The organism is Candidatus Woesearchaeota archaeon (assembly GCA_030651375.1).
Taxonomy (GTDB): Archaea; Nanobdellota; Nanobdellia; order Woesearchaeales; family UBA12501; genus JAUSFM01.
The window spans coordinates 54,965-111,948 of sequence record JAUSFM010000016.1; the positions used below are offsets into that span (position 1 = coordinate 54,965).

Here is a 56,984-nt window from a genome sequence, read left to right on the forward strand (position 1 = left end):
CATCTTGATGGCGCCGTCGCCGGGTGCAAATGAAGTGACTTGCTTGCCGTTCTTAATCAGCTGGACACGCACGCATTTGCGCATTGCGGAGTTCGGCTGCTTTGCCTCGAGCTGGACTTTAGCGAGAATGATGCCTTTTGCTTGTGATGCTCCTTCGAGCGGGTCAGACTTGTACTTGAGCCCAAGTGCGCTGCGCTTGTACCACTTGTCATACCAGCGATGGATTGTTCTCCGTGCCTTGACTCTCTTGCCGGCACTCAAGCCGGTTGTTTTGTGACCCATACGACGATGGAAAAGGAGGGGGTTTATAAAGCTTTTTGTGCTTTTGTTGCTGGAGGCGGTTCGTTTCAGCCGATAGAGTCAATGATGATTTTTTGTAAAACGAATGTGATTCAGCGTCAGCCAAAGACGGTAACGGCAAGAAACGAACTGGTAAGGAACTGTTTCGGTGCTGTAGCACTTTAAATCAGTTCATCAGAGGCGAAAAATTGGCGCCAATTTTTCGCCTCACGGGAAAAACAGAATGTGCAACAGGAGTTTTTCCTTGCCCGTAGCTTGCCTTCAGTGTGTAATTCGTTTCTGTATTGGCTGATTACTACGCAAAACAATATAAACTCTTGATATCTGCAACGCACTGTGGTCGACCGCCAACTTCTTCAGGAAATTGAAAAAATAAACAAAGCCCTCGAACGGGAAGAAATGCTCATCATCGGCGCGGACTGTGAGATTACCTATTCCGGCAGGGCAGAAACAAAACTGGCGCAGGGCGACCGTGTCATCATAATAAAAAGCGACAAGACGCTGCTCGTGCACCAGCCGCACGGCTCCAATCCTATCAATTACATGAAAGAAAATTCCAGCCACCGCATCATTGTCGAAGATGAAATGGTCGTGCTGAAAAGCAAAAATGTGCCACTCAACGAATTTGTCGATGTGCTCATCAACAAGATTCACTTTTTCAACAGCGCCAAGCTTGCTGACGGCACAAAAATTGAGCTGACCGGCAATGAAAAAGACATGGCTGATATGATTGCGAAAAATCCGGCAATGATAGAAGCCGGGCTCCGGCTCGTTAAACAGGAAGAACAAACTGAATATGGTTTTATTGACGTGCTCTGCCACGACACAAACAAAAATCTTGTCGTCATCGAATGCAAACGGTACAAGGCAGACTTCAAGGCAGTTGAACAATTAAAACGGTACGTCGAGAAAATAAAAAAAAGCAAGGGAATTGAAACCGCACGCGGCATCCTCGCGGCGCCAAGCATTTCAGACAACGCAAAGGCAATGCTGGAAGAGAAAGGATTTTCTTTCTGCGCCATCGAGCCACCGCGGTACAAGGAACGATTCAGAAAAGGACAGAAAAAGTTGGGAGAGTTTTAATCGGTATTCTGTCATCGAAAGAAAAAAGTCGTTCCGACACAACCGGAAATCTTCCGGAAAAACAATAAAAATTCGGAAAAACACGTCTCGCTGCCGGAATTATTCCGGAATCGCCGGAAATCTTCCGGATTTGACGACGAAAAGTTTATTAAGAAGATATGCGTACGAATCGTGATGAACATGACAGCACAAAATAAACCAACCTATTTTGACCGGTTCGCTGAGTTTATTGTAGAAAAAGGCCCATCGCCCAATTTTTGGTTTGTGGTGTTTATTATCTCATTTACCACGTTGATTATCTGGCTCATCCTGAAAGGGCTCGGCATCATTAATACGCCGTGGTGGCTTGCGCATCTGCCGTATCTTGTAGGTGCAGGCTCGTTGATTTCGTTTATTGTCATGCTGGTTGAAAAAGGAATAGATATTGGAAAGATGATAGGAAGGTTTGACATGCGCCTCCATGCTGTTGAAAATGGGTTACACGAAGTAAAAAGTGACGTAAAAGAACTGCGAAATGACTACCGCACTCATCTGGTGAAATATCATGCGTGATTATTCTACGGGCGCGAATCCTTCACGAATCAATGCATCATGGACGTAACTGTCGGCATTTTCTGAACTAAGACGGTTGAGATACGCACGAAAAGATTGGTTTATAGTTTCATTCGGGGGAAATAAGAGATACGCACCTTTAAAATACCGTTGGAAACTAAGATAGGTGTGTGCATCTGCCTGATGAGTACCAGTATGTGGATGAATATAAGACGGCACACCAAGAATTTCAGGATGGTGAATAAGAAGAGGAGTGTACCGCACAAAAGCGAGGGCAACACGTACGTCGGCAAAAGTGGTAGGGTGAAAAGGGTGTTGAGAAATAAAAGTGCGGGTAGCCTCGAAATGTTTGACTAAAAAAGGCACGAGTGATTCATCATCAGAGTCACCAATTCTGAAACGTATGTCAGATACAAGATCATCACCAAATCGCGCAGCTCGCTGAAGCAGGTACGTACCAACCGCATTGACGAGAGGTGAACTTCCTTCAGATTGGTCAATCCTGACGGCACATTCATCGATGACTCCTCGTTCATTATGGAGCTTAGTTGCGTAGGCAGTATAGATTATGCCAAAGTCAGCAATGGTAAAAGGGGTATTCACACTTTGAGCACTATAGAAAAAAATCTGAAGTGCAGCGTCAAGATTGCCCAAAGAAACATTCTGATCAGCCATTTTTTTCAGCCGAGGATCCGATCGATCAAAAAGGAGAAGGTTAAGACCGGAAAAAATGCCGGGTTCAGCTGTTCTTGTTCCATACTGCTCAACCAGCTTGTCCAAATCTGCAGAGGGTAAACGATCGTAGTGGGTGTACCAAGTAGTGCACTCTGCTTCAAGATTAGCAAGCACATCATTCATAACTTGGTTGCGGCAGACCACACGAATCAGACTTTTTTGTTGCTCAAAAATGCTGACCAAGTTCAAGCCCTTCCACTGGACAGGCGTCTGGGTTGCATAACAGAGTTGTTCAAAGGGTGCCTCGATAGGTGGCCCGTTGCCAGAAGAACCGGTTAAATAATCCCAATAAAATGACATGGCGACACCGCACCAGTCAATGCCTTTGGGTATGCTCATGGGATACAGCATGCCGTTGTCATAAAATCCAAGCACGCCCCGTGCCAGTTCTTCATGCAGGCGAAGCCGCGCACGCTGATTTTGGTGTGCACCCAATTCTTGTGAATCACTTTCAGGCATGCGCACACCCATAATAATAGGGGCTTCAACAAGCTCACCGGTCGGTGGAAGATCTTCCCCAATGCCAGTTGTTTTGAGAAAAGAATTTTTCCCGACAACACCGCGCTGGTACAGCGCTGCAAGTTCGCGGGGCAAACGATCAAGTGAAACACCTTGTGAACGGAGGTAGCCTACCACCAAAATTTCTGGCGGCGCAATTATCCCCTTGTCTTTCAATTTCGGGTCATTCACCAGCCCAATGTGGTTGTCAACAAATTTCACACGAAAGAAGGAATTGTTACGAAGATCATCCTCGAGCGAAACGTGAAACTTCGTCCGTGCAGTGCAGTTGTAACCCCGTTCTTGCAACAGATCAATCATGCGGCCGTAATCATTTATGGGATCGCCGAACGCATGTTCGGGTTTTTTGGTTGTTAAAAAAGAAGTCAAATCGGCATCAGCCGGTGCTGAAAGCCGAAGTGCTTCACGCTGTTGCGCATACGTCTGCTGGAGTTCAGGCAACCGCTCAAGCGCCACGGGGTCGTTGAGTGCTGCCTCATACAGTTCGCTCCGGAGAAAAAAATCTGAAAAAGGAATACTATCCAGCGTGCCATCGTGAATGTCATCAACAACTGTGTTGATAAATGCTGATTTCTCTTTGCGAACTGCATCAATTTTTTCTTCAAGTTGTTCAGCACGCGCACGTGCGGCTGCACGCGATGAGAGCCAGGTGTCAGAGCTCAACAGGTGGTGATTGCCAAAGAGACTGACACCGACATGGAGGGCGGCGGAAACAAGCAGAGGAATGCCGTACCGGCGAAAAAGCGAGTTCATAGGCATTTGAAAAAGGCAGAGGTATTTAAACCTTTATAAAGAAACGTCTATAATTGCATAGAGAAGAATCCTCAAAACCCCTTTTTTTAGAGTACTGCCATTGCTTCGGCAAACCGTTTCTTCACCACCAAATAATCCGCCACCAAACCCAACGGCGGACACAAAGAATCTAAACTGCGCACGGTTAAATCAGATTTTGCTCGCTCATACTGGGAAACAGTGCGTGGTGAGAGCCCGCTTTTCCATGCTAATTTTTCGATAGTCAAACCAAGACGGTTTTTTTCCTGAAGAATAACCCGACGGACATAATTATCAACAGGTTCGCCGGCAAGAAAATCGTGCACACCGAGATTTTCAGGCTGATCCGTTGGAACGTGATATAAAACCACAGGAATGAGATCAACACTGTGCGCAATATTATGCAGAGATTGAAGATGGGGACTCCGCATTCGACCGTGCTTTTCTTCAAAATACAGCCTAAAATGAGAAGCGGAAAACGTCGTCATGCGCGCTATTTCTTCCCATGATTTGTGCACGACGTTTGGCAAATCACGAAACCGTTCGACAAAAGAAGGATGTGTCATGGTGCATCAAAAGTGAGAAGTGTGGATATTAGACTACCCGTATTTCCTTAACCTCAAAATACCTGCGAACATTCGTCTCAAGATTACGAAGATTCTGCGCGTTGCGGCCAATCAACAGCCCTTTTGTTTTCATGTCTTGGCTTTCGAGATAGACAATCGCTTCTTCTTCCCGAATAGCATCAATGCGGAGAGGCATAATCATGTTCTTGATGAATTCAAGCTTTTCCGGATGGTATTCAATGATGCGAATGCGTCGCTTGAATTTTTGCTCCAGAAGGTGAACCATTGCCCCTGCTTTTCCCACCGCCTTGCCAATCTGGCCGGGCTGCACCACAAATGTTAGAAGGGTAAGGTGTGTATCAACAAAACAATCTTTGGGCGACGCGCCGGTTACCTGCTCAAAAACAGCCATGTACTGCATGAGAGAGATATCATATTTGATGGCGGTTGTCGTCATGGAAAATCCTATTTTTTCACGTCTTTTTTAACGCCTAACACAGAAATAGAAAACTGTTTCTTGCAGATGATACCCAACTCTTCGTTTGGTACTGCAAGCTCTTCAACTTCGGTTGATGACAACTCTGCATATTTTTTCACGTCGGTTTTGACTGATGCCGGGCAATTTGAGGCAAGATATACTTTCTTGACACCGCCCTGTTTTATCTGTTTCAGCGTTTCTTTAGTGCCAACGTATGCTTTTCCTTCTTTGACGAGTTTTTTGAAATCTTCCATGGTGTCACCAGTAGGTATTTAGTTTTAGTTGATTATTTTTTTACTTCAACAACAAGGCCGGGAAGGCCCGTGCCGACGGGAATAGGCTGGTTAATCATCACGTTCTCAACGACTGAAGTGAGTGTATCTTCTTCGCCGATGAGTGCCGCGTCAATGATGTGCTTGATGGGCGTTTCGAACGACGCGCGTGCAAGGACCGAGGATTTCTCGCTCACAATGCCGTAGCGCGTGATGCCTTTGATGCTGCCAGCGGTGCACATCATGTCAGCAACAAGCATGATGTGTCGCCTGTCAATGTTCAAGCCCTGGCTTTCAATGACTTTGAATATTTCGTTGATTGCTGCCTGGCGCGCTGCTTCAATGCCGAGCACACCGGCAATTTCGTAGAGGTCATTGGACACGGTTCTGGTAGTGTCAACAAAGTCGAGTGAGAGTATTTTTCCGAGGTTGGTGCCGGCAGTAACGATAATAAATTCATCGCCGCGCTTGACCGGCAGTACTTGGGTAATGCCCTTGATGCCCTGCAGGTACGCCTCTTTTATTTTTTCTTTGAGTTTGTACAGCTCATTGAGCCCTGCTTCTTTTCCAGACGCCTTGACAAAGATAGAACCATCTTTTTCCTTGACGGAAAGCTTGACTACTTTTTCAAGCGCCTTGATAAAGCCAGCGCGTGTCATGCCAATTTCACGGAGTTTGTTTTCATCGGGGCGAATTTCAATGGTGAATTCGAGCATGTTGATGATAAATTCTGAAACAACTTCTTCGACCGTGGTTTCTTTGATGACGAGCGCAATGCGCTTGATGTCCTTTCCTTCGCTGTACGGCGGCTTGAGGTAGATTTCCATCATCGGCGTGCTCAGATTTTTTCTGCCGTCGAGAATTTCAATAATTCTCGGCAGGCCGGTGGTGACGTTCATTTCCGCAACGCCGGCAAAGTGGAACGTGTTAAGGGTCATCTGGGTGCCGGGCTCGCCGATTGATTCTGCACTGATAACGCCGACGCTTTCACCGGGCTCAACTTTTGAATCTTCATATTCTTTGACTGTGGCATCGAATACTTGTTTGAGCTGTGTTTTTGTGGCGTTCGCCGGAAGATGCTTCTTCATATCGCTGATAATTTTTTTATTCAGCAGAGGAAGGTATTCTTCGCACAGTTCGTTCACAGTATCAGTCGTCATGGTGTTCCTCATTCTCAGTCTGCTTCAGTGCCGCAGATATGTTCGATGATTCGTTTCACATTGAGCTTGCCGCCCTCGCTCTTGGAAATGTCAATGCCGTCTTCGCCGTACAGGAACTGGATAATTCTTCCTGATGCGTCACGGACCGTGTGGTCGTATTCAACGCGCAGGTCCTGCATCGCATTGGCAAGCCGCCTGTATAAATATCCTGATTTTGGAGTACGCAGTGCGGTATCCATGAGGCTGTCACGGCCGGTCATTGCTGCGAAGAAAAATTCGTGCGGCGCAAGGCCGGACTTGAAGCCGTTGCTGATAAAGCCGCGCGCTGCTGGCATGAGATCATCTTTTTTGAAACAGGAAAGTGTTCTGTTGGAAAAGCCCTTGCTGATTCTGTTGCCACGCAGTGCCTGCTGGCCGACGCAAGCGCCAATTTGTGCCATGTTAATCGGCGTGCCGCGCGCACCGCTCTTCGCCATGGCAATGGTGCCGGTGGTGCCCGGTGCGTATTCAGTAACGAGATTACCGATTTTGTTACGCGCGGTGTTCAGCGCTTCGAGAATGCGAAGCTCGAGCGTTTCAATGAGTGTTTTTCCCGGGAATGTCTCGATTTCCTTGTTGTGGTACCGTTTGATAAGCATGTCCGCCTCTTCTTCGGCTTGCGCCTTAATGGCATTGATTTTTTCAACTGCTTCCCGAGGAAGATCCATGTCGGAAATTGCCGTCGAGAAACCGTACTTGCTCAAGGTGAACACGGCAAGCTTGCACATTTTTGTCAGCACATCAAGCGTGAAGTGCTCGCCGTACTGCTTGTGCAGGTTGCGCAGCATAAGCCCTGCGCCGTGGCCAAGGTTTGCAGAGTCCATGACTCCCTTGAGGATTTTTCCTTTGCGGATAATGAGGTCGGGCTCTTCTTTTTTCTTGTTTCCTTTGGTGAAGCCGGAAAATCTGAAATCCGCAGGGAGCAGGCAGCTGAACACGTCTTTGCCCGTGACCATGTCTTTGTTCGGCAGGCGGGAAAAATCGTTGATGCCTGACGCGGAAAGCAAGTCAACAGCATCGCGGTGTTTCATGACCGTGTCGTCGTGGGTTAGCACATAGGATCCTGAAATTGCGTCTTGAATGCAGCCGATAACGCTCAAGCCATACCGCGGGCTAATCATCTGCAGGTCAACCATCATAAGCATTTCTGTTTCAGCGCGTGCTTCTTCAGTTTGAGGAATGTGCAGGTTCATTTCGTCGCCGTCAAAATCCGCGTTGTACGGATGGCACACTGCTGGATTGAGGCGGAATGTTTTGTGCGGCAACACGCGAATGCGGTGCGCCATCATTGACATTCTGTGCAAACTGGGCTGGCGGTTGAAAACAGCAAGGTCACCGTCCATGAGGTGGCGCTCAACAATGTATCCCGGCTGAATTTCTTCGAGCAGCTGCTCTTTTGTTTCGTCGGTGATTTTCTTTTTCTTGCCATCCGGCCGTGTAATATAATTGGCACCTGGATAGTTTTTCGGGCCGCGCTCAATAAATTGTTTGAGGTACTCCCGGTTCCATTCAGTGACGCGTTCAGGAACCGTCAGTTTGCTGGCAACAATTTTTGGAATGCCGACCTCATTCATCTTAATCATCGGATCAGGAGAGATGACGGTACGTGAAGAAAAGTTTGTGCGCTTGCCGGCAAGGTTGTGCCTGATGCGGCCTTCCTTGCTTGTAATGCGCTCGGTAATTGTTTTCAGCGGCTGGCCCGAGCGATGGCGTGCTGGCGGGAGCTGGGCAACATTGTTGTCGAAAAACGTGGTGATGTGGTATTGTAACAAATCCCAGAGATCTTCGATGATAATTTCAGGAGCACCGGCGTTGATGTTTTCAAACAGGCGTTGGTTGATACGGACAATGTCGCCGAGCTTGTGGGTTAAGTCATCCTCACTGCGCTCGCCACTTTCAAGAGTGATCGATGGGCGAATGGTGACGGGAGGGATTGCCATGACCGTGAGTATAATCCATTCCGGCCTGCTCACGTCAGAATTCAGGCCGAACATTCGGCAGTCGTCATCGCTCAATTTTTCAAGTCGTGTTCTGATTTCAATGGGTGAAAGCCGCTTGTCATTTTCCATGTAGGTGTACGGCTTGTCGAGTGAAATTTTGTATTGTTTCGCCTTGCAGTGCGGGCATTTGCTGATTGTTTTCAGGCCGGCAATAATTTCCTTGATTCTTCGGCGCCGCGCTTCAAGGCCGCCTTGTGCTTCTGCTTCAGCCAGCACTTCAGTGTACTGGTCAACCTTGTTTTGTGGAATAAGCACTTTGCCGCACTCGCGGCACGCGCAGCGGAGCATGGTGAGGATGAGCGGGACAAATTTGATATGGATAATCGGCCGGGCAAGCTCAATGTAGCCGAAGTGGCCGATGCACTCTTTGAGTTTTGAGCCGCAGGTCTTGCATTTCAATCCGGGATCGATAACGCCGAGGCGAATGTCCATGAGGCCGCCGTCAACCGGGTAGCCCTCTTTGTCGTAGAGTTCCGGCGTGACAATCTTTGCAGAGGCCATGCTCTTGATCATTTTTGGCGAGAGCAGTCCGAAGGAAATGCTTTCAATTTCTTTGTAGGGGTAGCGTTCGCGGTCCATGGTGTATCAGTAGTTTGTGTATGTTGTTGTTAGTATTTTGTTTTGAGTTTCAATCGTGGATAAATTCCCAATGACTTGAATTCGTCAAGGATGAGCTTGAAAGCATAGGACAGTTCAATGTCGCTCACCTCGACGTTATCGCCGCAGAGCGGGCACACTGACTGGTCCTTGAATTCATTGTAAATCGCAATGGTGCCGCAGCCTTCGCACACCGGCACAATGGTTTTGTCGGAATCAAACCGCTCCTTGAGCAGCAGCGATGCGCCGTGCGCAACAAAGGTGTCCTTTTCCATTTCTCCCAATCGCAGGCCGCCTTCTTTTGAGCGCCCTTCAGTGGGCTGGCGCGTGAGGAGCTGGATGGGGCCGCGTGCGCGCGAGTGAATTTTGTTTGCGACCATGTGTTTGAGTTTGAGGTAGTACATGTTGCCGATGAAAATACGCACGGGGTAGCGTTCTCCGGTTTCTCCGTGGTACATGCTTTCAGTGCCGTTTTCACGGAAGCCCATAGAAAGGAGTTCCGTCCGCAGCGATTCTTCGGACTCGGCGTCAAACGTGGTACCGTCGACATACCGGCCGCTGAGTGAACCGACTTTGCCGCCGATCATTTCAATCAAGTGTGAAACAGTCATACGTGATGGAATACCGTGAGGGGTGAACAGGATATCAGGAACAATGCCTGATGCAGAGCAGGGCATATCAGCGTGGGGCACGAGCAAACCGACAACACCTTTTTGTCCGTGGCGTGATGTAAATTTGTCGCCGATTTCAGGAATGCGCTGGTCTCTGATACGCACCTGCACGAGCTTGTTGCCCTCTTCGTTTTCGGTGATGGCGACAAAATCAACAATGCCCTCTTCGCCGTGCTTCATTGAAAAGGAACTTTCACGGCGAGTGGTTGAGGCAAGGCTGTACTCGTTCATGCCGCTCAAGAAGCGTGGAGGAGAGCTTTTTCCAATCACCACATCGCCTTCAGCAACTGGCGCTTCAGGATAGATAATGCCGTCCTCTTCAAGGAAGCGGTAATCGTGCTCTGACTTGTAGCCCTTGACTTCTTTGTCAGGAACGCAAATACTGTCAGTGAGTCCGCCGGCGTAGCGCAGCTCCTCGACAATCGCGGGCCGGAAATAAGTGGAACGGCCAAGGCCGCGCTGCACTGAACCAAGGTTTAAGACGATAGCGTCTTCCATGTTGTATCCCTTATAGGCCATGACTGCAACGACGAGATTTTGACCAGCCGGGTGCTTGTCATATTCAGTAAGATCATTAATGATGGTTTTCACAATCGGACGCTGGGGGTGGTGGAGAATGTTAACATCCATGTCGATGCGCACGGGGAAATTCGCTGCGTAAAAGCCGAGCGCCTGTTTCTGGTTTTTCGCGCCCATGGCAATACGCGCACCGGGCGAGTGGTTGGCAAACGGCACGAGGCCGCCGCAAATGCCGAAAATAATAGTCGGAGAAATTTCAAGATGGGTGTGATCTTTAGTAAGTTCTTCTTCAGTAAAGGCGATGAGCGTATTTTCTTCCTCGAGCGAGTCGAGGTATTCAATGACGCCCTGCTTGATGAGGTCAGCAAAGGTGATTTCGTTTTTTTCGAGCTGTTGCAAATGCTTTTCGAGGAGGAGTGATTTACCATCCTTTGCCACAATCAGGGGCCTGCGAACTCTGCCGCGGTCGCTCTCGATAAATACCTGATTGCGCTGGGCATCAAACCTGATGTTGAGCGCGCTGCTTAATGCGCCTTTTCGCCTGCTTGAAACGACTTTGTCGACGAATTCTACGGGATTTTCAATAGTCCCGACAAATTTGTCGTTCAGGTACACTTCAGCGCCGTTGGTTTCAGGTTGAGCCATTGTTGTGTTTCACCGATGAATGTGGTGGATGGTAGTATGGATTTGTTAGTTGATACTATTATTTGATAAATTTGAGGCCGCACTCTTTCAGCGACTTGAGGATGGGCGCCTCGGGCTCCTCGGTTGTGACTTGGGCAAGCATTGCCAGATTTTTACGCAGGCCGATGTTGGTACCTTCAGGAGTTTCAACCGGGCATAACCTGCCGAGATGCGTCGGATGCAAACCGCGCGCCTCGAAGTTTTCCTGCGTTGCGCTTAACGGCGACACGACACGCTGGAGGTGACTCATAGTTTCGGTAAAGTTGAGGCGCTGGATACGCTGGCTGATGCCTTTGCGCGAGCCAACCCAACTGCCGGTTGCCAGCGAGCTGTAAATTCTCGACGTCAAGAGCTTGTCGCGGATAATGACTTTTATCGACGGGAATTTGCCGCGCTTAACAATGCGCTGGAAATTGTAGAGCAGGTCGCCAATCAGCACTTTGATGTTGGCGCGGAACAAGTCAGCCATGAGGTCGCCGCTCAACTTGAGGCGTTTGTTCATGTAATGGTCCTTGTCATCCGGCGGGAGCTCTCCACGACTGACAGCGATATATTTGCGCAGGATTTTGCAGAGGTTGAATGATTTTGAAACGCGGTCTTTTGCCTCAAGGCCGAGGTGGGGAAGCAGGTATTTGTCGAGGAGTTCGCGCATGCGCTCAATTCTGATTTCGCGCGCCTGCATGATGCCGATGTGCTTTGCAAGCCAGTCAAGCGCGTCGTCTTGTGTTTTTGTTGCGACAAATTCATACAAGTTAACAATGATTTCGTCGTTCTGCGTGCCGGTGCTGATGGTTTTCATGATTTCATCATCGCGCAGCATGCCGAGCGCCTTGAGCACCATGATGATGGGTACACGCTTGACACGGGTGAAAGTGAGGTAAAACAATCCATTTTTCATGCGTTCGAACGTGTGTGGAATTTTGAATGAGCCGCGCTCGGAAAAAAGCCGGCCGACAAACGCGCTGACGCCAACGGTTTCTTTTTCGACGAGCAGTTTGTTGGCCGCGAGGTCTTCGACGGAGATCAGCACTTTTTCCGTGCCGTTGATAATGAAGTAGCCACCGGGATCGTCCGGGTCTTCGCCCTTTTCAATGAGCTCGTCCCGGTTAAGCCCTTTAAGGTGGCAGTATTTTGATTTCAGCATGATGGGCATGCTGGCGATTTGGGTGGTGAACATTTCGCGCCGCACACCGTTGACGTGCGCGGAAACTTCGATGAAGCACGGCGCCGCGTAAGTTATTTTTCGCAGGCGCGACTCAACCGGAAAAATGTTTTTCTTGGAGCCGTCAGCTTCAGTAATGGTTGGCTTTTCCAGCCAGATTTTGTCAAGCACAATTTTGAATTCGTCAATGTTATGGGGAATAATGGTGGGAACGATGTCCTTGTTTTCCTCGACAATGCGCTGGAGCTCAAAATCAAGGAAGTTGTTAAACGACTCAATGTCAGAACCAATCAGGCTGTTTTCCTGAAAGTATTTCGTGAGCAGGACGTGGCTGTACTTACGCATGCACAACCCCCCGGTAAAAAATCGCATCGCCCGCGGTTGGGCTTTTGCGGAGAATCTTGACGACATCGCCTGGCTTGACACTTAACGGTTGGATGGCAGGGTCGGTCGGCAGAATTTTTGGCAGGTCTTTCAGCGTGATGTGGTACGTTGCAAAGAGCTCCTGCTTGTCTTTGTCAGAGAGCTTCTGGTGCTCAGGAATCAGCACGTGATTCGTGACGGAAACGACAGGTGTTTTTTGTTTTCGTAGCATGTGCTTCCTTCCCTATCTTTCTTAAAAATGCAACGGGCCGGACGAGACATTCATCAGCAGATGTGCCGTGCACACCACTGAATTTGAACTCGCGACCACTGCATCGCTTCCAAAACACCCCTTCGTGTTTTTGTTAAAAGTGCAGTGCTCTACCAGGCTGAGCTACCGGCCCATAGCATATGAATAAAACGCCCTGGCCGGGACTTCCATTCGGTATGTCGCCGGTAGTCAGTTGCTTGTCGTCGACAAACGATACCGACCAACGACAAACGGATTTTGAACCCGGGTCGCAACCGTGACAGGGTTGCGTGCTAGACCGGACTACACTACCAGGGCATTTGAACAGTATATGCTTCCGTACAGCCTGCTGACAAGCATTCGAGTGGTTGTCGACAAAAAGCTGTAAGAAAGATTGAGCTCATATAGGTCAAAAACAAGGAGGTTATTTATAAAGTTTGTGGTTTTGGCGGTTGGCGTGATTCACTTCAACACATTATATAAGTCAGTATCCTGTTCAAGGATCCTTCGTGCGCGGTAGACGCGAGACATCACGGTGCCGTCAGGTAGGCTCAACGCTCTGCCCGTTTCGTGATAGTGAGATTCACCAAAAAAAGTGAGCCATGCTGTTGCGCGAAAATCACCGGGAAGTTCGCCAACCGCACGCTGGGCACGTGCCATGATTTCTCGCCGAGCAACAATGGTTTCAGGTGTCTCTGGATGGCTTGCTGCATGGAATTCAGGATCTTCATCCGACGTGAAACGCTCCCACTCAATCTTTTTCTGGTGATGATGGTTAAGGAATGAGCGGACAGCAATTTTGTACAGCCACGCGCGGAGATTAGTGCCAGTTTTGTAGCTATCGTGAAAGCGGGCAACTTTGACAAATGTTTCTGAAAGAATGTCATCTGCATCAGCCCGATGAGCTGTTTGTTTGAGCAAATAAGCGTAGAGCTCGTCTCGGTACTGGCCAAACACGGCACTCAGAGGTTTGCCGTCTAAGAAAATAGTTTCTTTAGTTTTTGTGGAACGAACCCGATCATCAAGCGCAGCACATTCATCAGATACCATCGGGGCGAGAAAGAAAGAGGAGGTATAAAAACATTTTGAATTGGTGATTAGATCATCCCTTCAATCGCGTGCAGACCTCATGTACCCCCAGCAGCTCTTCAGTGCCGGACAGCATGTCTTTCAGCTTGACTTTGTTCTGCGCAAGTTCCTGCGCACCGATAATAAGAACATAGGGAATGCCGAGCGCGTTGGCATAGTCCAAATTTTTGCTGATGCCTCTGCCGATGATATCGATGTCAGCGTTGATGCCCTCTTTACGGAGTGTGCTCAAGATGGTGAGAGATTCATTGAGCGTTTTGATGGGGATTAAAAAAACCTGCGTCACGGATTTTTTCATAGGCTCTTTTTCCGCGGCACGGATTATTTTTAGCTGCTCAACAATCGGCTCAATGCCGAAACTGATGCCCACTGCAGGATATTCGCCGCTGCCCAAAAAGGTGCCAATCATTCGGTCGTAGCGCCCACCGCCGGCAAGAGAGGATTTCACGTCGCTTTCAGACGAATCTTTGAGGAACACCTCAAACACCGGGCCGGTGTAGTATGCCAATCCGCGGGAAAGCGTCGGCTCGAATGATACATTTGCCTCGTCACCGAGCCGGTCAACATAGGCAAGGAGCTCTTCAATCTCGCGCAGGCCTTCTTGTGCAGCGGGTGTGGTAATTTTTTCGCGGAGAATGGCAATCTTGTCACTGTTTTTTCCGGGCAGTGTCAGTAAGGAAAAGAGTTGCTCAACTTGAGTGGGAGAGAGCCCTTTTTGTTTCAGTTCTTTTTTTACGTCAGCAGACCCAATTTTTTTGAGTTTGTCAACTGCCACGAGCACATCGACATTTTTTTCAGTGAGTCCGAGAAACGCGAGCAAGCCATCGAGAAATTTTCGGTTGTTGATTTCTATGGTCACATCGAAGTTTATTTGGTGGAAGAATTTTTGGGCAAGCACCACCAGCTCGGCATCAGCCAGCATATTTTTTGTGCCAACCACATCAACATCACACTGCCAGAATTCGCGGTACCTCCCGAGTTTTATCGGGCCGTCGCGAAATACTGGGCCGATTTGATAGCGCTTAAACGGAAGTTTGAGCGTTGGATTCATGCCAAAAAAGCGTGCAAAGGGAACGGTGAGGTCGTATCGAAGGCAGAGATCACGCTCGCCTTGATCTTTGAGAGTGAATGTTTCTTTCAAAATTTCTGCGCCGCCGGCATATTTTGATGCGAGCACGTCATACCGCTCGAGAATGGGCGTTTCCAGCGGAGAAAAGCCGAACTGCTCGAACAAGCGAACCAGCGTGGCGATTAGTTCATTGCGCATAATTTTTTCTTCCGGCGGAAAGTCCCGCGTGCCGCGGGCGCGCTGGAGCTCAAGTTTTTCAGGCATGGTTTTCACGTGGTGTTCTGGTTTTTATATAGTTTGTGATGGGTTCAGTAAGACACGATAAAAGTCGCGCTTAAAGCGTTCCGCGTCAATGCTTAACACAAGATTGCAGTTTGGTTCTTTAGTCGGCCGTTGGCGCAGGTCAGCAATGGACATGCCTTTCGTGAATTCACCCCGCGTCTCAACGCGCACATATGCAGATTGCTGATTGGTAATGTATGTTGGATCAATTCCGATTCCGACAGCAACCGGATCGTACAATACCCCGCCGCCAAGTCCTTCATTGGCGAGATAGTAGCGAACATAGTCCGCAACAAGCTGACGCAGGCAATTACCCTCATCCGTTGCAGGAAATGAGGCAACCTCAGTAGGAGTCATGACTGCTTGCCTGCATACATTAACAGGGACGAGTGTCTTCGGTGGCCCATCCGCGCTCATCACATAATCAGCGGCTTCTGGATCACAGCAGAAATTAAATTCGCCAACAGCAGTGGTGTTGCCGTAGGTGTTAATGGCGCCACCCATAATGACAAGATCTTTCAGCTGCGCAAATGCAGACGGCGATTCAGAAGCGAGGTTCGCCACATTCGTCAAGGGGCCAATGGCAACGAGCGTTATTTCATATGGATTTTTTTGTATTATAGAAATAAGTGCGTCAAGCGCGTCGCCTTGGATGCGGGCTGTTGGTTCTCCCTGAAAAAAATCAAACCCACCAACCTGAGACTGAGCAACAAGCGGACAGAGTTCTCCGCAGAGTTGTTTTTCAGCACCCTGATACACGGGCACTGTTCCGCCGAGCATATCTGAAAGTATACGCGCGTTTCTTGTTGTTTGCTCCAGCGAAAGATTGCCAAAGACAGTCGTCAGTGCACGAATGTCAACAGTGCCTAACTGCGCCGCGTACAATATTGCCAACGCGTCATCAACGCCCGGATCGGTGTCTATAATTATCTTTTTCATGGTTTCTCCTCTTGGGTGTTTAAACAATAATTCACCGCCACAACGGCGTTTACCTTAATCGTATCAATAAGAGGAACGCTCACATCATCCTGCGAAATCAGCAAAGGCAAATCCGTGCAGCCGAGAATAACGGCTTCAGCACCGTCCAATTTCAGAGAGTCAATTATCAGGAGAAGCGTTGTTTTGTCGCCCTCTGTTTTTTTGCCGTTGAGAATATTCATGATTATTTCGGTAATCATCGTTTGCTGCTTTTGTGTTGGCTTGATGATGGCAACATTTTTTTGTTCCAGCTCAATATCAAAAATGCGCGCGTTCATTGTCGCTTCAGTTGCCAGCAAGCCGACCGACTTGAATGGTAAAGATTTTGCTACTTCCTCTGCAATGCTGAGAATCGGAATGGCTGCGAATTTTCTCAACTCCGGCAAAAAACGCTGGACCGTGTTGCAGGCGATAATGACAAAATCTGCGCCGGCAGTGGCGAGCTGTGCAATGCCTTCGTTGAGAAGGATCATGGTTTGCTCCTCATTTTCAACGCGTTCAACAACATCAGGAATCGGCTTGCTCACGATGATGATTTCGGGAAAATCCGCATCGTATTTCGCTCCGTATCGCTGCTGGAAAATACGAATGATTTCCAGATAGGTAGCTGCCGTTGCTTCCGGCCCCATGCCACCGAGGATGCCGATGGTTTTGTAGATGTTGCACTTCTTTGTGGACACTTTTGAAAAAGAAAAAAGAGGAGGCATTATTTCACCTCCAAAAGATTTTGCATGCGAACCGCACATCCAATCAACGGCTCGTCTGGCTGGCGAAACGGCGCAAGGTATTGCCGCACGTACGCGGCATATGGTTGGTTGGCAAGCTTCTCCTCCACAACTCCTTCAGCATCTTTTGTGGTGATAGATGATCCATCGTCTGCCAAATAACCTGGCTTGCCCGTTGGCGGCAAAGGCGAACGAACTGAAAGATAGGGCACACGCATGCATTCAGTTGCGCCAAGAATCACAGCGTCGAAATCACGCTCGCTCTCCGGACCGAACTTTCCCTGCACAAGCTGTGTTGCAAGAAGGTATAACGCCTCGGCAGTCTCCAGTGGCAGATAAAATCCACGAAAAGGGTTATCAGCCGGCGGACTGATTCGCGCAACAAGTTCAGGACATTCTTTGGTTAAGCGATCCACATATTCAAGCGCACCATCAAGTGCGTTCACATACGATTCATCTTGACGAAAGACCATTCGCGAGTCAAGATATCGTGCGGTAATACCGCTTGCCTGAATAAGCCGCTGCAAATACTGCGCACGTTGGTCACAATTTTGGCGAATGTCACTGCGTTCCGGCTGATTTTGCTCGTCAACAAGAATCTCGAGCAGCTGCTTTCCGTTGATTGTTGTTGGCAAACGCTTTTTTGGCGTCTTGTTGACAATCCAATAGCCGCTGGCATCCCAGATAAACCATTCAGCGCCGGTGAGTTGCTGAATGCGCTTCATCCATGAAAAATAATCCAGCATATCAAGACGCTCGCCACGTTCTGCAAGGAAACGATTATAACCAAAACCCATAAAAAGTTTCTTAGGCATATCACCGCGTGCGAGGGCATTTTTCTCAAAATCAAGCGCCCGAAGTTCAGCAATGAAGACCGGGCGCAGGGCGCTCCATAATTGATTGCTGTCTGCCTTTTGTTGATTGCTGTTCTGTTTGTTCCATCGTTTTCATCTCCTCGTTTAACGCCCGCCGGCTTTTTTGTTTTTGTTTTTTTGGTTTGATTTTTTTTGCTGTTTGTTTAGGTTCACCGCAGGGATTCGCACCCTGTCCTCCAGCTCCACGGGCTGGCGTGCGGCTGATACACCACGGTGAACATGAGCATAGCTATCGCTACAGTTTTGTTTGAATTTTATCCGATTAGTTTCTGAACAAGTCAGAAAAATTAGGGTGGTTGAGAATAGGTTGGAGGTCTAGCGCGGCGGCCAGCTATGAAAGAAGCAAAAACTAATAGATGAAAAAACGAGTGATAAAAAAGAAGTGCAACTATCAGAAAAGCGATTTTTACCGACGATGAAGACAATCACCGAGTGTCAGGTTAGGTATCATTTTAAGAGTGGAAAGTAGAGTAAGTATTTAATCCTTTCGGTTTAGTAGAGTTTTTATTTGCCAAACTTACTCATCCCACACGTGCGACTCCACGCACTGGCCATGCTTGCACTCTGAATCCAGCGGGCATTTCACATCCGATGAGATAAGAAAATGCTTTTTGTCTTTTTGGTCGAAGGTGCAGGCGAACAGGCGCAGCGTGCGCTTGGTTACGCAGAGGTCAGACATATACACCGTGCGCAGGTGGCCTTTGTTCACCACAATTGAAACCTCGCCGGCGCCGAATGTCGAGCGGTCTTTGCAGGAATAGACTTCTTGGTGTTTTGCGCCGCTAAATTCATCGCGTAAGTTTTGATGCACCTCATCAACAACCGTCCCAGTGAAAGATGATGCACCGAGAAAAAGCATGGTAAAAAAGAGCGAGACAACAAAGAGAGTGATGAGTTTTTCGCGCATGCGCACTACGGATGAAATGGAGAATATAAAGGTTATTGAATCGGGCCAATTTCTGTGTTCAGTTTTTTAATTTCACGCACTGCAGCGCCGGCGTAATCAATCGAACCAAGAAATATAGGATCGATAAAATCGATATTGGCATGCTCTTTTCTCCACGCTTCGGCAATGCCGGATGAAGAGTTGATTCGACAAATTCGCAAATCATAGCCAACACGACGAAGAACATCAGCAACTTCAGCAGCCGAGCCGCCCTGCGCACCGACACCTGGAATGAGAAGTGGGATTTCTTTGCCGAATTGTTTCAGTTCTTGCGCAATAGTTTCAAGGTCGTGGATGCTCGTGGCGCCAACAACCGCACCAACGCCCGGAACATGCCAGTCAGAGCGAATAAGATTGGCAACTGAATGATACAATGATGCTGGCAATCCGGTTTCTTCGTCTCGGACTGGCAAACCCTGAAGTTCATTCGCACTTGGATTTGAGGTTCTGCACAATATATACACTCCCTTACCACCTTTCTCCGGAGCGCAGTATGCAGCAAAGGGTCTGATGCTGTCGCTGCCGAGGTAGGGATTAACCGTGAGCGCATCAGCACGTTTCAATTCGAAATCACCGTAGGCATATCGTTCTGCGGTCTTGCCGATGTCGCCGCGTTTTGCATCAAGAATGAGCGGGATTCCTGCGTCTTGATAATAATCAAGAATCGCGCGAAGAATCCCAAGACCGCGAAGCCAATCGTGCGTTTCGCTCATGCCCTCAAAAAAACCAAGGTTGGGCTTGACTGCCGCAGGCTGTATTCCCGTCCGCCGGATTTCGTTAAGAATTTGAAAATAAAATTCCCGAACCGATACAGTAGGTGTTGTTGTTTCTGTTGGATCAATGCCCATGCAAAGAATGCTGCCTGTTTTTTCTGTTTCTGCTTTCAGTTTGTCAACCCAATTCATTTCGCTCATGGTGCACCGCCGGAATGAGTCCACCCCGCTGGATTTTTTTGCCAGTCGCGAACAAGGCGTTCTTGATCGGGAGAAAGATAGTGACGTTCGACGGCAAAGCGCACGAGCGTGGAAAAATCAGTGAGGGTGCTGAGTGCACACCGTGCGTCGGTGAAACGACCATCAGCTTCAGCCCATTGATAGGTTGTTATGGCAAGGCACTGCTCAACAATGCCTCCTGCGGCGCGCACCTTTTCTACGGCTGCAACTGAACTTTCTCCGGTACTGATGTGATCCTCAATAACAAGTGCCCGCTGTCCGGGTTGGAGATCCCCTTCAACAGCTTGTTTGGTGCCGTGGCTTTTCGGGTCACGCACATAGGCAAAAGGAAGATGCAATTCTTTGGCAAGAACACGCCCCCATGGAATGCCCGCAGTAGCGACACCGACGATAGTATCATACGGTTGGCCAAGATCCCGAGCGCACTGGGCAAAATAGGTATCGATATGGTCGCTCAAAGCAGGGTAGCCCATCACTCTCCGATTGTTACAATAGATCGGGCTTTTGATGCCTGAACTGAACGTAAACGGCTCATCAGGGCGAAACAGCACGGCGCCTGTTTCAAAAAGAATGCGTGCACTATCTTGTCTGATAAATTCACGTTGGTTTGGATGCATGTGCCCAATTTTGGCAAGGATGTTTAAAAAGATAGTTGTGAACGAGTAGTGATTATATCAGCCCAAACAATCCTTTTCCTGACACGACAACGAGCGTCACAATCGCCCCTGCAAGAAGGCTGCCGGCGAATGCTGACAAAAAGAGTGTTTTCTTTTTCATACCAAGAATGTAGGCAACGAGCGTACCAGTCCACACGCCGGAGCCAGGAAGGGGCACGCCGATGAAGAGTATCAAACCATATGCACCGTATTTTTTCAGGTACGGCTCGGCTTGACGCTGTGCTTTGGTAATGTAACGAGTATAGAAGCGCTCAAACCAGCCGAAGACAAGAAAGAGATGCACCATCTTGTCAAGGAAAAGATACACGAGCGGAGCAGCGAGAAAGTTGGCAACCGAGCAGACGGCGAACACGATTGGCCACGGGAGTTGTGCAACAAGAATGCCGTACGGAATGCTGCCGCGGAGTTCTGCAATCGGCGCGATGGAGATGAGCACCATCTTGACCAGTGCTGCGACAAGCGCCATTAGTTGCCTCCGATTATTCGTGCTGAAACAACTTTTTCAGCGACGTACGGTTCTTTCAGCACCGTTGCAACAAACAGTTCAGGCGTTCTGAAGCGCCGTGGCACGTCTGCAAACATCCTATTATTTTTTTCAAATGTTTTTTTGTGGACTGATTTGAAATGGGCAACATGCTGCGCAAATGAAAGTGCCGGCCCAGCCATGCAGCGGGTGGGTGGCAGCACTGCCGGATTGAGAATAAAAAAGAAGAGTGCTTTCGTGTCCTTGTCCCAAATCCAGCCGGTGTCGTAGAGCTCGAATTCATGGTCGCCGAGCTTTTTTTTCAGGTACTCAAATGATTTTAGCAGTTTTGCCCCAACCACGTCTTCCTTGCCATGCTGCGCAGTGATATCAATCATGACGAGTTTGTGGGTTCCGGCACGCTGTTTGATGTCCTCAAGTGTCAGGTCTTTTTTGATGAAAAAGGCAATGGCTGGTTTTTTGAGGAACTGGTGCGCCGCAATCCTGAATCGTTCCCATTTTGCATAGTCCAACGCAGCGGCTGCATTGCGCTCTTTCTGGATGGGGTCAACAACAATCAAGGGAGACTGGAGCTTTGATGCATTGAGCGCGTGGAGCGCTTTTCCGCGGTGTTTGTTATAAAAGTCAATGACGTCTTTCGCTTTCCAGCTCTGTGCTGCTTTCAGGAGAGGAACAAACCCGCCGTAGTAAATCGTCAGGATGTCAACCACATGGCCGGAAAATCCTTTGATGTATGATTCAGCGCCGTACACGCCGGCTGCCTTGCAAAAAGATTTTGTCAGCTTGATTTCATCGGCAAGCGATTTCTTTTTTGCAATTTCTTTTTTGACCCACGCGACATGCAGCGGACTGCAGTCGGTAATGTTCACCGCGGCACTCGGCTCGTGAATGGCGAGCACGGGGATGATTTCAAACCGGAGATTCGCTGCGGGCTGGGTGAGCGTCAGCTGGAAATAGTCGCGTGAGCCATGCACGCGGGTTACGGAGACGTGTTTTATTTTTCCAAGAACGTGCCCGAGTTTGGTTGAAATGTCGCTGGATTTTGATGAGTAATCAAACGCGACAAACACGTCAACATCATGGTCGCCTGGAAGATACGTGTTTTTTGCGAGCGAACCGCCGATAATGACGCGCGCTTTGAGCTTTTGTTTTTTCAGCTCGTATTCCAGCGCGCCAACAACGTGTTTCACCTGCCCCATAACGGGCTTCATGTCGGCATGGAGGCGTTGTTTGGCGAGCGAGAGCACGGATGAAAGAGACGCGGACGTAGATGAAGGAGATTTTTTTCGTGCAGCTGCTTTTTTGCGTGCTTTTTTTGCCATAGCAGAATAATCAGCAACACGCTATAAAAAAGTTGTGGAAAAAAGACTTAATAGTGTTTTAAAGAAACAGATTTGCCAGTGAGGTATTCTTTTTCAGCTTCTGCAAGGGCTTCTTCTTCATCACCAGTTAAGGCAGTATCAAGATGCTCTTTGATGTAGCTTACATCTTTTCTGATCGCTTTCAGTTCTGTATAGAGCTCTTCAGTGGTGACTGCTTCTGCCATGGAAAAGAGAAAGGAACGGAAGTATTTAAAGGTTACGGGATTTTTCAATAAAAAAGGTGTGGAAAAAAGAGAAGAAATTTTATTGCTTGCTCATTTCTGTATAATGGCAGTTGCCGCACGTCTGCCGGTCTTTGTGCTTTGCCATCATCACGCCGGGGCCGCACTTGGGGCAGAAGCGATTTGTCCGGTCGAAGCCGCCGCCTTTGACGGTGTAATGTTTGTAGACTTTGTAGCCGGCGTTTTTGCCTTTTGCTGCGGGTTTTGGTGCTGATTTTGCGGGTGCTTTTTCTGCCATGATGATTCACCTTGAGTGTTATGCAGCGGGCTGTTCAGCTGCTTTTTTGGTTCCTTTTGGTTTTCCTTCGAGAAGCTTGAGGTCTTTTTCGTCGGCGTAAATGTGTGCAATGATGCGTGCCTTGCGTTTGCCGAAGCGCGTGTAGATGTGCCGCACGCTGACCAGTTTTTCGTCGGCGCCGACTTTTTTTGCAACCGCTTTGGTGAGGTCAACGCGCGAGGGCGTTGCTGCATCGTACGTTGCTTCGAGTGTTACGCGCTTGCGCGCGAGCAATGGTGTTTCCCGTTCTTTGAGTATTGTTACGTCCATGGGTATCGTGTTTTTGTTGTAGTATTTTTTATTTTTTATCGTATTTTAATGGCGTATTCGCCCTTTTTGTCAAATCCGCATTTTTTTGCAATGACTGAGTGTTCAGGATCGAGGATGTGCAGTCGGCCGTGCCATACGGTTGAGACGAGCGCTGATTTGCATGAAGGACATTCGCTTTCCTCGAAGAGGAGCCGGCATCGTTTGCATGCTTTCTTTTTTCCCATAGCGCACCTATATAGTTATTTTGCTTCCTTGCCGCGCTGTTTTTTTTGCGGAGCTTCTTTTGCTGCTGGCTTTATCGGGCCTTTGACGTCTTCGTCAATCCATTCAACCCGGCCCAAAAATTTCTGGCGCATCGTGAGCCCGAGTTTCGGGTTCGCGAGGTCCTTGAAGCTGACCGCGATGATGCGCGCTTTGCATTTGTCGTTCACGCGCAGCACGCGCTTCGTGTCCTTGCCCGCGAGCGTCTTGTCTTTGGCGAATGAAACGAAATCATCCATGGTCTGGCTAATGTGAATCATGCCCTCAATGGGGCCGAGGTTGACAAACGCGCCGAAGTCGGCGATGTCGCGGATATTTCCCAGCGCGACTTCCTGCAGTTCGGGCTTGAAGGTGTAGAGTTCGAACGTGGTATTGAAATACGCGGCGCCGTCAGTTGGAATAACGGTGCCGTCTTGGATGTCATGCACGTCGGCAACGTCGACAACAACGCCGAGCTCTTTTGAAATGAATCCGTCGTATTTTTTCTTGATGCGCTTGATGACCGCTTCTTTCGTCGGCAGATGAAAGAGTTTCGGCGGCACGCGGATGTGGTCGTTGATGGTTACTTTGTAAAACATGTATAGCACCGGATTTATAATAATTTATAACATTATAACATCATAATTATAACATCATAAGGTATTTTTTTTGTCGAAGGACAATGACGCTGATGCCTGCTTTTTTCAGGCGGCTGCGCAACGCCAAATCTTGGGTTGCGACAACACAATTGCCCTGTTTTTGAGCAACTGCAACGATGGCATCGTCGGTATGTTTAACCGCTGTTGGGAGGGTATTTATATTTTTTGCCTTTATGAGGCTCAAGGCGAGCTTTGCAGCCGACGCCTGTTTTCCCGGCCTGCCCTTGATGATTTCCAGCTCGGCGAGCGTCGGGCCAACAACAGCAAACTGGTGTTTAAGCGGGTATATCCGCTGAATTTCGCTGAAGATGTCCACGCCAAAGGTTGCGGGAATGAGCAAAAAGTTGGTATCAAGGATGACGGTTGCGGGTGTGGTGGCCTGATGTTCCATTTCTCTCATTTCTCTTTATAAATCAATGGGGGGTTTAAATAGGTTTTGGTCGATAGACCAAAAACAGGGCATTAAACAGCAGCACCAGCACGAGCACCGACGGCACCGGCGCAAGCAGGAGCAGAGCAAGCGCAGCAGCACGCGGAGGCGCAACTGTTGATGCAAGCGCGTGGCCCGCGTGAGGAACAAAAAGAAATGCAACATATCGCAGCACCAACACTCCAGCAAAAAGCGCGAGGCACAGCACGGCAAAGGACAACGTAAAGGGGAGTGGTATCAAAAATCCTGCAAGCAAAAATACCACGAGCGACGCTGCGTTAGTGAAATGACCCATGAATAAAGCAACCGCTGTTTTTTCTTTCAGCGACACCGTGCCAAACAGCACGCCGAATGCGGTGACCGCAAACAGGCCGCTGCCGCCGAGCTGGTGGGCAAGCACAAAGGTGAGAAGCAGTGCAGCAACAACTGCCAACGGCGACCAGAGATGCGAATGTACCGCACGCATAAACCGAAACGTGAGTAGGCACACAAACAGGGCGACACCAAGGCTTGCCACAACTTTGAGCAGTAGTGCAGGCAGGCCAAGGGGCATCAACAGTGCGACCAGCACGGCAAAAATACTTACTGCGGGCGCGGCGTCATGCGCGTGCGCAACAGCCGTGATGATGACCGCTGCAACAAGCGCCGCAGGAGTTGATTTTCCCGTTGCAAAATAAAAAGGAATCGAGATGAGAACAACGCTGACGAACCACGGAAGAATGCCACGAACAAAACCACTCACGTGCTTTTTCAGCGAAACCGATGAGGCGGCGCCAAAAAAAACGAGCGCAGCGAGCAGCAAAATCAGTGAGTGAAGCGACGCAGCAGGAATAGCCAATGAGGGCGAAAGAACCGCACGAAGAATAATTCCCAGCACGACAAGGCCGAGCAAAAGAGCGGATTGTTGAGCGGATTGTTTTTTGCCGTGAAGCACTGTGGATGATGCCATTGATGCCATACCTGTTTTTGAGTGGGCAGGATTTATTAATGTTGTTCTCGGCGCCAACCAAGCCAGCCAACAAATCCCCACACAAGAAAATATCCAATAATCACAAAGTGAAACACAAAGCCAGTGGCAATGGCAACTTCTTTTGAAAGCCCGAGCATGACAAACGCGAGCGCCCACGCAGCTTCAATCGAGCCAAAGCCAGCAATGCCCTGCACCGGCAACACCGTCGATAAAATCGGAAACAGAGAGCCAATCAGAATGTACCAGCCGCTGACTGGCAGCATGTGCCAGAAGATAAAATAAATCATCAGAAATTGGGAAATCCAGAGCACGATGCTTGACAGCGAAAGCATGATAATCTTCGAGCAGGTGTGCTCGCGGCGAAATGAGTGAACAAATGAATGGAGCATGCGAAGAATTTGTAAACGTGAATCAGCAAACCGCCGGAGCCATGGCTCGCAGAGAATGAGAGTGATACTGCCGACAATGAGCACCCCGAGCACCACCCATACTACTGGAATCAGATTTTTGAAAAATACTGGCAGTGTTGCACGCGCCATGAACAGCGCGACAAGAAACAGAATGATGAGCGCAATGAGGTCAAAAATTCTGGTCAGCACAAGCCCGGCGGTGCTCTGGGCTAATGGAATGTTTTTTTTCTTGACGAGATACACATAGGAGAGTTCTCCGAGTCGTGCAGGGAGCAGTGAGTTAATCATGTTGTGAATGCATACGACGAAAAACAGCACGCGTAATCCAAGCTTTTTGTCGAGGAGATAATAAAACCGAACCGCTCGAATCAGATAGCCCAATGCATACAACACAAACCCCAGCGCAACCCCGATGAGCGTGACGCGGGAGAACGCATCAGCAAGGTCACTGATGTTGATGGAGTGAAAGAGAAGCCATACTAACAAAACAGAGATACTGGTGAACAAGGCACCTTTGATTAATTTTGTATGGTCCATGATGAATAAAGAAGAGAGGGAGTTATTAAAGGTTGTTCAACTCGCCACATTCGCGTACATCAGGCGTTGGGTGTTGCCACCGGTGAACTCATAGTCGACGAAATTCTGCTGCGAATGGGCAACTGCTTCGTTAAGCGAGCTTTCATTGAACGTGCCGCCGCGCTTGAGCAGAAGATAGACGGGCGCAATGCCGTTGCCCGTCGGCACATACGCAAATTGCGCAACATGGTAGTGCTGCTGGAGATACTCCCAGATGTCTTTTTCCTGCATATATTTCATGCCCCACTGGTACAGGAACACCCACTGGCCATTTCGCTTCTCTTCGACTTCCTTAAACTGGGTGACGTTTTTAGTCATGTAATAGCCCGTGCGGTCAGCATGCCACAGCACGCCATAGCTCTGGTGGCTGGGATGGAAAATAGTTTCATTGGGAACGGAATGCGTCCGGATGTAATCGCCAGCGAGGTCGAGACCGACAAATTGTGTGTTGAACTGACGTTCCCATGCCGGCTTTGCAGCAAAAAAGTACATAACGACAAAAGCAACCAGCAGTGCAACGCGCACTGCGGTGAGCCAGTGTGCATTCTTGACGCCCATAAAAGTGAGCAGCTTTGCAATACTCGACGCTGCAAATACCACACCAAATGCAACGAGGACGGCAAACAAGAATACCAGTGGATATTGGTGGTAGCTGTGCCCCTTGAGCTTAAAGGACATGACGGCAAACCAGACAACAGCGCCGAGGATATACGATACGATAAATCGGCCGGCAAAACTGTCGTTGAGTTCTGCCGATATGCGCCTGCTTTTTTTTGTATACAGGAACAAGAAGAGCAGGGAACTGAGCAGTGCAACAGCCACGCCGCCGAGCGTGTAGTTGTCCGCAGCAAACGCTTTCATCGTTGCCCAGAATTCGCTGGTAAACAGCACGCTGAAATTAATGAGGCGAACCTGTTTGCCGACGTTAAGCGTACCGAGCTTTTCTGTGTACGAGTTGGTGTAGCCAACCCAGATAAAAAGCATGGAAAAAATGATCGCAAAAACAACCAACTGTTTCCAATATTTTTTAAATTCTTCTTTCTTCATGAGCCGGTGCCAGGGAAACACTGCCGCCATCGGAATGCCGATGAGTGCATTGGGATATTTGCTCATGACGCCCAGCGTCACGCTGAGAGAAAACACAACAAGATTTTTCCATGATGGTTTCTCAATCCAGCAGAGGTAGTAATACACGCCAACGAGGATGAAGAAGAAGCCTGGATTGATTATATCTGCGCCGGTTCTGCCGAAAAAAACAAGGAGTGGATTCAGCGCAAGCAATGCTGCAGTTGCCAACGCGAGGTCGGTCCGGCGGAACAATTTTTGCACAATTAAAAATCCAAACACCACGGCGCCGAGCACGAAAAAGATGCTGACGAGCCGAGCCAGAGCAAGCGAGGGGCCGAAGAGCATGAACAAAAACCCAGTAACAATCGGCCCGGTCGGAAGTGTATCTCCATGCACGCCTGATGCAGGGTCGTTAATGCTGGGATAATCCCAGTGCGGCACGAACAGGCCTTCGTAAAGGAAACCATGTTTGGCAAAGTTACGCGCTTCGGTCAAGTAGTGCGTTTCTTTCCAGTTGTGATAGCCCACAACAGGATACGAAAGATGATACACGCGAACATACAATCCAAAAAGAAGAATAATGCCGAGAATAATCCACACGCGGTTTTTTTGGATGAATGAAATGGCCTGGCGAAGGTCTGCTTCAGGTGCTGCGGATTGGGGATGTGAATCGTCAGTCATGCGTCACCATGATTTGTTAAAACAGTTTTAAAACAATTAAAAAAACAATTAAAACATTTTGTCAGTCCATGTTTTTGGTGTTTTGTCGTTGATAATTTCGAGGTCGATGTGGTACTTGAATTTTTTCGGGCCGCGCTGTTTAATCCACGCAATCATTTCAGCAAGGCCCTGCTTGAGTTCGTATTTGGTCTGGTAGCCAAGCAATTTTCGCGCCTTGGCGGCACTGCAGGTTGCCAACTTGACTTCCTGCGGCCGGTCAGGAACATGCTGGATGTTGAGCTTGAAGTCAAGGAGGTCAGCAATAATCTGCGCGAGCTGGTTCACGGTAATCGGCTGCTCGTCCGGGCCAATGTTGATAACTTCGCCCACTACATTTTTTTCAAATGCCATTTTTTCAAGGCACTGGATGCAGTCCTGCACAAAGCTGAAACAGCGCATTTGTTCGCCGTCCCCGTAGATAATCGGCTGCCTGCCTTGGAGCATCATGTTAGCAAAAATAGAGGCAACATTTCGGTAGGGGTCGTCGTATTTCTGGCGCGCGCCGATGATGTTGTGCGGCACGGCAATAGTATATTCCATGCCGTGCGTTTCGGCAAGGTTGCGCAGGAGGAGTTCAGACGCATACTTGCTAATGCCGTAGGGATCCTGCGGCTTCGGCGTCATGTCCTCGGTAAACGGAATGCGGTCTTGGGTGCCGTAGCGCGCCATGCTCGAGCACATGACAAAGCGCTTGACGCCGTTGGCCACTGCAGCGCCAATCATTGAGGCGCTGCACTGGTAAATATTTTTCGTGACAAAGTACGGGCTAAACACGCTCAATCCTTCGTACGCGGTTGCGGCGCAGTGGTACACCACGTCAACATTTTTGGTGATTTTCACCATGGAATTGAAAAAATTGCAGTCGTACTGGTAGAACTCAACTTCCGCCGGAACATTGTCCAGATACCCACCAAGCAGGTTGTCGCAGCCAATGACTTCATGGCCCTGTTTTAAGAAAGCATCAGCAAGATGGCTGCCCAAAAATCCTGCTACCCCGCTGATGAACACACGTTTTTTCATGCAGTGCATCCGATTTGTAGGGGGTATAAAAAGTTTGTTTTCTCAATATATAAAGGCACGCATAAAAATATAAATGAGCAGGCACTTGAAACAGGAATGAAAACAGGAATGAACACGTTCATCGTCATCGCCGCGTACAACGAAGAAAAAAGCATTGTTCGGGTAGTTGATGGCCTAGTCAGCGAGGGCTACCAAAATGTAGTGGTGGTCGATGATGGCAGCAGCGATGCAACCAAAGAAGCAGTTGCAGAAAAAGCACAGCACACATCAAGTATTCACCTGCTCACTCACTTCATCAACCGCGGACAAGGCGCTGCGCTAAAAACAGGAATTGATTATGCACTCGCACAGGGAGCAGACATCATCGTGACGTTCGATGCCGATGGCCAGCACAATCCGAAAGAAATCAAGCAGCTTATTGCGCCGATAAAAAAAGGCGAAGTCGACGCTGTTCTCGGCTCCCGCTTTCTTGGGAAAAAATCAGATGTTCCACCCCTCAAGCGCGCCGTTCTCAAGGGAGGCATTCTGTTTACCTGGCTTTTTTCAGGCAAGAAACTCTCGGACACGCACAACGGCTTTCGCGCCCTCTCGAGAAAAGCAGCGCAGCAGATTCAAATTCGCCAAGACCGTATGGAGCACGCGTCAGAGATTATCGACGAGATTTGCAAAAAAAACATCCCCTTCACTGAAGTGCCGGTCACGATACAGTATTCAGAGTACGCGCGCAGAAAAGGGCAGAGCGTGTTCAACAGTTTCAAGATTGCAACAAAGCTCATTCTGCGAAGAATGATGCGATAATTCGGTGAACCTATGATACTCGACCCGTTGAGCATTGCAATTTTGTTTTTCGTGCTGTTCGCCTGGAGCAGGGCTGTGCTGCGCTTCAAGGAAGGCGGCATCGGCTTCAAAGAATTTTTTGTCTGGACTAGTATCTGGGGCATGGTGGTTGCACTGATTCTCTTCCGTGACCGGCTTGGATTTTTGACGCGGTTTACCACACTGCAACGCCCCATTGACGTTATTCTGGCAGGGAGTATTATTCTTCTGTTTTACCTGCTGTTCCGCATCTACGTCAAGATTGATACGATGGACCAGAACGTGACGAAGATAGTGCGGGAATTGACGCTGCAAAAGAAAAAGTGAACAACAAGTAAAAAAGAGCAAGGATTATTTCTTTTTCTTATACACTACCACATACGTCACAATACCTGACAGAATTAAAATGCCAACAATCGCAAAGAAACTCTGAAGCCCATGAAGCGACGCGCCAAGATACGCAAGAAGAAAGCACCTGATGTAGGAGGTAATAAACGTAATCGGCAAAAACTTTTTTTTGTGAAATTGCATCATGCCGGCAGCGTAGCAGATGATGTCAGATGGATTATTCGGAAGCACGCGAATCCATAAGATGGCAGTCTCGTAGTGCTGGAGCCGGTGCATGATATGCTTGACTTTTTTCTTCTCGAAAAAACGGGAAAAACGCCCATGCAGATAAAAGCCGATGTAATATGCCACCACTGAACCGATGAACAGCCCGGTACCGCCAACAAGGGTCGCCAGCAAAACACCATAGATTTTCCCTGCGCTGATGACCAGAAGCTCTGCAGGAATTGGCGGAATAATCACTTGGACAATCATCGAAAAAAAGAGAGTAATCAGCCCCAGCAGATAGTACCATGCCATGGCACAGAAAAAGAACAAGAGGTATTTAAATATGCCCATCGGTTAAAGACGCAGAACCAACAAAGATTTATATATCTCCCGCATACGCAAAAATGAGGGGCATAGACGAGGGAACGGCATGAACATTTGCATCATCACGGAGTATTTCAGCACGGCAGACGGCACTGCAACTGGTGGCGTGGAAGCGAGAGCATTTCACGTCGCGAAAGCTCTTGCAAAAAAGCATGATGTCACGGTTATTACTTCGTGGCGCGTCGGCATGCCGCGGCAGGAAACGATTCAGGAAATCGCGGTGCATCACGTCGGCCCACACCACCCGTATACGAACGTAGGTGCAGTCATATCACGGCTCCGCTTTGCGCAAGCAGCGTATGCTGCAGCATGTCGATTTGGAAAAGAAAAAAAGTTTGACGTGATTGATGGATACAATTTTGTTTGTTATCTTCCAGCGTATTCCGCAGCAAAAAAAATCGGCGCAAAAAGTATTGCGACGTACCATGAAGTGTGGCTGGGTGCGTGGATAAAAAACAAAGGAATTCTCACCGGCAGTCTGGGAAGTATGTGGGAACGTGCCGTCCTGAAAAAAGCATGGGATCGGATTGTTTCAGTGAGCGCGTACACGAAAAAAAAGCTGGAACAGCACACGCAAAGCCCGATAACAATTATTCCGAATGGAGTGGTGATTAGTGCAGAAAAAACACCTGCGCCAAAACAAAAACAGCCGACCATTTGTTTTGTCGGCCGGCTCACGCCGCAGAAGCGTGTCGATGATCTGCTTGAGGCACTCGCACTATTGAAACAACATAAAAAACTGAAAAACGTGCGCTGCATCATCGTCGGCACCGGACCTGAAGAGGCGTCGCTGAAACAAAAAGCACGCCAGCTCGGCTTGGAAAATGTCTCATTTCGTGGTTTTGTAAAGGAGCAAAAAGAGGTGCAAAAAATAATTGGCACCAGCCACCTGCTCTGCAATCCAAGCATTCTCGAAGGGTTTGGCATGGTGCTCATTGAGGCCATGGCGCACGGCACGCCGTATGTGTGTTCAGACATTGACGTGTTCAAGGAAGTAACAAAAAATGGAAAAGGCGGCCTGCTGTTCGAGCAGAAAAATACGGCAGACCTTACCGAAAAAATAGCGGTTCTGCTAACTGATGAAAAAAAGTATGCGGCAAAAGTAAAAGAAGCGCGTGCACTGGCACAGGAGTATGATTGGAAACGCATCGCCGCACAGGTTGAAAAAGTCTATCAGGAAGTGGTTGGCGCATGAAAAATGCAAAAAAAGTACTGCTAGTCACTGAATATTATCCTCCTGTAATTTATGGTGGCGGAGAAATCGGCGCGCAGATGCTTGCCCGAGGATTGTCTCTGCAGGGCATGCAGGTAACCGTGCTGACCAGCGCAGCGCCGGGAAAAAATAATGAAGCGAGTGAAAAGAATGAAAACGGCATTCGTGTGCTGCGCCTCCTCGAAACCGGCAATCCGCGCACCATGCTCGGCAACATCAAGCGGAGGCTGGTATTTGGAGCATCGGCCAAAAAGCATATCAAGAAAATCGATGGGCAGGAACACTTTGAGGTCATTCATTTTCTTAACAACACCAGCATTGTTGGCCTTGGCGAGGCAAACAAAAAAACCGTTGCCACCATCAACAGCTACAATGCGCTGTGCCCAAAGGCAAATCTTTTTTACAAGGAAAAAACAGTATGCACGGGCTGCTCACCCGGAAAGTATGTTGGATGTATCACCTGCTCGAGTTCGGTCGGCCGCGTCCTGCTGCCGTGGTTTTTGAGGTATAATCCGCTGTTTTGGTTTTGGAATTACCGGTCGTATGTCAAACAACGAGAACACCTGCGAAACGTGGGGAAAAAAATTGTGTTCAGCGAGTACGCTGCCGGCATCCTCAAGCGATACGGCATGAACGGGCAGATACTGCCTAATTTCACCATCCCCCTGCCTCTGCACGCACACACAAAAAAGGAAAAAGAAATAAAAAAAACAGAAAAACAAAAAGAACAACCACTCACCATCGGATATATTGGCAGCCTCGAAAAAATGAAAGGTGTTGCAGCACTGCTCAAGGCATATGCGATTTTGAAAGCGAAAAAACAAGACGTGCGCATGGTGTTTGTTGGCAGCGGCAGGTATGAAATAGTGCTGCAGGCTCTTGCCAGGCACGATGAGAATATTATCTTTAAGGGGCCGCTCTCTCCCGAAGATACTCAAAAAGTATATGCAGAAATTGATGCAGTGGCCATTCCATCGCTCTGGCCCGAGCCGTTCAGCCGCGTACTTCTCGAAGCGTATTACCACGGCAAACCAGTCATTGCAACAGCGGTTGGCGGCAATGCAGATTATGTCGTTGATGGAGTCACTGGGTATCTGGTTTCACCTGACCATGCTGCTGAAGAATTAGCAGCAGCAATCACAACATTGAAAAATAGGAAGCAGTTGGCTGTGTTGGGGCGAAACGCGCGCAGTTATTATGACGCCAACCTCGCACCCGAAAAAACACTGCTAAAAATATGTGACGTGTATGAAAAAACACTGGATTAACCACCTCCTGTTTCTTGTTTTTGTTATTGGCATAGTTGGAATCATTAGTCTTTTTGTGAGTGCTGCACGGATACTTCCCATACGGCAGACAACGATTGCGATTGCGACCATTGGAAATAGTGAACCGCCGTATGATCAAGCACGCTCCTACGTTACAAAAAATGAATTTGATAAAGTGTATGAATTAGAACGGTATTGGAACTTTGACCGGCTCCAATATATGGAAAAAGTTTTCCTTCCGCGCAAAATTTTCGCCATGATTGGTGAAAAGTATAGTTTGAGTGCCACGCCGCAGGAAATCAGGCAGCGCATACTTGAAGAGCAGCACCGTGCAGGAAGAACGCTGGATGCGTGGAAAAAGCTTCTTGCAATTAATGAAGTCTCACCGTCTGACGTTGACCTGCTGTTTCGGGAAAAAATACTTGCCGAGAAAATGATGAACGCGATGCCCAACGTGCAAATTTCTGATGAAGAAGTTCTTTCATTTTACCGTGCCGCACTCAAAAATATTTCTGGCTGGGAATCGTTTGATGTGGTAAAAGAATCAGCAGAACGTGAAACTCTGCAGTACAAGAAATTTGCAGTGGTGGTAGCCCAAGCTATGACCGGAACGTACTATCGGATGGTACAACTCATTCCGAGCCCGTACCTGTGTAGAAAAAGCAGTTAGGTGACACATGAAAACGCATACGAACCTGAAGATTTTTTTTCTCTATCTGCTCATTGCCAGCATTGCAACGTATCCACTTATCCTCAAGCTTGAGGAACCGCTTGGCGTCAATCCACAGGATAATCTGTCGTTTATGTGGAATTTCTGGTGGATGAAAAAAGTGTTTACCGAAGGAAAAAATCCGCTGTACACCGATGCTTTGTTTTATCCAACTGGCATCAACATGGCGTTCACGGATATGACATTTTTTAACTCAATTATCGGCATGGTAATTGGTGAGGCAACAGATTATGTTACAGCGTTTAACCTGATTGCCTTCTTGACCTGTGTTTTTGGGGCGTTCACAATGTATCTTTTGCTGGTGTACCTGCTGAAAAATAGATACGCGGCGTTTTTTGGGGGTTATATCTACGCATTCGGCCCATGGCATATCTACAAGATTAATAGTTCGCTCATCTGGGCGAGCATCGAGTTTGTGCCGCTGTTTCTGCTGTTTTTGTTCAAGACAACTGAAGAGCCGACCAAAAAAAATGCGCTGCTGATGGGGTTGTTTTTGGCGCTGACCTTTTACACGAGCATTCCATTTGCATTTGTTATGGTACTGTTCTCGTTGATATATACAGCATGGCTCCTGGTAACGAAGAAAGCAACAAAAAAGCTGGCGGCATGCCTTGGCCTTGGCGCACTGCTATTCACCGCGCTGGTGAGCCCAATTGTGATATCGATGATTATTGCTCGAGGAGAATATATTGCAACAACAAATCCAGGCCAGGACCTTTCTATGTATAGTGTGCGCACCTCGGCCCATCTGATAGCAACAGGAGTCCATACGAAAACGGTGATTGGTGTAACCACAATTATCTTAGGCCTTGCAGGCAGTCTTCTCCTGTTCAAAAAGAAAAAAGGTGAGGCAGTGCTCTGGCTCTCTTCACTCCTGATTTTTTTTGTGCTGAACCTTGGTGATCAGGGAATAAAAGTAGGAAAGCAGATCTACGCTGAAAATCTGTTGATGCCAGCGTATTTTTTACGCCAGCTTCCCCTCCTTAACTCGTTTGATTTTACCAAAACAGTCTTTGTAGTGGTTCTTATCACCAGCATTCTTGCAGGGTATGGGTGCGTACCGCTCGTTGAGTTCCTCCGAAAGAATACTGACCGCAAGAGCTTTGCCGCCGGAATCATGTTGCTTTTTTTTATTATTGCCGCAGACATCACCACAGCAGTGGTGCCCTCGGACAAGGAGTTGTTTTCTGAGAAGCGCAACGATGCATACAAGATACTTGCCCAACGGGGAACGCCAGATGACGTGGTGATGAATCTGCCTATCCCGTGGTGGGTAAATAAGACGGCCGTAATAAAGCCAGAACTCATCAGCGTACGGAACATGATGGGGCAGACGGTGTTCAACAAAAAGATAATGAGCGGCTACCGTTCACGCATTTCAGATGGCCTTATTCAGCGGGCGCGACTGCTGTACCTGACTGATCCGGAAAAAATAAAGGACACCAGTCGATTTGTGGTTATCTATAAAAGTTATGTGTTCCCAACCAAATCTTCCAATTCGGCGTTCAGCTGTGACATTCCACTCGACCCAAAAGGAAAAGAATTTATAGACAAGGTTATGGTGCGGTTTGCACGCGCGAAAATATATGAGGATCATGCGTTTATTATATATGATCTTGCAGAAGATGAGGAAGAACAGCGCGGACAAAATGATGAACAATATGAACACAAAAAAACTTAACTTCGGCTGCGGCAAAGATGTCAAACAGGGTTGGACCAATGCAGACATTGCGAAACTGCTGGGTGTGGACGTGCACTTTGACTTTGACCAGTTTCCCTACCCGTTCAAGAACAATGAATTTGATGAGGTGTACTGCCGCCACGTGCTTGAGCACACACGCAACCTGATTGCGACTATGGAAGAGCTCCACCGCATTACCAAGCCCTGCGGCACGATAAAAGTCATCTGCCCGTATTTTGCCGGACAGGGCGCGTACAATGACCCGACGCACACCCGCTTTTTTGCCTACCGCACATTTGAGTATTTCAATGAAAACGGCTTTTATTCAAAAGCAGTGTTCAGCACAAAGCAGCGAAGAATTTTCTTTTTTTCATCAAAAGGGTTTATGAAAAGCGCCTGGTTTTCCTGGCCGCTTGACCGGCTGATAAACTTTGCGCCCATGCTGTACCAACGATTCTTCTGTTATCTGCTGCCCAGTTCTGAAATTCATTATGAATTGGAAGTTGTTAAAATAAAGTAAATTGTTTCACAATATTTATATACGAGAAGCGTTCTTCTGGTTTTACTGATATTATTCATAAGCTAAACGGAGGGGTGTGAACATGAATAAACGATTAATAATCTTGAGTGTAAGTATGGTAACGATGCTGCTCCTGATGGCAGGTTTGGCAATCGCAGCACGAGAACCATCTCGTGTTATTGGAAGCTACCAAAAAGATAGCTCGGTACTGACTAAAGGAAAGTATTATCAAGTGACACAGGGAAATTACCGGAGCGAAAAGAATGTTGTTCCTATTGACGGAAAAACTCGAGTAGAAGGATCGAGTAGCACATGGCATGCGAAGCAAACAGGCTCGCCACCCATAAAACAGCCATTCCGCATGCGAGCACGCGCGCAACGAGGCCTGCATTATGGCACATCGGTTACCCAGAAACAAGAGGACAGACCGCGCCAGAACATGTATGCACGCAGAACACTGGGTGGAAATCAGGTAAAAGACCCAGTCAGGCGAGTAGGCAGATTCTACAAGTCAACTGGCACAAATGATCCGGTGTTTACTGACCTCGTGACGGGAAAGACGATGAGGCACTAAGTTTATTTTTGTCTTTTTATTCTGTTTTTTTTCTTACTTTCTTTTTCTATTGTTTTTTTTCTGCTTTGATGATATAGTGAGAAACACTATTGCCAAGATCAGTGTAGGTGCTGGTGTCTAGTGTCAATTTTTTGAGGGGTGCAAACAGGTGGTTGATATCCTCGCGGGTATACAGATGCAGAACACCCTTGCCATCGAAGGGGTTAGTAGTTTCTACAAACCGGCTCTGTGTGTTGATAAGCATGCTGAATAGTTTACCGCCCGGTTTGAGCACGCGCAGGACTTCTTGAAGAATAGAGTGAGCATGGTTGAGCGTGTTGTGTTGAATGGCGCAGATATCAATCACTGCGTCGAAAAAACCAGATGGATAGGGTAAGGCGACCATATCTCCCACGGTAAAAGTGCCTGAAAGCCCATCCTGGTTAAAACGTTCCCGGGCCCGAGAGATGGCACTGGGCGAACCGTCGATGCCAAAGGCAGAAAAACCTTCCCGCGCAACATACCATGTTGCCGCGCCACTGCCACAGCCAAGGTCAAGGATTCTGATATCCTTGTGGTCAGGTATTGCATAAAAAGTCCGTGCAATGAACCGGATAAGCTCTTCAGGAGGGTATTTTCCCCACTCACGCGATGCGTAGATATCTTCCCAGACCGGATCCCAACTGTTCATGTCCCTAGGGGCAAATGGCGGCTTAATAAAGGTTATGTTAAGATATTTAAATAACCAGTGAACACAGAAGCATATGAGTATTGCTGATAAAAAAGAAGGATTGTACCAGTGCACAGAAAAGCTCAATGATATTGACGCACTGACGAGTATCACATATGATGGCGTTCCGCTCTGGTGGTTTTATCAAATTCGGTTTATGCGGGACGCACTACCCGAGCAATTTGATAATTTTGAGCAGATAGTAAAGATGCAGGGAAAAAGTGCGCTTACCCGAAAACTGCACCACCTTCGCCAGACAGCAGGAGCGCTCATGCTTGCACGTTTTTTGAAAATAAATGAGCGTATGAAACAGCGCATGACAAAAGGGCAGCCGACAGCCCCATTCACTGAACAAAACACTGAACAAAAAAATAAAAAGAGGGCGCTATTTCTGGTGCACACCATCGCGCTCGATCTTGCGCAGAAACCATTTGCCATCGACCGCATGCAAACTGTGTATGAACAACTCCGCAAAGATCGCGCACTGGCAACGGACATTCTTGTTGTTGACCCGCTTTCAGCGCGGTTCAGGCCTGGTTTGCGCAGATTTCCGAATCTTATCTATCCATGGATAACAAAGAGCATGCAAGCAAAAACAGAAACAGCAGCACGGCAGTTACATGCGACATGGAAAAAGAGAAAACAAGATGTGCTAAACGCAACAGCACACGCTACTGATTTTGAGCCGGCACTCGATTTCTTTTTCTCAAAAGAGATGATATATGCAACCATTTTGTATTATGAAACATTCAAACGAGTACTGCAGGAAACAAACACTCGCGCTCTGTTGATATATTCTCCAGCCGGTGTCATTGACCGCTGTGCCATACAGGCAGCCCATCAATGTGGAATTCCAACGATTCGCCTGACACACGGTATGGGCATTTCAACGACACTGTGGACCTATCCGGAAACATTCCATGTTCTTGCAAACAGCGACATTGAAAAGGAACGGTATATCCAACTTGGCGCACCGCCAGAAAACGTGCGCGTTATCGGACCGGTGTTTTTGGAGGGCATACAGGAGTATATTGCGCGGAGCAAACAACAGAAGTATAACAAGAAGAAAAACAAGAACAAGAAACCAACCATTCTTTTCTGTACGGCGCCGATTGTCCAAGAGAATATTGTCAAGAAAGAACGCTATTTCGATGTTATCAGAAAAATGCTGGATGATCTCAGCAGCGTCAACAACAATGTATGTGAAGTGCAGGTGAAGTTACACCCGATTGAAAAATACTATGATGAGTACGAAAAGATCATAGCCGAGATGCCGAATAAGAACATCACAGTTATTCGAGGTACATTAGGAAAGAAGCAGTTGTATGATTTGATTGAAAGATGTGATGTGTTCGTATCATTCTTTTCAACAACACTCTTTGAGGCAAATCTTCTCAACAAACCAACGATTCTCGTCGAGCTGTATGACCGAAACGTTGTTGATAATGAGGGAATCTTCTATGGTTCAAGTGATGCGGTGCTGAAAATTGAGCCAGACTACCATAACCATGAACTCCGCACCACGCTGGAACGGGTGCTCACTGATACCAAGCTCCAGAAAACACTGAGCTATAAACGAAAAGAGTTTATACAAAAATTTTTCTACAAAGTGGACGGCAAGGCGCCGCAGCGAGCAGCACAGGAAATACGCGCAATTGTGCAATCATATCAGAAAAATAAGAAGCATCAGAAAAACATCAGAAGCGGCCGCGAAGATGTCGATGGCGAAGTGCGTAGCTGATGGTGGCATAGGCACGCCGCAGTTGGCGTGAACGCAGCACATCATAGCGCATGATGGGCTTGAAAGATAATTTATTCTTGTTCAAAAAGTCAACCTGCTGTTTAAAGAGCGTGGCACGGTGGATGGCAAGGCGCAGATAATTTGAATCAAGAGATGAAAACGCACGGTGGACAGCATCTGGAGAATTGCCGTGAAGAATGTCCATGGTTACTTTTTTCTGCGGCAAGAACGATTTTGGAAGGATGGAAATAATTTCTGATGTTTTTTTGTAGAGTGCAATAGACGCAGGGATAGAGCGTACGCCCCAACGGTCAACATACACCACCGCGTGGTCTTTGTTGAGGTAAAATGTGTCCGGCGCATTTGTTGGCGCGCAACGCTTCAACAAGGCCGCAGTCTCGCCGATGAGCAGGAGGCAGAAAGAAATGCTTTCTTTGAGAAGCGTCAAGAGCTCAGCATATTTTGTATTTGGATTAGCTTGCTGAAACCATGATGTTCGCAGCGCTTGCACCCGGCGAACAAATACTTCAGCAGCAGGATAGCGTTTTTTGGTGAGTGAGCTCAACATCCGGAGGGGATATTTAAGTGAATTGAGGCGGCAGAGCGTCACCCGAACCGGAATGTCAAGCGTGCCGCCCAATCGAACATTGAGCGTGCGCGCAGCTTCATTAAGCGCATAGCTCCAAAAGCCGCCGCGCTGGAGCCGCTGACGATGCAGAAACAGGCGCAAAAATTCCTGCGGCCAGTGAATATCGATATAGTCGTGAAGAATGACCAGCTCGAGCATATGCTTGTCCGCAGGCGGCAGGCGCACGAGAGGAATATTTTTTCCATAGACGCATTTCAGCGAGAAAAAAGGAAAGAGAAAAGGCAGAGAAGGAAAAAGCTGTTCAGGAAGAACATGGGGATAATGGATAATCACGTCAGCCTGCCGCGCAAGCACTGCGCGCGTGCGCTGCTCAAAATCAGGAATGTGAAGGGGTGCATCGCGGAGCACGACGATAAAGTCCAAGTCAGAAAATCCGGGCGCAGACACTTCACCGATTTTGTAGATGGCCACAACGTCGGCAGAGCCGGATATGGTTGAAATAAAATCTGCTTCGGCCTGTTGATAATGAGTGATGGTAAGCTGTTTTGGAAAATTCCGTAGGGTGCAGTCTGCAAGCGTAACATGAGGGAAAAAGTCAGCGGAATTTGCTGTTTTTGTTTGCTTGGTTGTTTTGTTAGTTTTATTTTGTGCGTTCATGTAGTTTCGCCTCAAGGGTGCGGGCAAGCAGCGCCGCGTGGCTCAGGAAAAATGGAGGTACCCGTCGGAGGTTTAAATACGTGCCGATTTTAGGAAGAAACGGATTGCCCAACAGTCCGAGAAGCCGAGCAGACCAGCAAGAGAACCAGCACGCAGGCCATTCTTTTCTCAGTGTGCTGTATGAATCCAGCAAATGGATAAGGTCAGGAGAAAGATGTTTTTGGATGGCGTGAAAGGAATCTTTTTTGAGCGACGGCGTGCCCTGTGCCTGAAGAAAGAGCGTCGGCAGGAGCAGCACTTTTGCCACTACCAGCTTGAATGTATAGATGCTCATCCAGCGCGGATTTTTGTTGGCAAGAGCTGAAAAATATGCTGCATTTTTTTCAACACGTGCAATGCGTTCTTCTGCATCATCACGTACAAAAACAGTAGAAGATGAAGAAGAAAAAGGAACAACAGGAACAGCATCACGAAGCACTGCAAGGGGAAAATAATGCTCAGGATAATACTCAAGCTCGCTTTCATAGAGCACGGGAATGCCATGGTGCTGTGCAGGGTCAACCGCATACATGAGGGCATAGGCACGAAGCAGTTTTTTTCTCAACAAAACAAGCTCGTTTGGTATGGTGTTTTTTTTGATGATGAGGATACTATCGAAATCGCTGAAGTTTTTTTCGTAGTCAAGCGTTGCAAGGCTGCCATGGACAAAGAAGCCGGCGATAGCAGAGGTAGAAAAATCCGTGAGGGGAGAAATAACACGCATTGTTTTTTTGAAAAGTCCAGCATCTTTCTCTGCAAAAGCGCGCCCCCATGCAGCAACAGGAATTGTTGGACGGGGCATGGCTGTTTTTTTTCTGTTTAGTTTTTGAAATGGAACCGTGCCATAAAAATCGGCCAGCAATGTGCAGAGGAGCGTGGCGTAAGCCACGGTCGATAGTGTTTTTTTTGAAGCGTGTGCAGCAAGAATCTGTCGTGAATCAGCAAGTGGATACGGAAACTGTTCAAGTAATGCAAGAAGGCGATGTGTTGGATTCCGATGCTGGTCAAAGAATGGATACAAAAATCGTGTTGGGGGTGTGACTGACTCAAATTCCATAAACCCACGCAATGCAGCATGGAGTGCGTTCTGGTAGTTGTGTAATGGCTGCATATAAACCCCCGAATCAGTGCTTAAAAGGGCAATGACAAATATTTATAAATGTTTGTGTTTCCTGTCAGCCAATGAAAGCCATGAATATCCTCCTTATGAGCCCGACGTTTTTTCCGGTACGCGGCGGCACGGAACAAGTACTTGCGGAGATAGCGAAGCGGCTGGCCAAAAAAAACGGTGTCACGCTTATCACTCCATGGCTCAAAGGGGCAAATGATACACGGTATGAAAAAGAATTGAGCACCCATATCATCAGGATTCCGAGCATCAACATAACCGGCCTGAATGTGGTCATCCCGCAATTCGCATTGCTGTTTTATTTGCCGTATTTTTTCCTCAAACAACGGCTTAGCGGGAAAAAGATTGATGTTGTACACCTATTCCACATCTATAATCTCGGTGGTATTGTGGCGCTGTGGGAAAAAATCATGCGTTTTCCGCTCGTCATTTCGCTCACTGGGTGGGACACGTATGACCCTGTCAAGCCGCTGCCAAAAGCGATTAACCCCTATCTCGCATGGGTGATGAACAGCGCTGATGCAGTCACCACGATGTGCACGCATATGAAGAAAAGCGCAGAAGCACAGGGGTGCAGAAAAGAAATAGCGCTTATTCCCCACGGCACCACGATGCCGGAGCTGAAAGAAAAAAAAGGGTTTGACCTGCGGAAAAAGTATGGCATTGAACAAGACCGAAAAATAGTTTTTTCACTTCAGCGCCTGTTTCCCCGCAAAGGGATGGAGTATCTCATCAGGGCAATTCCACTGGTGATCCAAAAAAATTCGAATGTGACATTCGTCATCGGCGGCAAGGGACCTGAAAAAGAAAGATTAGAAACTCTTTCCAGAGAATTAGGCGTCGAGACGCATATTGTCTTTGCTGGTTTTATCCCTGACGACGAGCTCAAGAATTATTATGCTGCAGCAAACTTGTTTGCCCTGCCAAGTTTATACGAGGGCTTTGGAGTGGTGTATGTGGATGCGCTGTCCTGTGGTGTGCCAGTGGTAACAACGCGCTGTGGCGGACCGGAAGACATCATCACTCATGATAATGGAATTCTGGTGCCAATCCGCGACGAACAGGCGTTTGCCGACGCTCTGATTTGTGCGCTTGAAAAACAGTGGGACAAAAAGAAGATAAGTAAAAGCGCGCAGCAATATGATTGGAAGAAAATTGTTGAACAGTATCAAGAAATATACCAAAAAGGGTGTGGCGGACAAGGAATCAGATAGGATTAGTTCAGCAAATTTTCTTTTCGAAGTAATTCTCGTATCTCGTCTTTGGTGAGATGCAGGGTGTGTTGGGATGAAAATGAGCCCTGCGCAAGGCCATGATGGTGTTCCTCAACCGCTTCAGTGAAATGTGGAACGTTTGACTTTGATTGTACGACAAACATATCGTCAAGAATTTTCAGATAGGGCAACTCGTCGGCAACCATAAGGCTTTCGTGGAGCTTTTCGCCGGGGCGGATACCTATTTCTTTGAGCACGATTGACGAAGAAGCGTGTCCGTGTTTTGGCGCAAGCTCTTCAATCAATACGTCGGCAAGATCCTTGACCTTGAGCGCTTTCATTTTGAGGATAAAAATTTCTTTTCCCTGCATAATCGGCGGCACGCGCAAAATTAATGAGACGGCCTCAGAGAGTGACATGCAGAATCGTGTCATGTGAGGTGATGTTAAGGTCACGGGGCCTCCTTTCTGGATTTGGCGCTTGAAAATCGGAATGACTGAACCACTTGAGCCGAGCACATTGCCGAAACGCACGCAGGCAAACTTGGTAACGGTTGGACCGAGGTCTGCGGTCAGGGTTAATTTTTCGCCGAGCAGTTTTGTGGCGCCCATGGTGTTGATGGGATTGACCGCTTTGTCAGTAGAGATAAAAACAAAGTGCTTGACGTTGTGCTCGCGTGCAGAATCAAGAGCGTTTTGTGTGCCGATGACATTCGTCTGAAGCGCCTCGAATGGGTTGTACTCGCATAATGGAACATGCTTCAGCGCAGCAGCGTGGAATATAATGTCCACATTTTTCATGGCAAAATCAAGGCGCTGTTTGCTGCGCACATCGCCGATAAGGTGGCGGATTTTTTCTGACGGAAGGTCATGCTGGAGATTGAAGTGGCCTTCCTCGTCGTTGTCAAACACCTTGACAATGCGCGCGCCCAATCCAATGAGCTGGCGGACAATTTCAGAACCAATCGAGCCGCAGCCGCCGGTAACGAGTACTTCCTTGTCCTGATAAAATGATGCGTTGGTCATACTGCCCCCGGTACATCCTGTGGTACATTCGGTACATCCTGCTGCCGTGCTTCGGCAATCGATGCAGTCAGCGCTGCCACGACGGTGTTTATATCCTTTTCGGTCATCTGCGCATAGAGCGGGAGAATGAGCGTTGTTCTGCTGATTTTTTCAGCGATGGGAAAGTCACCTTCTTTGAAGCCAAATGTTTTGTAGAACGGCTGGAGGTGAATGCACGGCGAAAAGTATGCCTTGCTCGCAACGCCGCGGGCGTGCAGCCCTTCAATGACTTTGTCCCTGCTGATTCCGTCAGCAACCCGCACCGGAAATACAAACCAAGTGTGGGTATTGCCCTGTGCGGTTTTCGGAAGAATGATGCCGGAAATAGTTTTTAATTTTTTCAGGTATTTTTGCGCAATACGAATTCGCTTGGCAAGCAGCATATCGAGCTTCGCAAGCTGGGAGCAACCGAGCGCGGCGCTCATCTCGGTCATGCGGTAATTATATCCCAATCGGTGGTGCGTGAGCCATTGCATATTTTTGACGTCTCTGCCTTGATTGCGCATGCTGTTGCAGAGCTCTGCAATGGCCGCGTCGTTGGTAACCACCATGCCGCCTTCGCCCGTCGTCATTTGCTTGTTTGGGTAGAACGCGAATACTGCAGCGTCACCGAATGTACCCACTTTTTTTCCGTGGTACGTTGCGTCGAGCGCCTCGCATGCATCTTCGATAACTTTGAGATGATGGGAACGGGCAATCGCCATGAGCTCGTCCATGGCACAGCTCTGACCAAAGATATGCACGGGCAGCAGGGCTTTTGTTTTTTCGGTGATTGCGTTTTTCACGAGCGCAGGATTGAGGTTGAAGGTTTCTTCATCAACGTCAACAAACACCGGCTTTGCTTTTTCAAACAGAATACAGTTTGCCGAGGCAACAAATGAAAAAGGAGTGGTAATAACTTCATCTCTTTCGCCAATGCCGCACGCGCGCAGCGCAAGATGTAACCCTGACGTGCCCGAGTTAACCGCAAGCGCGTGCGCTGTTCCGATGCGACCGGCAAACTGGCGCTCAAACTGTTCAGTCTTGGTGCCCATGCTAAGCTGGCCGGACTTGAGCACCTGCACAACACCGCGAATGTCAGCAGGGGTGATGTGTGGTTTGGAAAGGGGAATCATAGGGACCATAGACGTCTGCAATAAGAGGCTCTTTAAAAATATTTATACGTTTTGAACATAGATATTCAAGAAGTAGTGTCGTGTAGGGTGGTTTATAAATGAGCAGGCAATATTTTTAAATAAACGGTTATTTTCAACAACTAGGGGAATCAACAACAGGAGGAACAATGCACACGGTTAGAATTGGCACCAGACTCATCGGCAACGGACAGCCCGCTTTTATCATCGCTGAAGCAGGGGTGAACCATGACGGCAGTCTCGAGAAAGCAAAAAAACTGGTGGACATTGCGAAAGAGGCAGGCGTTGATGCGGTCAAGTTTCAGACCTGGAAAACTGAAGCCCTGATTTTGCAGGGAACAAAAAAGGCAGCGTATCAAGAAGAGAATACAAAGGCCGGCAAAGAAGAATCACAATTTGACATGATAAAAAAACTGGAGCTTTCCTACAACGATTTCCGTGAGATTAAAAGATACTGCGACAAAAAAGATGTTCTTTTTTTATCGACGCCGGATGAAGAGGAAAGTGCAGAGTTTCTGAACGGTCTAGGCGTTCCGTGTTTCAAAATTGGTTCAGGAGAATTGACTAACTACCTTCTGTTGAGATACATCGCAAAATTCGGCAAGCCAATCATTCTCTCAACCGGTATGGGAACAATTGAAGAGTGCAGAAAAGCGCGTGATGCCATTTTCAGCACGGGCAACAAAAACCTTATCATGCTGCACTGCACGTCTGATTATCCAACGCCGTTTTCAGATGTCAACCTGCGCACTATGGAAACGCTGGGCACGGAAATGAACCATGATGCTAATGTCCCCGTTCTCATCGGCTATTCCGACCACACCGAAGGAATTACCGTACCGGTTGTTGCCGTGGCGCAGGGTGCAGCAGTCATTGAAAAACATTTTACCTACGACAAAAGCGCAGCAGGCCCTGACCACAAAGCATCGTTGAGCCCAAAAGAGTTACACGACATGGTCAAAAAAATCCGTGAAACAGAAACAATTCTCGGCAGCCAAAAAAAACAGCCAACCCTGCGCGAGCAGGAAACAAAAAAAGTCGTGCGCAAATCGCTTGTTGCAAAGGTCCCAATTGCGCAGGGAGAAATAATCACTGAAGAAAAAATAACAGCGAAGCGCGCTGATGCACGAGGATTCACCGCAGACCAATGTGATGAAGTCATTGGAAAGCGTGCGGCAAAAAACAGCGGTGTTGATGAAATTATCGACGAAAAGAGCATTGAAATACCACCACACGTCAGCGCACCACCAAAAACAAAACGGAAAATCTGTGTGGTGACAGGCACACGGGCAGAATATGGTATTCTTCGGCCAGTCATTGCAGCAATCAAAAAACATCCCCACCTTGAGCTCCAGCTCATTGCAGCGGGCATGCATTTAAGCGACGAATTCGGCATGACAAAAAATGATATTGAACAGGACGGACATCAAATTGATGCTGCTGTTGCAATGCTGCCGGAAACTGATGATGACGGGGCAATGGCAGTTGCAGCAGCACGGGGCATCACTGGATTTGTTGATGCATTCAAAAAAATAAGTCCGGGCATTGTGGTGGTGCTTGGCGACCGCATTGAGGCATTCGCCGCAACCATTGCCGCATCTTTTCTGAATATTCCGGTTGCCCATGTTTCGGGCGGCGACAAAACACGCGCAGGCAGAGACGAGGAAATGCGCCATGCCATTACCAAATTTGCAAAGATTCATTTTCCAGCAACCAAAACCAGCGGCGAACGCATCACCAAAATGGGCGAAGATGCATGGCGGGTGTTTGTCGTCGGGGAGCCAAGCATTGATACCATGCTGCAGGAACGGCTGCTGGAAAAAGAAGAGCTTAAAAAATATGCCCTTTCTCTTGATTTCACCAAGCAGTATGCTGTTGTAGTGCAGCATCCTGTCACCACCGAAGCTGAAAAAGCAGGAGAACAGATGCGCGCCACGCTCGAAGCAGTGCACAAGGAAAAAATCCCTGCGCTTATCTTTTATCCCAACGCAGACAGCGGCGGCAGACGAATGATTGAGGTCATTAAAGAATATGAAAAGATACAAGGATTCTTGGTGGCAAAAAGTCTCCCGCATACTGCCTATCTTAGCGTGCTGAAGCATGCAGCGTTCATCATCGGCAACTCAAGCAGTGGCATTGTCGAAGCGCCGACGCTCAAAGTGGCTGCAATAAATATCGGCATCCGACAGGAAGGCCGCGAATGTGCGTCGAATGTGGTTCATGTCGATGACAATGAAGACAATGAACAACAAATTCGCCGTGCAATTACAACAGTTTTTTCCCTGTCATTCAGGGAACAGCTGAAAAACTGCATCAATCCCTACGGCAGCGGTGACACCAGCACAAAGATTGCTGAAGTGCTCGCCACGATTCCGGTCAACGACCGGCTGTTAAAAAAAACAATTACCTACTGACCATGACACGCGAAATTGGAAGTGATTTTCATCTGCCTCTGGGGCTGGTGGTTTCAGGGAAGAAAACGGTGTGGAGTACTGGCCAAACGCTGCTCGCAAGCGGCCGCGCGTGTCTCAAAGCGATTATCAGACAAGAATCGCTTGCAGAAAAAACAATTTTGATTCCTGCATATCTGTGCGATTCAGTTCTTCTGCCGTTACAGCAAGAAAATATGAAAATTATTTTTTACACGGTGACAAAAAAGTTGGAGATTGACGAAAAAGACCTGCTCAAAAAAATAAAAAAAGAAAACCCCTCCGCAGTCCTTATCATCCATTACTTTGGGTGGATACAGCCGAATATACAAACTATCTGCGCAGAAATAAAAAAACAAACAAAACAACAGTGCATCATTATTGAGGATCTCGTGCAAACGTATCTCACTGAATATAGCCCGTCAGGTGATTACTGGTTTAACAGCTACCGCAAGTTTCTGCCGGTTGCTGACGGCGCATTTCTTGGCGGGAAAAAAATCCCCACCCCACTGCCCTGCTTCCCGGCAGCACGCATACTCGCATTGCTGTTAAAAAATAGTCGCGCACTCAAGCCGCTGTACCGTGCATTGTTTACCCACCATGAGCAAAAAGCAGTGAATGGAAAAAAAGTTGAGGGAATGTCGCGTTTTTCAAAATATGTGCTGGCACGGATTAATGAAAGTGCAGTAAAAAATATCCGGCGAGCGAATTATGAGTATCTGGCGCAACGGCTCGGCGCCGAAACAACGGCGAAAATGTTCCATCAAAAGCTCCCCGCAATGGTGTGCCCGCTGGGCCTTCCCATCATCGCCAAAAACAGAAATACTCGAGATGCACTCCAAAAATATTTAATAGGCCAAAGAATATACTGTCCGGTGCACTGGAAGCTTCCACCTGAAATACGAAAAAAAGAGTTTCCCGAAAGCCATGCAGTCAGCGAGCAGATACTCACGATTCCGATTGATCAGCGGTATACACAAAAAGATATGGAGCGGATTGCCCAATGCCTCAAGAAATAAAAAAAACAAAAAAAGAAAAAAAGATACAAGAAGTAAGTGTGTACACCACGGCGGATGCTGGATGGAACCAGTATGTTGATGCAGCTCCGGCTCCTGACATTTATTTTCGTGCAGAATACGCGCGCATCTATGAAACCAGCTACACGCAGGCAGTTGATAGCACGTTCGGCGGCAAGGCGCTTCTGTTTGTGCTGGGCACCAAAAAAGAATTTGTTGCACTCCCCGTATTGAAGCGCCCGATTCCCGGCACAGAACTGTTTGATCTTTGCTCGCCGTACGGCTACTCCGGCCCGCTTGTTAAAGCAGAAAATCCGGCAGCAGTGGTTGCTGAATTTTATGCAGCGCTGGAGAGGTATGCGCAGGCAGAGGGAATTGTCAGCGCGTTTGTGCGGTTCAACCCTGTGCTGAACAATCATCGCGAGGAGCAGGGTGCAGAACGGATCAATACGACCGTTATCGTTGACCTGCGCAAAACAGCACAAGAATTAGTTATGGAGATGGACAAAAAAGCGCGCACCGCCATGCGCAAGGCGCAGCGCGAAGGAGTAATTGTTGAAACCATTCCCTGCGGTAAGGGAAGCGAGAAAGAGCAGACCGCAGTCCACGAATTGACACTCTTGTATATCGCATCCATGCGAAAAAGAAATGCCGCGCCCCACTATTTTTTCCCCCAGATATTTTTTGAAAATACCGTTGAAATGCTCGGCAAAAGCGCAGTTATTTTTGTTGCGCGCTACCGGAACCAGCCCATCAGCGCGGCAATTTTCATGCACGCGTATGGAAACATGCATTATCATTTTTCAGGCATTGATCCGGAATATCAGCGGCTCTATCCCACGAACCTGCTCTTGATGGAGGCGGCAATGTGGGGAAAAAAGAATGGATGCACAGTCCTTCATCTCGGCGGCGGTACGAGCAGCAGCGACCAGGATCCACTGTTCCGTTTCAAAGCAGCATTTGCCCGCGGCCGTAGTGAATATTATGTTAAAAAAATTATTTTTGATCAAAAAAAGTATGATGCACTGGCAAACAAGCGGAAAGAAGAATTACGCCAGCAGGGCAAAGAGCCAAAGCAGGCATTTTTCCCGGCATATCGCGGATGATGTTGATACTTACCAGCAGCTTAATCCGCCATCAACAAAAATATTCTGGCCAGTGATGTAGGTCGACGCGCCTGATGCAAGAAATACCACAATGCCGGCGAGCTCTTCTTTCTGTGCCATGCGCCCCATCGGCACACGGCGTGAATAATTCTGAACAAACGCAGCATCTTGATTGGTGAACACCCCGCCGGGGCTGACGCAGTTCACGCGAATGCCTTTGCCGCCGTAATACGCTGCGAGATATTTGGTGAGCGCAATAATGCCGCCCTTGGTTGCGGAGTACACCGCTGGGCTGGGGGAAAGTGATTTTTTCATGCCATCAAAATAAATGCGCTGGTCAGGCGCGTAGGCACCATAGATGGATGAGATGTTGATGATGACGCCCTTTTCAGAGCCCGATTTGGTGCCTGAATTTTTCAGCATGTGCTTGCCCACTTCCTGTGTGCACAAAAAAGTGCCCCGAAGATTCACATTCGACGTGAAATCCCAGTGCTCTGGCAGGTACTCTTCAAAGGTTTCTTTTTCATCCTTGGGAACGCCTTGCGCATTGTTGATGAGGATGTCAATTTTGCCAAATGTGTTCACTACAAAAGAAACAGCATCGCGAATGGACGCCTGTTCAAGAAGATTCAAATGAATACCCACACATGGTGTGCCGTGCTCTGCTGAAATTTTTTTTGCTTCTTCTTCCACTTTTTCCGTGAGAATATCAGCAAGGACAACGGTTGCGCCGGATGCGGCAAGCGCACGCGCATAGACTGGCCCTAACAGACCAGCCCCGCCGGTAATGAGCGCTACTTTTCCGGTGATGTCAAAATGGTTTTTAAGCATGAAACTCCAGAGAAATGGGTAGTATTTAAACTTATCCCGGCATTTGCCAGTGCGGAAATCGTATATAGTCAAGCAACATAATTAATTTAAAGGAGGGCAGGGTACCTTTAAAAATTCACCCTTTTAAAAGGCACCTTATGAACGAATACAAACCACGGCTCCGGAAAACACTCTGTATCATTCCTGCACGCGGCGGCTCAAAAGGCATTCCCCGCAAAAATATTCGCCTGTTGGCAGGCAAACCGCTGATTGCCTACACGATTGAAACCGCAAAAAAATGCCCCTCAATACACAAAACAATTGTCACGACTGATGATGCTGAGATTGCAGAAATTGCATCTCGCTTCGGCGCTGAAGTTCCGTTCCTGCGGCCAAAAGAGCTGGCAGACGACAACACGCCCATCATGCCGGTACTCCGCCATGCGATTTCATTTCTTGAGCAGCGCGGAGAACAGTACGACACTATTGTGCTGCTCGAGCCGACCTCGCCATTGCGGTCAGTTGACGATGTGGAACAGGCAATTCAGAAATTAGCAGAGGGCGATGTTGATACGGTTGTTGGCGTTTCGCCATTTGAAATTGATTTTTCAGATATCATGATTCCTGAATCCGGTTACATCGAGCCGTTCATCGAACAAAAAGAGGTGACATTCAGGCGCCAGCACACCAAAGACCTCAACCTTATCCAGCTGAACGGGCTGGTGTATGTGGCGAAGCGCGACATCATCATGAACCCGAGCACCATCATCCTGAATCCGTTTGGCGACAATAGAATAAAAACAAGATATGTCACGATTCCAAAAAGCAGATGCCTTGAAATTGACGAGCCGCTCGATTTTGAGTTTGCAGAGTTTATGATCCGGCGGCAGATGAATCGGAGTATGGCACAGTACAACGGGAGTAATGGAGCAGGGGGTACACGCATGAACCAATCACCACAAACACCATCAATGATAAAGCCAAGAATTCTTGCAAAATCAGAAGAGTTTTGGAAGCGCGCGTGCAAAGTGACTCCCGCAGGCACCCAGTGCTACAGTCACGGCCCAACACAATTCGTCGGCGGCGCATCCCCTAAATTTATCGTGCGCGGCAAAGGCTGCACGGTCTGGGATGTTGATGGCAATGAATATCTTGACCTCACCAGCGGCGGCTACCCGTCCATTTTAGGCTACGCATATGAGCCGGTCAATGACGCGGTGCGCAAGCAGATGGAGTGTGGAACATTATTTCCCATGATGCACCCGCTTGAAGTTGAAGTTGCAGAGCTGCTCACTGAAACTATACCCTGCGCAAAAGTAACCCGCTTTGCAAAAAATGGCTCTGATGTAACGGCAATGGCAGTGCGCGCTGCACGCTCGTTCACGAAACGGGAAAAAATTGCGTGCTGCGGCTATCACGGCATTCACGACTGGTATATATCGACGACAACAAGAAATGATGGCATTCCAAAATTTAATTCGCTGCTCACACACCCCTTTGAGTACAACAACATCGAAAGCCTCAAGAAAATTTTTGATGACAACCCTGGGCAAATTGCAGGAGTGATTATGGAAGCAGTGCAGTTGACGCCGCCCAAGGATGGATTCCTTGAAAAAGTGAAAAAGCTCGCGCATGAGAACGGCGCGCTGCTGATTTTCGACGAGGTTATCACCGGATTCAGGTTTGGTATGGGAGGCGCGCAGGAATACTTCGGTGTGGTGCCTGACCTCGCGTGCTTTGGCAAGAGCATGTCAAACGGCTATCCTCTTTCTGCGCTGACGGGCAGAGAAGATATCATGCGCGTGTTTGAAAAAAACACATTTTTCTCATCGACCTACGGCGGTGAAACAACGACACTTGCCGCAGGCAAGGCAACCATCAACGAGCTGCGCGACAAGAAAGTGCACCCCTTTTTATGGCAGCAGGGAGAAAAGCTCAAGGACGGATTCAACAAAATTGCGCGGGAACATGGCATGCACGAGCATGTTGAATGCATCGGCTATCCGGCATGGAGCGTATTAAGTTTCAAGAATTCAAAAGAAGGAACCTCATTCGAGAAAAAAAGCTTGTTCCAGCAAGAAGGCATGAAGCGCGGTCTGCTTACCGGCTGTTACCATGGATTGGGATATGCGCACAAGGATGAATTCATTGACCGAGCACTTGCCATCTACAACGACGCCATGAAAATTTTTGCCCAGCATATTGAAAAAACAAAGCAAGGCGAGAACATCCTGAAGTTTATCGAAGGCGACATTGTGAAGCCGGTGTTCAGGCCGGTGAATTGATGCTTATTAAAGCCGCCGTAAAGTTTAAAAACAAAGACCAGCGTTGACGTCGTATGAAACCAAACAACAGCTCCGCTGGCTCAAGCAGGCCGCTGGTCTCAGTTATTATTCTCAACTGGAACCAACCGGACTACACGGTTGCGTGTGTGAAGTCAGTGCTTACCCAGCAGCTTTCTGCAGGGGAGTTTGAAGTTTTTTTGGTGGACAATGGCTCCAACGACGATTCGTATCTGCGATTTAAAAAAGAATTTGGCAGCAATAAAAAGATAACGATTATTGAAACAGGGAAAAATCTTGGCTACACCGGCGGCAACAACATAGCGGCGAAACAAACGCGGGGAAAATACATTGTCATTTTGAACAATGACACTGAAGTTGAGCCGGGATGGCTTGAGGCGCTGGTTCGTGTGATACAGTCAGATGAAAAGATTGGTGCAGTGAACTCGTATGAAATTCGTGCAGGCAAAAAAGTGCCGCTGGAAACATACGCAGCATACGAATTTCCCCTGAATGTATTGCAATATGGGGTAAAAGTGTTACGGAAAAAGAAACTCGATGTTAAAAAATTGAAAAAGGGAATGCCCGTTGAAGTATCTGCTATCAAAGGATGCTCGTTTATTTACCGCAAAGAGCTTGCGCCGGTGCCGTTTGACGATGATTATTTTATTTATGCAGAGGAAACAAAGTTGTCATGGCTGCTGCGGAGCCGTGGCTACAAAATAATGCTTGCGCCGACGTCAATAGTGAACCATTACCATAACGTGGTGCGAAAATCAAACAAAGAGTTTTCAAAATTCGCCGTGTATCTCGGAGAGAGAAACCGGCTGATGAATCTCCTCACGTTTTACCAATGGGGAACTACGCTGAAGATGCTGCCACTCTTCAAACTGCAATCGTTGGCATCAAATATTATTCAATGGCGCAAAATTCCATATCGGTTTAAGGCGTATTGGTATATTATGACGCATCTGAAAATGGTGTGGAAAAAAAGAAAAGAAATCCAATCAGCGCGCAGCGTGCCTGACAAGGCACTGCTTGAGCATGCATGGCGGCTGTATCCGCGGGCTGCTGCAGAATTTGATTGATTTGATTAGAGACATGATGGTATGGTGAAACAATGTTAAGCTTTCGTGAAATAAACCAAAAACGGAAAAAGAATTACCAAGAATCGTACTTGTTCGACCTGACACGGCTCTGGTCACTGCCGTTTACGTATCTATTTTACCACACGCCGTTGACACCAAATATGATTAGTATGTTGAGCTTTGTCGTCCTGCTGGTAGCGTGTGGATTCATTGTCGTCACAACCCCGATCGCAACCATGATTGGTGGCATCCTCTGCTGGTTCAGCTGGGTGTTTGACTGTGTTGACGGCGAGATTGCGCGGCTGAAAGGGCTGTCGTCTGATTTTGGCGCATGGTTTGACGGCGCACTTGACCGGCTCGGGGATATTGTCTTGTTTGGTGCAATAACGATTAACCTCTATCAGCATTCAGCGAGTCTTATCGTCGTCATTGTCGGCCTGCTCGCAACCGTGAGCACCACGCTCTGGCGGCTGAATGCACTCTACACAAAAACAACCTTACATCTGCCGCTCACTGAAAAAGAGCCGCTGAAGCGATTCGGATTTGACACAGCGGCGATGTATGTGATTATTAGTCTCGGATTGATATTCAGCACTATCGGATTTAAAGCAGCCATTGCAGGATGGCACATTAACATCACGGCACTTTTTGCAGTTATGCTCTTTTTTGCAGTAATAATTAATGTAGTCACGTTGAAAAATATTATAACAACGTATGTGAGGCATGCGCGCCAATGAAACCGACACACGGTGCCACACAACGTGTCATTATTCTCGGCGTTGACGGCGTGCCGCACACGCAAATAAAGCGGCTGGCACAAGAAGGAAAGTTGCCGAATTTCAGGAAACTCATGAACGCGGGGCAGTTTCACCCGCTCAAAACCGAAGTGCCGCCGATTACTGCGATGGGCTGGCCAACGATTTATACTGGCGTGAATCCCGGCAGGCACGGACTCTACGATTTCGGGCCGGTTGATAAAAACGCGCTCAATGTGGTACGCTTCCACAACCCTGCTGATTGCCAGGCAGAATTTCTGTGGGAGATTCTTGAGCGCAATGGCATCAAATCAGGAGTGGTCGGCGTACCGATGAGCAGTCCGTTCCGGAACAAGCCAACCTTTGGCGAAGGTGACCACCTGCGCGGCGACTGGGTGCATTTTGACGAGTGGAAAAACAAAGACAATTTCGCGCGCGTCATCCACACCCACCCGGCATTTAATGAACGAATTTATTCGATGATGCACAACAAGTTTGACCAGCTGGAGTACGCGCTTGAGACAAAAATGCCGGCAGAAGGCGTGCAGTTTCTGGCGCTAACCGTGTATGTAATTGACCCACTCCAGCACTTCCGGTGGACCAATTTTCCGGTCGTAGAAAAAGGGTTTAAGCTTATTGATGAGCGCATGGGAAAAATTATGAAAAAACTGAAGCCGAATGACACGCTCATTGTTGTTTCAGACCATGGGATGACGCGGCTTGAAAAAATGTTCTTCACCAACAAGTGGCTTGAGCACCGCGGGTATTTGGTGCTCAAGAAAAAACAGGAAAAGAAAGCCATTGAAAAAATCGGTGAAAAAAGTTTCATTAATGTCCAGACATTTGAAAAAATTACCATGCCCATAATTAATATGTTGATTACTACGAACATGATTAAGCACATGCCAAAGTCTCTTGCTCGGCTGTATGATTATATCCGCAAAAAAGTGCTTCCCTCAAAAAAACGGGATTCCGTCGGTTGGGACAAAATACTGCCGGATGTTGACTGGAAAAAAACAAAGGCCTACAGCGTCGGCTGTGTGGGAAATATATATTTAAACATCAAAGAACGCGAAAAGTACGGCAGTGTTGCGAAAAAAGAGGCGCACAAACTCGCTGAAAAAATACGACAGGAATTGATTGCTGACGCTGAAAAAAACGAGATGAAAGCAGAGGTTCATTTCCGCGAGGAGATTTATTCAGGAAACGGGCTTGAGCATTGCCCTGATATCATTCCGTTGATTGACGGCGGCAGTGTGTTGACAACGAGTGGATATCCTCTGGCAGATACTTGGGTGCGCGCGGTTGCAGCAGAGGAGGCGCAGACCGCAACCCATGATATGTTTGGCATTTTTGGAGCGTATGGCAAGAACGTGACTGGTATTCCTGGAGAAAAAGTGTTGAGTGTTCGTGATATTACGCCGACGGTGCTTCGCTTGTTTGGACTGACGAAAGAGATCAAAGGAATGGATGGTAGAGTGCTGGACGAGTTTTTTACTAAACTAAGTACGCCAGGAACACCTGAAGCGCCTGGATCAGTTGCAGTGCGTGAAGAAGAAAAAATTACAGACGCGCTGGCAGGAATACAGTTTTAAGTGAGTTTTGAGCAGTACTGTTCTCAATGTTCTCCCCGGCAGCATTCATCAACATTCGCGCCGCAGTTCGCACATTGTCCATGGCCGTGCACCCAGATGAGTTCTGTTTTTTTGCCGCAGTACGGACAGTCCATGCTCAACCGATGGATAGAACTATTTTTTAATATTCACTTTTTTACTATTCAGTTTTTCCGTATGCGGTGCCAGAGTTGGAAGAGCTCTTCTTTTGAAACAATCCGCGCCACAAAAAGCGCGATGAAGTAGAACAGGGTTGACGAAGATACGACGATAATTGCGGTCGGCCAGAAGCTCAGCATCGTGCTCAACAGCCGGCCAACAAGGAAAATGAAACCCGCGTACAGGGTGTTGACTGCGGTGATTTTGAAAAAGAGCAGCCATGAAAATGATATATGGATGTATTTTTTGACGTACCAGCCCGATAGCACCATGAGAAGCGCAAAGTTAACGACCGTGGTGAGAACGGCACCCATCATGCCAAATGCGGGAATGAACACCAGATTGCCGATGACATCCCACACGGCAACACCCATGGTGAGTTTGGTGACGAGCAGCGGATGGCCTATACCAAGGAGTGTGGTCATGTTAAGCTGGGCAATGGTGTAAAAGATGGCGCCAAAGACGAGGAAACGCAGGGCGTTTGCAGCAGGCACATAGGCGCTGCCGAAAAAAACTTGGATGATGGTTTCAGCATAAAAGAAAATCAAAATTGCCAAGGGAAACACGGTGATGAGCGCGTACTTTTGCATGCGCGTAAGCCCGCTGTTGAGCCGCACTGTATCTTTGCGTGCCCACAGTTCAGACGCCATCGGAAAAAACACTGTGGT

General features: G+C 48.0%; 57 protein-coding genes, 2 tRNA genes and 1 pseudogene (2 of these 60 running past the window's edge). 20 read left to right on the plus strand and 40 right to left on the minus strand.

The features are described 5' to 3' along the window. Nucleotides 1-282, minus strand: partial view of a 30S ribosomal protein S12 gene (locus Q7R76_06275; GenBank protein ID MDO8643154.1) — the 5' portion only. It extends 156 nt beyond the left edge of the window; the window shows 282 of its 438 coding nt (coding positions 1-282); its start codon is at nt 280-282; the stop codon falls past the left edge of the window. A 354-nt stretch (nt 283-636) separates the two neighbouring features. Between Q7R76_06275 and nucS the strand changes: the two genes are divergently transcribed. Then, on the plus strand, nt 637-1,383 hold the full coding sequence (gene nucS, locus Q7R76_06280; GenBank protein MDO8643155.1) for an endonuclease NucS: 747 nt from the start codon (nt 637-639) through the stop codon (nt 1,381-1,383). A 174-nt stretch (nt 1,384-1,557) separates the two neighbouring features. Beyond that, a complete protein-coding gene (locus Q7R76_06285) occupies nt 1,558-1,935 on the plus strand; it encodes a hypothetical protein (GenBank protein MDO8643156.1) in 378 nt (125 codons plus the stop codon). Here Q7R76_06285 and Q7R76_06290 read toward each other — a convergent pair whose 3' ends face one another. From Q7R76_06290 to Q7R76_06440, 31 genes are all read right to left on the minus strand, one after another. After that, nucleotides 1,936-3,942, minus strand: a complete 2,007-nt coding sequence (locus Q7R76_06290) for a hypothetical protein (protein ID MDO8643157.1) — start codon at nt 3,940-3,942, stop codon at nt 1,936-1,938. A gap of 86 nt (nt 3,943-4,028) precedes the next feature. Further along, on the minus strand, nt 4,029-4,526 hold the full coding sequence (locus Q7R76_06295) for a helix-turn-helix transcriptional regulator (GenBank protein ID MDO8643158.1): 498 nt from the start codon (nt 4,524-4,526) through the stop codon (nt 4,029-4,031). A gap of 28 nt (nt 4,527-4,554) precedes the next feature. Continuing rightward, nucleotides 4,555-4,983, minus strand: coding sequence for a NusA-like transcription termination signal-binding factor (locus Q7R76_06300; GenBank protein ID MDO8643159.1), 429 nt, complete (start codon nt 4,981-4,983; stop codon nt 4,555-4,557). 8 nt (nt 4,984-4,991) lie between these two features. Further along, nucleotides 4,992-5,258: a ribosomal L7Ae/L30e/S12e/Gadd45 family protein gene (locus Q7R76_06305; protein ID MDO8643160.1), complete on the minus strand. Its 267-nt coding sequence runs from the start codon at nt 5,256-5,258 to the stop codon at nt 4,992-4,994. 32 nt (nt 5,259-5,290) lie between these two features. Continuing rightward, on the minus strand, nt 5,291-6,436 hold the full coding sequence (locus Q7R76_06310) for a DNA-directed RNA polymerase subunit A'' (protein MDO8643161.1): 1,146 nt from the start codon (nt 6,434-6,436) through the stop codon (nt 5,291-5,293). A gap of 14 nt (nt 6,437-6,450) precedes the next feature. Beyond that, nucleotides 6,451-9,054 (minus strand): DNA-directed RNA polymerase subunit A', encoded by a 2,604-nt coding sequence (locus Q7R76_06315; protein ID MDO8643162.1) that lies wholly within the window; start codon nt 9,052-9,054, stop codon nt 6,451-6,453. Nucleotides 9,055-9,083: 29 nt separating this feature from the next. Continuing rightward, entirely contained in the window at nt 9,084-10,907 is a 1,824-nt protein-coding gene (gene rpoB, locus Q7R76_06320) for a DNA-directed RNA polymerase subunit B (GenBank protein ID MDO8643163.1), read from the minus strand. A 58-nt stretch (nt 10,908-10,965) separates the two neighbouring features. After that, nucleotides 10,966-12,453, minus strand: coding sequence for a DNA-directed RNA polymerase subunit B'' (locus Q7R76_06325; protein ID MDO8643164.1), 1,488 nt, complete (start codon nt 12,451-12,453; stop codon nt 10,966-10,968). Next, nucleotides 12,446-12,703, minus strand: coding sequence for a DNA-directed RNA polymerase subunit H (locus tag Q7R76_06330; protein ID MDO8643165.1), 258 nt, complete (start codon nt 12,701-12,703; stop codon nt 12,446-12,448). The genes Q7R76_06325 and Q7R76_06330 overlap by 8 nt, the downstream gene beginning before the upstream one ends. A gap of 33 nt (nt 12,704-12,736) precedes the next feature. Then, a tRNA-Lys gene (locus Q7R76_06335) sits at nt 12,737-12,875 on the minus strand. Between the two features lie 17 nt (nt 12,876-12,892). Beyond that, nucleotides 12,893-13,039 (minus strand) — tRNA-Asp (locus Q7R76_06340). 144 nt (nt 13,040-13,183) lie between these two features. After that, nucleotides 13,184-13,771, minus strand: a complete 588-nt coding sequence (locus Q7R76_06345; GenBank protein ID MDO8643166.1) for a sigma-70 family RNA polymerase sigma factor — start codon at nt 13,769-13,771, stop codon at nt 13,184-13,186. A 52-nt stretch (nt 13,772-13,823) separates the two neighbouring features. Next, entirely contained in the window at nt 13,824-15,143 is a 1,320-nt protein-coding gene (gene hisS / locus Q7R76_06350; GenBank protein MDO8643167.1) for a histidine--tRNA ligase, read from the minus strand. Nucleotides 15,144-15,167: 24 nt separating this feature from the next. Next, nucleotides 15,168-16,100: a nucleoside hydrolase gene (locus tag Q7R76_06355; GenBank protein MDO8643168.1), complete on the minus strand. Its 933-nt coding sequence runs from the start codon at nt 16,098-16,100 to the stop codon at nt 15,168-15,170. Then, entirely contained in the window at nt 16,097-16,846 is a 750-nt protein-coding gene (locus Q7R76_06360) for an amino acid racemase (GenBank protein MDO8643169.1), read from the minus strand. The genes Q7R76_06355 and Q7R76_06360 overlap by 4 nt, the downstream gene beginning before the upstream one ends. Further along, complete coding sequence (locus Q7R76_06365) at nt 16,846-17,679, minus strand: hypothetical protein (GenBank protein ID MDO8643170.1); 834 nt, start codon at nt 17,677-17,679, stop codon at nt 16,846-16,848. Before Q7R76_06365 ends, Q7R76_06360 begins: the two co-directional genes overlap by 1 nt. A 577-nt stretch (nt 17,680-18,256) precedes the next feature. Next, nucleotides 18,257-18,646, minus strand: a complete 390-nt coding sequence (locus Q7R76_06370; protein MDO8643171.1) for a hypothetical protein — start codon at nt 18,644-18,646, stop codon at nt 18,257-18,259. 32 nt (nt 18,647-18,678) lie between these two features. Further along, nucleotides 18,679-19,599 carry an orotidine-5'-phosphate decarboxylase gene (gene pyrF, locus Q7R76_06375; GenBank protein MDO8643172.1) on the minus strand — a complete coding sequence of 307 codons (921 nt, stop codon included), beginning with the start codon at nt 19,597-19,599 and terminating at the stop codon, nt 18,679-18,681. Continuing rightward, complete coding sequence (gene pyrE, locus Q7R76_06380) at nt 19,596-20,255, minus strand: orotate phosphoribosyltransferase (protein ID MDO8643173.1); 660 nt, start codon at nt 20,253-20,255, stop codon at nt 19,596-19,598. Before pyrE ends, pyrF begins: the two co-directional genes overlap by 4 nt. Nucleotides 20,256-20,307: 52 nt before the next feature. Then, on the minus strand, nt 20,308-20,781 hold the full coding sequence (locus Q7R76_06385; GenBank protein MDO8643174.1) for a small multi-drug export protein: 474 nt from the start codon (nt 20,779-20,781) through the stop codon (nt 20,308-20,310). Then, complete coding sequence (locus Q7R76_06390) at nt 20,781-22,121, minus strand: nucleotidyltransferase domain-containing protein (protein MDO8643175.1); 1,341 nt, start codon at nt 22,119-22,121, stop codon at nt 20,781-20,783. The genes Q7R76_06385 and Q7R76_06390 overlap by 1 nt, the downstream gene beginning before the upstream one ends. Before the next feature lie 47 nt (nt 22,122-22,168). Next, nucleotides 22,169-22,345, minus strand: coding sequence for a hypothetical protein (locus tag Q7R76_06395; protein ID MDO8643176.1), 177 nt, complete (start codon nt 22,343-22,345; stop codon nt 22,169-22,171). A 79-nt stretch (nt 22,346-22,424) separates the two neighbouring features. Beyond that, nucleotides 22,425-22,640 carry a 30S ribosomal protein S27ae gene (locus Q7R76_06400; protein MDO8643177.1) on the minus strand — a complete coding sequence of 72 codons (216 nt, stop codon included), beginning with the start codon at nt 22,638-22,640 and terminating at the stop codon, nt 22,425-22,427. An 18-nt stretch (nt 22,641-22,658) separates the two neighbouring features. Continuing rightward, on the minus strand, nt 22,659-22,949 hold the full coding sequence (locus Q7R76_06405; protein MDO8643178.1) for a hypothetical protein: 291 nt from the start codon (nt 22,947-22,949) through the stop codon (nt 22,659-22,661). Between the two features lie 35 nt (nt 22,950-22,984). Beyond that, the gene (gene spt4, locus Q7R76_06410; GenBank protein MDO8643179.1) at nt 22,985-23,173 is read right to left on the minus strand and encodes a transcription elongation factor subunit Spt4; all 189 of its coding nucleotides are present in this window, start codon (nt 23,171-23,173) and stop codon (nt 22,985-22,987) included. Nucleotides 23,174-23,188: 15 nt separating this feature from the next. Then, nucleotides 23,189-23,788 (minus strand): DNA-directed RNA polymerase, encoded by a 600-nt coding sequence (locus Q7R76_06415; GenBank protein MDO8643180.1) that lies wholly within the window; start codon nt 23,786-23,788, stop codon nt 23,189-23,191. Between the two features lie 46 nt (nt 23,789-23,834). Further along, nucleotides 23,835-24,248, minus strand: coding sequence for a nucleotide-binding protein (locus Q7R76_06420; protein MDO8643181.1), 414 nt, complete (start codon nt 24,246-24,248; stop codon nt 23,835-23,837). A gap of 25 nt (nt 24,249-24,273) precedes the next feature. After that, complete coding sequence (locus tag Q7R76_06425) at nt 24,274-25,236, minus strand: hypothetical protein (protein ID MDO8643182.1); 963 nt, start codon at nt 25,234-25,236, stop codon at nt 24,274-24,276. Nucleotides 25,237-25,262: 26 nt separating this feature from the next. Beyond that, a complete protein-coding gene (locus Q7R76_06430; protein ID MDO8643183.1) occupies nt 25,263-26,195 on the minus strand; it encodes a lysylphosphatidylglycerol synthase transmembrane domain-containing protein in 933 nt (310 codons plus the stop codon). A gap of 36 nt (nt 26,196-26,231) precedes the next feature. Further along, nucleotides 26,232-27,983 carry a glycosyltransferase family 39 protein gene (locus Q7R76_06435; protein MDO8643184.1) on the minus strand — a complete coding sequence of 584 codons (1,752 nt, stop codon included), beginning with the start codon at nt 27,981-27,983 and terminating at the stop codon, nt 26,232-26,234. Nucleotides 27,984-28,031: 48 nt separating this feature from the next. Further along, nucleotides 28,032-29,042, minus strand: coding sequence for an NAD-dependent epimerase/dehydratase family protein (locus Q7R76_06440; protein ID MDO8643185.1), 1,011 nt, complete (start codon nt 29,040-29,042; stop codon nt 28,032-28,034). 96 nt (nt 29,043-29,138) lie between these two features. Here Q7R76_06440 and Q7R76_06445 point away from each other — a divergent pair, with 96 nt between their 5' ends. Both Q7R76_06445 and Q7R76_06450 read left to right on the plus strand, forming a co-directional pair. Continuing rightward, nucleotides 29,139-29,840 carry a glycosyltransferase family 2 protein gene (locus tag Q7R76_06445; protein MDO8643186.1) on the plus strand — a complete coding sequence of 234 codons (702 nt, stop codon included), beginning with the start codon at nt 29,139-29,141 and terminating at the stop codon, nt 29,838-29,840. A gap of 12 nt (nt 29,841-29,852) precedes the next feature. Continuing rightward, the gene (locus tag Q7R76_06450) at nt 29,853-30,185 is read left to right on the plus strand and encodes a DUF2304 family protein (protein ID MDO8643187.1); all 333 of its coding nucleotides are present in this window, start codon (nt 29,853-29,855) and stop codon (nt 30,183-30,185) included. Nucleotides 30,186-30,209: 24 nt separating this feature from the next. Here Q7R76_06450 and Q7R76_06455 read toward each other — a convergent pair whose 3' ends face one another. Then, nucleotides 30,210-30,725, minus strand: coding sequence for a VTT domain-containing protein (locus tag Q7R76_06455; protein ID MDO8643188.1), 516 nt, complete (start codon nt 30,723-30,725; stop codon nt 30,210-30,212). A 118-nt stretch (nt 30,726-30,843) separates the two neighbouring features. On the opposite strand from Q7R76_06455, the gene Q7R76_06460 reads away from it, so the two are divergent. The 6 genes from Q7R76_06460 to Q7R76_06485 all read left to right on the plus strand — a co-directional run bounded on the left by Q7R76_06460 (nt 30,844) and on the right by Q7R76_06485 (nt 36,783). Continuing rightward, a complete protein-coding gene (locus Q7R76_06460) occupies nt 30,844-31,992 on the plus strand; it encodes a glycosyltransferase family 4 protein (protein MDO8643189.1) in 1,149 nt (382 codons plus the stop codon). After that, nucleotides 31,989-33,278, plus strand: coding sequence for a glycosyltransferase family 4 protein (locus tag Q7R76_06465; GenBank protein MDO8643190.1), 1,290 nt, complete (start codon nt 31,989-31,991; stop codon nt 33,276-33,278). The genes Q7R76_06460 and Q7R76_06465 overlap by 4 nt, the downstream gene beginning before the upstream one ends. Beyond that, entirely contained in the window at nt 33,259-33,948 is a 690-nt protein-coding gene (locus Q7R76_06470; protein ID MDO8643191.1) for a hypothetical protein, read from the plus strand. The genes Q7R76_06465 and Q7R76_06470 overlap by 20 nt, the downstream gene beginning before the upstream one ends. Before the next feature lie 7 nt (nt 33,949-33,955). Next, complete coding sequence (locus Q7R76_06475; protein ID MDO8643192.1) at nt 33,956-35,689, plus strand: hypothetical protein; 1,734 nt, start codon at nt 33,956-33,958, stop codon at nt 35,687-35,689. Continuing rightward, nucleotides 35,670-36,209, plus strand: a complete 540-nt coding sequence (locus Q7R76_06480; protein ID MDO8643193.1) for a methyltransferase domain-containing protein — start codon at nt 35,670-35,672, stop codon at nt 36,207-36,209. Before Q7R76_06475 ends, Q7R76_06480 begins: the two co-directional genes overlap by 20 nt. 115 nt (nt 36,210-36,324) lie before the next feature. Next, nucleotides 36,325-36,783, plus strand: coding sequence for a hypothetical protein (locus tag Q7R76_06485; GenBank protein MDO8643194.1), 459 nt, complete (start codon nt 36,325-36,327; stop codon nt 36,781-36,783). A 46-nt stretch (nt 36,784-36,829) separates the two neighbouring features. On the opposite strand, the gene Q7R76_06490 is transcribed toward Q7R76_06485, so the two are convergent. Next, nucleotides 36,830-37,453: a class I SAM-dependent methyltransferase gene (locus tag Q7R76_06490; protein MDO8643195.1), complete on the minus strand. Its 624-nt coding sequence runs from the start codon at nt 37,451-37,453 to the stop codon at nt 36,830-36,832. 73 nt (nt 37,454-37,526) lie between these two features. Here Q7R76_06490 and Q7R76_06495 point away from each other — a divergent pair, with 73 nt between their 5' ends. After that, the gene (locus Q7R76_06495) at nt 37,527-39,233 is read left to right on the plus strand and encodes a polysialyltransferase family glycosyltransferase (protein ID MDO8643196.1); all 1,707 of its coding nucleotides are present in this window, start codon (nt 37,527-37,529) and stop codon (nt 39,231-39,233) included. Here the strand turns inward: Q7R76_06495 and Q7R76_06500 are convergent. Together Q7R76_06500 and Q7R76_06505 are read right to left on the minus strand one after the other, a co-directional pair. Beyond that, nucleotides 39,190-40,479, minus strand: a complete 1,290-nt coding sequence (locus Q7R76_06500) for a hypothetical protein (GenBank protein ID MDO8643197.1) — start codon at nt 40,477-40,479, stop codon at nt 39,190-39,192. The two genes, Q7R76_06495 and Q7R76_06500, sit on opposite strands and share 44 nt — an antisense overlap. Beyond that, nucleotides 40,463-41,629, minus strand: a complete 1,167-nt coding sequence (locus Q7R76_06505) for a hypothetical protein (GenBank protein MDO8643198.1) — start codon at nt 41,627-41,629, stop codon at nt 40,463-40,465. The genes Q7R76_06500 and Q7R76_06505 overlap by 17 nt, the downstream gene beginning before the upstream one ends. A gap of 71 nt (nt 41,630-41,700) precedes the next feature. Between Q7R76_06505 and Q7R76_06510 the strand changes: the two genes are divergently transcribed. Then, the gene (locus Q7R76_06510) at nt 41,701-42,861 is read left to right on the plus strand and encodes a glycosyltransferase family 4 protein (protein ID MDO8643199.1); all 1,161 of its coding nucleotides are present in this window, start codon (nt 41,701-41,703) and stop codon (nt 42,859-42,861) included. Nucleotides 42,862-42,863: 2 nt separating this feature from the next. Here Q7R76_06510 and Q7R76_06515 read toward each other — a convergent pair whose 3' ends face one another. Together Q7R76_06515 and Q7R76_06520 are read right to left on the minus strand one after the other, a co-directional pair. After that, complete coding sequence (locus tag Q7R76_06515) at nt 42,864-43,886, minus strand: polysaccharide biosynthesis protein (GenBank protein ID MDO8643200.1); 1,023 nt, start codon at nt 43,884-43,886, stop codon at nt 42,864-42,866. Then, a complete protein-coding gene (locus tag Q7R76_06520) occupies nt 43,883-45,040 on the minus strand; it encodes a DegT/DnrJ/EryC1/StrS family aminotransferase (GenBank protein MDO8643201.1) in 1,158 nt (385 codons plus the stop codon). Before Q7R76_06520 ends, Q7R76_06515 begins: the two co-directional genes overlap by 4 nt. Before the next feature lie 167 nt (nt 45,041-45,207). On the opposite strand from Q7R76_06520, the pseudogene neuB reads away from it, so the two are divergent. From neuB to Q7R76_06540, 4 genes and pseudogenes are all read left to right on the plus strand, one after another. Further along, nucleotides 45,208-46,266 (plus strand): annotated as a pseudogene (gene neuB, locus Q7R76_06525) (N-acetylneuraminate synthase). A 63-nt stretch (nt 46,267-46,329) separates the two neighbouring features. Further along, nucleotides 46,330-47,472 carry a UDP-N-acetylglucosamine 2-epimerase gene (gene neuC, locus Q7R76_06530; protein MDO8643202.1) on the plus strand — a complete coding sequence of 381 codons (1,143 nt, stop codon included), beginning with the start codon at nt 46,330-46,332 and terminating at the stop codon, nt 47,470-47,472. 2 nt (nt 47,473-47,474) lie between these two features. After that, complete coding sequence (locus tag Q7R76_06535; protein ID MDO8643203.1) at nt 47,475-48,506, plus strand: DegT/DnrJ/EryC1/StrS family aminotransferase; 1,032 nt, start codon at nt 47,475-47,477, stop codon at nt 48,504-48,506. Further along, complete coding sequence (locus Q7R76_06540; protein MDO8643204.1) at nt 48,491-49,609, plus strand: GNAT family N-acetyltransferase; 1,119 nt, start codon at nt 48,491-48,493, stop codon at nt 49,607-49,609. Before Q7R76_06535 ends, Q7R76_06540 begins: the two co-directional genes overlap by 16 nt. Nucleotides 49,610-49,618: 9 nt before the next feature. Here the strand turns inward: Q7R76_06540 and Q7R76_06545 are convergent, their stop codons facing one another. After that, nucleotides 49,619-50,440 carry an SDR family oxidoreductase gene (locus tag Q7R76_06545; GenBank protein ID MDO8643205.1) on the minus strand — a complete coding sequence of 274 codons (822 nt, stop codon included), beginning with the start codon at nt 50,438-50,440 and terminating at the stop codon, nt 49,619-49,621. Nucleotides 50,441-50,577: 137 nt separating this feature from the next. Between Q7R76_06545 and Q7R76_06550 the strand changes: the two genes are divergently transcribed. The 4 genes from Q7R76_06550 to Q7R76_06565 are packed head-to-tail and all read left to right on the plus strand — an operon-like array spanning nt 50,578 to nt 56,139. Beyond that, a complete protein-coding gene (locus Q7R76_06550; protein ID MDO8643206.1) occupies nt 50,578-52,704 on the plus strand; it encodes an aminotransferase class III-fold pyridoxal phosphate-dependent enzyme in 2,127 nt (708 codons plus the stop codon). Nucleotides 52,705-52,757: 53 nt separating this feature from the next. Beyond that, nucleotides 52,758-53,789, plus strand: coding sequence for a glycosyltransferase family 2 protein (locus Q7R76_06555; GenBank protein ID MDO8643207.1), 1,032 nt, complete (start codon nt 52,758-52,760; stop codon nt 53,787-53,789). A gap of 32 nt (nt 53,790-53,821) precedes the next feature. After that, nucleotides 53,822-54,526: a CDP-alcohol phosphatidyltransferase family protein gene (locus Q7R76_06560; GenBank protein ID MDO8643208.1), complete on the plus strand. Its 705-nt coding sequence runs from the start codon at nt 53,822-53,824 to the stop codon at nt 54,524-54,526. After that, nucleotides 54,523-56,139: an alkaline phosphatase family protein gene (locus Q7R76_06565; protein MDO8643209.1), complete on the plus strand. Its 1,617-nt coding sequence runs from the start codon at nt 54,523-54,525 to the stop codon at nt 56,137-56,139. Before Q7R76_06560 ends, Q7R76_06565 begins: the two co-directional genes overlap by 4 nt. Before the next feature lie 182 nt (nt 56,140-56,321). On the opposite strand, the gene Q7R76_06570 is transcribed toward Q7R76_06565, so the two are convergent. Continuing rightward, nucleotides 56,322-56,984 carry the 3' end of a flippase gene (locus Q7R76_06570; GenBank protein ID MDO8643210.1) on the minus strand. 915 nt of this gene lie beyond the right edge of the window, so only the last 663 of its 1,578 coding nucleotides appear in the window; its start codon lies off the right edge, out of view — the gene reads right to left on this strand; the stop codon is at nt 56,322-56,324.

Excerpts from the sequence above, each read along its gene's own strand:
- Q7R76_06285 (MDO8643156.1), top strand. The coding sequence starts at position 1,558 with ATGAACATGACAGCACAAAATAAACCAACCTATTTTGACCGGTTCGCT.
- Q7R76_06290 (MDO8643157.1), bottom strand. The coding sequence starts at position 3,942 with ATGAACTCGCTTTTTCGCCGGTACGGCATTCCTCTGCTTGTTTCCGCC.
- Q7R76_06295 (MDO8643158.1), bottom strand. The coding sequence starts at position 4,526 with ATGACACATCCTTCTTTTGTCGAACGGTTTCGTGATTTGCCAAACGTC.
- Q7R76_06300 (MDO8643159.1), bottom strand. The coding sequence starts at position 4,983 with ATGACGACAACCGCCATCAAATATGATATCTCTCTCATGCAGTACATG.
- Q7R76_06305 (MDO8643160.1), bottom strand. The coding sequence starts at position 5,258 with ATGGAAGATTTCAAAAAACTCGTCAAAGAAGGAAAAGCATACGTTGGC.
- Q7R76_06310 (MDO8643161.1), bottom strand. The coding sequence starts at position 6,436 with ATGACGACTGATACTGTGAACGAACTGTGCGAAGAATACCTTCCTCTG.
- Q7R76_06315 (MDO8643162.1), bottom strand. The coding sequence starts at position 9,054 with ATGGACCGCGAACGCTACCCCTACAAAGAAATTGAAAGCATTTCCTTC.
- rpoB (MDO8643163.1), bottom strand. The coding sequence starts at position 10,907 with ATGGCTCAACCTGAAACCAACGGCGCTGAAGTGTACCTGAACGACAAA.
- Q7R76_06325 (MDO8643164.1), bottom strand. The coding sequence starts at position 12,453 with ATGCGTAAGTACAGCCACGTCCTGCTCACGAAATACTTTCAGGAAAAC.
- Q7R76_06330 (MDO8643165.1), bottom strand. The coding sequence starts at position 12,703 with ATGCTACGAAAACAAAAAACACCTGTCGTTTCCGTCACGAATCACGTG.
- Q7R76_06345 (MDO8643166.1), bottom strand. The coding sequence starts at position 13,771 with ATGGTATCTGATGAATGTGCTGCGCTTGATGATCGGGTTCGTTCCACA.
- hisS (MDO8643167.1), bottom strand. The coding sequence starts at position 15,143 with ATGCCTGAAAAACTTGAGCTCCAGCGCGCCCGCGGCACGCGGGACTTT.
- Q7R76_06355 (MDO8643168.1), bottom strand. The coding sequence starts at position 16,100 with ATGAAAAAGATAATTATAGACACCGATCCGGGCGTTGATGACGCGTTG.
- Q7R76_06360 (MDO8643169.1), bottom strand. The coding sequence starts at position 16,846 with ATGCCTCCTCTTTTTTCTTTTTCAAAAGTGTCCACAAAGAAGTGCAAC.
- Q7R76_06365 (MDO8643170.1), bottom strand. The coding sequence starts at position 17,679 with ATGCCTAAGAAACTTTTTATGGGTTTTGGTTATAATCGTTTCCTTGCA.
- Q7R76_06370 (MDO8643171.1), bottom strand. The coding sequence starts at position 18,646 with ATGCGCGAAAAACTCATCACTCTCTTTGTTGTCTCGCTCTTTTTTACC.
- pyrF (MDO8643172.1), bottom strand. The coding sequence starts at position 19,599 with ATGAGCGAAATGAATTGGGTTGACAAACTGAAAGCAGAAACAGAAAAA.
- pyrE (MDO8643173.1), bottom strand. The coding sequence starts at position 20,255 with ATGCATCCAAACCAACGTGAATTTATCAGACAAGATAGTGCACGCATT.
- Q7R76_06385 (MDO8643174.1), bottom strand. The coding sequence starts at position 20,781 with ATGGCGCTTGTCGCAGCACTGGTCAAGATGGTGCTCATCTCCATCGCG.
- Q7R76_06390 (MDO8643175.1), bottom strand. The coding sequence starts at position 22,121 with ATGGCAAAAAAAGCACGCAAAAAAGCAGCTGCACGAAAAAAATCTCCT.
- Q7R76_06395 (MDO8643176.1), bottom strand. The coding sequence starts at position 22,345 with ATGGCAGAAGCAGTCACCACTGAAGAGCTCTATACAGAACTGAAAGCG.
- Q7R76_06400 (MDO8643177.1), bottom strand. The coding sequence starts at position 22,640 with ATGGCAGAAAAAGCACCCGCAAAATCAGCACCAAAACCCGCAGCAAAA.
- Q7R76_06405 (MDO8643178.1), bottom strand. The coding sequence starts at position 22,949 with ATGGACGTAACAATACTCAAAGAACGGGAAACACCATTGCTCGCGCGC.
- spt4 (MDO8643179.1), bottom strand. The coding sequence starts at position 23,173 with ATGGGAAAAAAGAAAGCATGCAAACGATGCCGGCTCCTCTTCGAGGAA.
- Q7R76_06415 (MDO8643180.1), bottom strand. The coding sequence starts at position 23,788 with ATGTTTTACAAAGTAACCATCAACGACCACATCCGCGTGCCGCCGAAA.
- Q7R76_06420 (MDO8643181.1), bottom strand. The coding sequence starts at position 24,248 with ATGAGAGAAATGGAACATCAGGCCACCACACCCGCAACCGTCATCCTT.
- Q7R76_06425 (MDO8643182.1), bottom strand. The coding sequence starts at position 25,236 with ATGGCATCAATGGCATCATCCACAGTGCTTCACGGCAAAAAACAATCC.
- Q7R76_06430 (MDO8643183.1), bottom strand. The coding sequence starts at position 26,195 with ATGGACCATACAAAATTAATCAAAGGTGCCTTGTTCACCAGTATCTCT.
- Q7R76_06435 (MDO8643184.1), bottom strand. The coding sequence starts at position 27,983 with ATGACTGACGATTCACATCCCCAATCCGCAGCACCTGAAGCAGACCTT.
- Q7R76_06440 (MDO8643185.1), bottom strand. The coding sequence starts at position 29,042 with ATGAAAAAACGTGTGTTCATCAGCGGGGTAGCAGGATTTTTGGGCAGC.
- Q7R76_06445 (MDO8643186.1), top strand. The coding sequence starts at position 29,139 with ATGAAAACAGGAATGAACACGTTCATCGTCATCGCCGCGTACAACGAA.
- Q7R76_06450 (MDO8643187.1), top strand. The coding sequence starts at position 29,853 with ATGATACTCGACCCGTTGAGCATTGCAATTTTGTTTTTCGTGCTGTTC.
- Q7R76_06455 (MDO8643188.1), bottom strand. The coding sequence starts at position 30,725 with ATGGCATGGTACTATCTGCTGGGGCTGATTACTCTCTTTTTTTCGATG.
- Q7R76_06460 (MDO8643189.1), top strand. The coding sequence starts at position 30,844 with ATGAACATTTGCATCATCACGGAGTATTTCAGCACGGCAGACGGCACT.
- Q7R76_06465 (MDO8643190.1), top strand. The coding sequence starts at position 31,989 with ATGAAAAATGCAAAAAAAGTACTGCTAGTCACTGAATATTATCCTCCT.
- Q7R76_06470 (MDO8643191.1), top strand. The coding sequence starts at position 33,259 with ATGAAAAAACACTGGATTAACCACCTCCTGTTTCTTGTTTTTGTTATT.
- Q7R76_06475 (MDO8643192.1), top strand. The coding sequence starts at position 33,956 with ATGAAAACGCATACGAACCTGAAGATTTTTTTTCTCTATCTGCTCATT.
- Q7R76_06480 (MDO8643193.1), top strand. The coding sequence starts at position 35,670 with ATGAACACAAAAAAACTTAACTTCGGCTGCGGCAAAGATGTCAAACAG.
- Q7R76_06485 (MDO8643194.1), top strand. The coding sequence starts at position 36,325 with ATGGTAACGATGCTGCTCCTGATGGCAGGTTTGGCAATCGCAGCACGA.
- Q7R76_06490 (MDO8643195.1), bottom strand. The coding sequence starts at position 37,453 with ATGAACAGTTGGGATCCGGTCTGGGAAGATATCTACGCATCGCGTGAG.
- Q7R76_06495 (MDO8643196.1), top strand. The coding sequence starts at position 37,527 with ATGAGTATTGCTGATAAAAAAGAAGGATTGTACCAGTGCACAGAAAAG.
- Q7R76_06500 (MDO8643197.1), bottom strand. The coding sequence starts at position 40,479 with ATGAACGCACAAAATAAAACTAACAAAACAACCAAGCAAACAAAAACA.
- Q7R76_06505 (MDO8643198.1), bottom strand. The coding sequence starts at position 41,629 with ATGCAGCCATTACACAACTACCAGAACGCACTCCATGCTGCATTGCGT.
- Q7R76_06510 (MDO8643199.1), top strand. The coding sequence starts at position 41,701 with ATGAAAGCCATGAATATCCTCCTTATGAGCCCGACGTTTTTTCCGGTA.
- Q7R76_06515 (MDO8643200.1), bottom strand. The coding sequence starts at position 43,886 with ATGACCAACGCATCATTTTATCAGGACAAGGAAGTACTCGTTACCGGC.
- Q7R76_06520 (MDO8643201.1), bottom strand. The coding sequence starts at position 45,040 with ATGATTCCCCTTTCCAAACCACACATCACCCCTGCTGACATTCGCGGT.
- Q7R76_06535 (MDO8643203.1), top strand. The coding sequence starts at position 47,475 with ATGACACGCGAAATTGGAAGTGATTTTCATCTGCCTCTGGGGCTGGTG.
- Q7R76_06540 (MDO8643204.1), top strand. The coding sequence starts at position 48,491 with ATGCCTCAAGAAATAAAAAAAACAAAAAAAGAAAAAAAGATACAAGAA.
- Q7R76_06545 (MDO8643205.1), bottom strand. The coding sequence starts at position 50,440 with ATGCTTAAAAACCATTTTGACATCACCGGAAAAGTAGCGCTCATTACC.
- Q7R76_06550 (MDO8643206.1), top strand. The coding sequence starts at position 50,578 with ATGAACGAATACAAACCACGGCTCCGGAAAACACTCTGTATCATTCCT.
- Q7R76_06555 (MDO8643207.1), top strand. The coding sequence starts at position 52,758 with ATGAAACCAAACAACAGCTCCGCTGGCTCAAGCAGGCCGCTGGTCTCA.
- Q7R76_06560 (MDO8643208.1), top strand. The coding sequence starts at position 53,822 with ATGTTAAGCTTTCGTGAAATAAACCAAAAACGGAAAAAGAATTACCAA.
- Q7R76_06565 (MDO8643209.1), top strand. The coding sequence starts at position 54,523 with ATGAAACCGACACACGGTGCCACACAACGTGTCATTATTCTCGGCGTT.